General features: G+C 36.5%; 43 protein-coding genes and 1 riboswitch (1 of these 44 only partly in view). Of the genes, 21 read left to right on the forward strand and 22 right to left on the reverse strand.

The features are described 5' to 3' along the window. Positions 1 to 43: 43 nt before the first annotated feature. The 7 genes from F596_RS0101585 to F596_RS0101615 form a co-directional block, all read right to left on the reverse strand. Positions 44 to 529 carry a dihydrofolate reductase gene (locus F596_RS0101585; protein WP_019035602.1) on the reverse strand — a complete coding sequence of 162 codons (486 nt, stop codon included), beginning with the start codon at positions 527 to 529 and terminating at the stop codon, positions 44 to 46. Between the two features lie 40 nt (positions 530 to 569). Then, positions 570 to 1,364, reverse strand: a complete 795-nt coding sequence (locus F596_RS0101590) for a thymidylate synthase (protein WP_019035603.1) — start codon at positions 1,362 to 1,364, stop codon at positions 570 to 572. Positions 1,365 to 1,389: 25 nt separating this feature from the next. Then, a complete protein-coding gene (locus tag F596_RS0101595; RefSeq protein WP_019035604.1) occupies positions 1,390 to 2,709 on the reverse strand; it encodes a methyltransferase RsmF C-terminal domain-like protein in 1,320 nt (439 codons plus the stop codon). 4 nt (positions 2,710 to 2,713) lie between these two features. Further along, positions 2,714 to 4,579, reverse strand: coding sequence for a DNA topoisomerase 3 (locus F596_RS0101600; RefSeq protein ID WP_019035605.1), 1,866 nt, complete (start codon positions 4,577 to 4,579; stop codon positions 2,714 to 2,716). A gap of 236 nt (positions 4,580 to 4,815) precedes the next feature. Further along, positions 4,816 to 8,169: a preprotein translocase subunit SecA gene (gene secA / locus F596_RS0101605; RefSeq protein ID WP_019035606.1), complete on the reverse strand. Its 3,354-nt coding sequence runs from the start codon at positions 8,167 to 8,169 to the stop codon at positions 4,816 to 4,818. Positions 8,170 to 8,337: 168 nt separating this feature from the next. Continuing rightward, positions 8,338 to 8,694 (reverse strand): hypothetical protein, encoded by a 357-nt coding sequence (locus F596_RS0101610; protein ID WP_019035607.1) that lies wholly within the window; start codon positions 8,692 to 8,694, stop codon positions 8,338 to 8,340. A gap of 14 nt (positions 8,695 to 8,708) precedes the next feature. Then, positions 8,709 to 9,938, reverse strand: a complete 1,230-nt coding sequence (locus tag F596_RS0101615) for a lipoprotein N-acyltransferase Lnb domain-containing protein (RefSeq protein WP_019035608.1) — start codon at positions 9,936 to 9,938, stop codon at positions 8,709 to 8,711. A gap of 154 nt (positions 9,939 to 10,092) precedes the next feature. Here F596_RS0101615 and bamG point away from each other — a divergent pair, with 154 nt between their 5' ends. The 7 genes from bamG (at position 10,093) to queG (ending at position 21,114) form a co-directional block, all read left to right on the forward strand. Then, positions 10,093 to 11,400, forward strand: coding sequence for a BamG family beta-barrel-assembly machinery protein (bamG, locus tag F596_RS0101620; protein WP_024992625.1), 1,308 nt, complete (start codon positions 10,093 to 10,095; stop codon positions 11,398 to 11,400). Positions 11,401 to 11,407: 7 nt separating this feature from the next. Then, on the forward strand, positions 11,408 to 12,067 hold the full coding sequence (gene lptC, locus F596_RS0101625) for an LPS export ABC transporter periplasmic protein LptC (RefSeq protein WP_019035610.1): 660 nt from the start codon (positions 11,408 to 11,410) through the stop codon (positions 12,065 to 12,067). Between the two features lie 13 nt (positions 12,068 to 12,080). Continuing rightward, positions 12,081 to 13,346: a hemolysin family protein gene (locus tag F596_RS0101630; protein ID WP_008449320.1), complete on the forward strand. Its 1,266-nt coding sequence runs from the start codon at positions 12,081 to 12,083 to the stop codon at positions 13,344 to 13,346. 95 nt (positions 13,347 to 13,441) lie between these two features. Continuing rightward, positions 13,442 to 15,589: a peptidylprolyl isomerase gene (locus F596_RS0101635; protein ID WP_008449271.1), complete on the forward strand. Its 2,148-nt coding sequence runs from the start codon at positions 13,442 to 13,444 to the stop codon at positions 15,587 to 15,589. Positions 15,590 to 15,954: 365 nt separating this feature from the next. After that, a complete protein-coding gene (locus F596_RS0101640) occupies positions 15,955 to 19,287 on the forward strand; it encodes a glycosyltransferase family 117 protein (RefSeq protein WP_019035612.1) in 3,333 nt (1,110 codons plus the stop codon). A 98-nt stretch (positions 19,288 to 19,385) separates the two neighbouring features. Next, entirely contained in the window at positions 19,386 to 20,024 is a 639-nt protein-coding gene (locus tag F596_RS0101645) for a polysaccharide deacetylase family protein (protein ID WP_008449306.1), read from the forward strand. A 157-nt stretch (positions 20,025 to 20,181) separates the two neighbouring features. Then, on the forward strand, positions 20,182 to 21,114 hold the full coding sequence (queG, locus tag F596_RS0101650; RefSeq protein ID WP_019035613.1) for a tRNA epoxyqueuosine(34) reductase QueG: 933 nt from the start codon (positions 20,182 to 20,184) through the stop codon (positions 21,112 to 21,114). A gap of 30 nt (positions 21,115 to 21,144) precedes the next feature. On the opposite strand, the gene F596_RS0101655 is transcribed toward queG, so the two are convergent. From F596_RS0101655 to F596_RS0101675, 5 genes are all read right to left on the reverse strand, one after another. Next, positions 21,145 to 21,465 (reverse strand): cupin domain-containing protein, encoded by a 321-nt coding sequence (locus tag F596_RS0101655; RefSeq protein WP_008449351.1) that lies wholly within the window; start codon positions 21,463 to 21,465, stop codon positions 21,145 to 21,147. Between the two features lie 138 nt (positions 21,466 to 21,603). Further along, the gene (locus tag F596_RS0101660) at positions 21,604 to 22,278 is read right to left on the reverse strand and encodes a thiamine diphosphokinase (RefSeq protein WP_008449228.1); all 675 of its coding nucleotides are present in this window, start codon (positions 22,276 to 22,278) and stop codon (positions 21,604 to 21,606) included. Then, positions 22,278 to 22,901 carry a nicotinamide riboside transporter PnuC gene (gene pnuC, locus F596_RS0101665; protein ID WP_019035614.1) on the reverse strand — a complete coding sequence of 208 codons (624 nt, stop codon included), beginning with the start codon at positions 22,899 to 22,901 and terminating at the stop codon, positions 22,278 to 22,280. The genes F596_RS0101660 and pnuC overlap by 1 nt, the downstream gene beginning before the upstream one ends. Before the next feature lie 25 nt (positions 22,902 to 22,926). After that, positions 22,927 to 25,326, reverse strand: coding sequence for a TonB-dependent receptor (locus F596_RS0101670; protein ID WP_024992623.1), 2,400 nt, complete (start codon positions 25,324 to 25,326; stop codon positions 22,927 to 22,929). Between the two features lie 25 nt (positions 25,327 to 25,351). Then, positions 25,352 to 25,450: riboswitch (TPP riboswitch) on the reverse strand. A gap of 359 nt (positions 25,451 to 25,809) precedes the next feature. After that, positions 25,810 to 26,235: a DUF2147 domain-containing protein gene (locus F596_RS0101675; RefSeq protein ID WP_019035616.1), complete on the reverse strand. Its 426-nt coding sequence runs from the start codon at positions 26,233 to 26,235 to the stop codon at positions 25,810 to 25,812. 328 nt (positions 26,236 to 26,563) lie between these two features. On the opposite strand from F596_RS0101675, the gene F596_RS0101680 reads away from it, so the two are divergent. Next, entirely contained in the window at positions 26,564 to 28,081 is a 1,518-nt protein-coding gene (locus F596_RS0101680; RefSeq protein ID WP_019035617.1) for a DUF438 domain-containing protein, read from the forward strand. 96 nt (positions 28,082 to 28,177) lie between these two features. On the opposite strand, the gene typA is transcribed toward F596_RS0101680, so the two are convergent. Further along, positions 28,178 to 29,980, reverse strand: a complete 1,803-nt coding sequence (typA, locus tag F596_RS0101685) for a translational GTPase TypA (RefSeq protein ID WP_008449260.1) — start codon at positions 29,978 to 29,980, stop codon at positions 28,178 to 28,180. Between the two features lie 209 nt (positions 29,981 to 30,189). On the opposite strand from typA, the gene rpsO reads away from it, so the two are divergent. From rpsO to F596_RS0101715, 6 genes are all read left to right on the forward strand, one after another. Continuing rightward, a complete protein-coding gene (rpsO, locus tag F596_RS0101690; protein ID WP_008449347.1) occupies positions 30,190 to 30,465 on the forward strand; it encodes a 30S ribosomal protein S15 in 276 nt (91 codons plus the stop codon). 430 nt (positions 30,466 to 30,895) lie between these two features. Further along, positions 30,896 to 31,726, forward strand: a complete 831-nt coding sequence (locus tag F596_RS0101695; protein ID WP_019035618.1) for a MotA/TolQ/ExbB proton channel family protein — start codon at positions 30,896 to 30,898, stop codon at positions 31,724 to 31,726. Beyond that, complete coding sequence (locus F596_RS0101700; RefSeq protein ID WP_019035619.1) at positions 31,723 to 32,235, forward strand: hypothetical protein; 513 nt, start codon at positions 31,723 to 31,725, stop codon at positions 32,233 to 32,235. Before F596_RS0101695 ends, F596_RS0101700 begins: the two co-directional genes overlap by 4 nt. Before the next feature lie 2 nt (positions 32,236 to 32,237). Next, on the forward strand, positions 32,238 to 32,783 hold the full coding sequence (locus tag F596_RS0101705) for an ExbD/TolR family protein (RefSeq protein ID WP_019035620.1): 546 nt from the start codon (positions 32,238 to 32,240) through the stop codon (positions 32,781 to 32,783). Next, positions 32,783 to 33,247: an ExbD/TolR family protein gene (locus tag F596_RS0101710; RefSeq protein WP_008451280.1), complete on the forward strand. Its 465-nt coding sequence runs from the start codon at positions 32,783 to 32,785 to the stop codon at positions 33,245 to 33,247. The genes F596_RS0101705 and F596_RS0101710 overlap by 1 nt, the downstream gene beginning before the upstream one ends. Before the next feature lie 98 nt (positions 33,248 to 33,345). Next, on the forward strand, positions 33,346 to 33,915 hold the full coding sequence (locus tag F596_RS0101715; protein WP_019035621.1) for an Lrp/AsnC family transcriptional regulator: 570 nt from the start codon (positions 33,346 to 33,348) through the stop codon (positions 33,913 to 33,915). A 136-nt stretch (positions 33,916 to 34,051) separates the two neighbouring features. Here F596_RS0101715 and F596_RS0101720 read toward each other — a convergent pair whose 3' ends face one another. The 4 genes from F596_RS0101720 to mazG form a co-directional block, all read right to left on the reverse strand. Beyond that, positions 34,052 to 35,593, reverse strand: a complete 1,542-nt coding sequence (locus F596_RS0101720; protein ID WP_019035622.1) for a glycoside hydrolase family 10-like protein — start codon at positions 35,591 to 35,593, stop codon at positions 34,052 to 34,054. Positions 35,594 to 35,703: 110 nt separating this feature from the next. Beyond that, positions 35,704 to 36,618, reverse strand: coding sequence for a ribonuclease Z (locus tag F596_RS0101725; RefSeq protein WP_008451285.1), 915 nt, complete (start codon positions 36,616 to 36,618; stop codon positions 35,704 to 35,706). A gap of 2 nt (positions 36,619 to 36,620) precedes the next feature. Beyond that, on the reverse strand, positions 36,621 to 37,178 hold the full coding sequence (locus tag F596_RS0101730) for a lipocalin family protein (RefSeq protein WP_008451278.1): 558 nt from the start codon (positions 37,176 to 37,178) through the stop codon (positions 36,621 to 36,623). Between the two features lie 27 nt (positions 37,179 to 37,205). Next, positions 37,206 to 38,096 (reverse strand): nucleoside triphosphate pyrophosphohydrolase, encoded by an 891-nt coding sequence (gene mazG, locus F596_RS0101735; protein ID WP_024992685.1) that lies wholly within the window; start codon positions 38,094 to 38,096, stop codon positions 37,206 to 37,208. 147 nt (positions 38,097 to 38,243) lie between these two features. Between mazG and F596_RS0101740 the strand changes: the two genes are divergently transcribed. Beyond that, positions 38,244 to 40,940, forward strand: coding sequence for a valine--tRNA ligase (locus F596_RS0101740; protein ID WP_008451276.1), 2,697 nt, complete (start codon positions 38,244 to 38,246; stop codon positions 40,938 to 40,940). A 129-nt stretch (positions 40,941 to 41,069) separates the two neighbouring features. Here F596_RS0101740 and rlmD read toward each other — a convergent pair whose 3' ends face one another. Continuing rightward, positions 41,070 to 42,500 (reverse strand): 23S rRNA (uracil(1939)-C(5))-methyltransferase RlmD, encoded by a 1,431-nt coding sequence (rlmD, locus tag F596_RS0101745; RefSeq protein WP_019035623.1) that lies wholly within the window; start codon positions 42,498 to 42,500, stop codon positions 41,070 to 41,072. A 212-nt stretch (positions 42,501 to 42,712) separates the two neighbouring features. On the opposite strand from rlmD, the gene ppdK reads away from it, so the two are divergent. Both ppdK and F596_RS0101755 read left to right on the forward strand, forming a co-directional pair. Then, the gene (ppdK, locus tag F596_RS0101750; RefSeq protein ID WP_019035624.1) at positions 42,713 to 45,436 is read left to right on the forward strand and encodes a pyruvate, phosphate dikinase; all 2,724 of its coding nucleotides are present in this window, start codon (positions 42,713 to 42,715) and stop codon (positions 45,434 to 45,436) included. Positions 45,437 to 45,676: 240 nt separating this feature from the next. After that, entirely contained in the window at positions 45,677 to 47,158 is a 1,482-nt protein-coding gene (locus tag F596_RS0101755; RefSeq protein WP_019035625.1) for a tyrosine-type recombinase/integrase, read from the forward strand. Positions 47,159 to 47,550: 392 nt separating this feature from the next. Here F596_RS0101755 and F596_RS0101760 read toward each other — a convergent pair whose 3' ends face one another. Further along, positions 47,551 to 47,859: a hypothetical protein gene (locus F596_RS0101760; RefSeq protein ID WP_019035626.1), complete on the reverse strand. Its 309-nt coding sequence runs from the start codon at positions 47,857 to 47,859 to the stop codon at positions 47,551 to 47,553. Between the two features lie 92 nt (positions 47,860 to 47,951). On the opposite strand from F596_RS0101760, the gene F596_RS0101765 reads away from it, so the two are divergent. Genes F596_RS0101765 through F596_RS0101780 form a run of 4 tightly spaced genes read left to right on the forward strand, consistent with a single transcriptional unit; the run spans position 47,952 to position 56,190 of the window. Further along, on the forward strand, positions 47,952 to 48,431 hold the full coding sequence (locus F596_RS0101765; protein ID WP_019035627.1) for a hypothetical protein: 480 nt from the start codon (positions 47,952 to 47,954) through the stop codon (positions 48,429 to 48,431). Between the two features lie 10 nt (positions 48,432 to 48,441). Continuing rightward, entirely contained in the window at positions 48,442 to 49,731 is a 1,290-nt protein-coding gene (locus tag F596_RS0101770) for a hypothetical protein (protein ID WP_019035628.1), read from the forward strand. Between the two features lie 6 nt (positions 49,732 to 49,737). Beyond that, positions 49,738 to 55,911 carry a hypothetical protein gene (locus tag F596_RS10740; RefSeq protein WP_019035629.1) on the forward strand — a complete coding sequence of 2,058 codons (6,174 nt, stop codon included), beginning with the start codon at positions 49,738 to 49,740 and terminating at the stop codon, positions 55,909 to 55,911. Between the two features lie 36 nt (positions 55,912 to 55,947). Continuing rightward, a complete protein-coding gene (locus F596_RS0101780; protein WP_019035630.1) occupies positions 55,948 to 56,190 on the forward strand; it encodes a hypothetical protein in 243 nt (80 codons plus the stop codon). A 93-nt stretch (positions 56,191 to 56,283) separates the two neighbouring features. On the opposite strand, the gene F596_RS0101785 is transcribed toward F596_RS0101780, so the two are convergent. The 3 genes from F596_RS0101785 to F596_RS0101795 all read right to left on the reverse strand — a co-directional run. Then, complete coding sequence (locus tag F596_RS0101785) at positions 56,284 to 56,847, reverse strand: Maf-like protein (RefSeq protein ID WP_008451035.1); 564 nt, start codon at positions 56,845 to 56,847, stop codon at positions 56,284 to 56,286. 88 nt (positions 56,848 to 56,935) lie between these two features. Next, positions 56,936 to 57,454, reverse strand: coding sequence for a KdsC family phosphatase (locus tag F596_RS0101790; RefSeq protein ID WP_008451062.1), 519 nt, complete (start codon positions 57,452 to 57,454; stop codon positions 56,936 to 56,938). Continuing rightward, positions 57,451 to 57,671, reverse strand: the final stretch of a protein-coding gene (locus F596_RS0101795) for a Rossmann-like and DUF2520 domain-containing protein (protein WP_019035632.1). Its footprint extends 568 nt past the window's final position; the window shows 221 of its 789 coding nt (coding positions 569-789); its start codon lies beyond the right edge, outside the window — the gene reads right to left on this strand; its stop codon occupies positions 57,451 to 57,453. Before F596_RS0101795 ends, F596_RS0101790 begins: the two co-directional genes overlap by 4 nt.

A 57,671-nucleotide genomic window follows, 5' to 3' on the forward strand; every position in this document is an offset into this window, starting at 1 on the left:
CTGTTGTAAAGGAAATGTTTTCTTTTAAGGCATTATCTTTTGCTTATTTCTTTTTGAGGTTTACAAATCTGAAAGCAGGGTGTTCATGGGTAGCCTTATGCTCTTCTATGAAAGTTTCTTTATATTGTGAGCGGTCAAACAGTGGGAAAAAGGCATCAGCATGTTCTGGTGTTGCCTCTATTTCTGTCAGGTAAAGCTCTTTAGCTAAGGGCAAAGCCTTTTCATAAACCGACACTCCTCCTATGATAAAAACATGCTCATCTTCTTTGCATGATGAGAGTGCTTCTTCCAAAGAAGAATACACTTGGCAATTATGGAGATATTTTTTTTCTCTGCTTAACACTATGTTACGGCGGTTGGGTAGTGCTCCTTTAGGTAGCGAATCGTATGTCTTACGACCCATGATAATGGTGTTTCCCGTTGTAAGAGCTTTGAATCGTTTAAGGTCGTCCTTAATGTAATATATCAAATTGTTCTGATATCCTATGGCGTTGTTAGCTGCTATGGCAGCAATAATAGATATTTGCATATTATAAGAGTGTAATGTTTTTTATGTATAGTAACTACTATCAGACAGCCACTGTGCCCGGAATGTGTGGGTAAGGGTTGTAGTCTTCTATCTTGAAATCGTCGTAATGGAAGCTAAAGAGATCCTTAACATCAGGGTTAATGATTATCTTTGGTAGTGGTCGAGGTGTGCGTGTGAGCTGTAGCTTTACTTGTTCGAGGTGGTTTAGATATATGTGTGTATCGCCTGTGGTGTGTATAAACTCGCCTACCTCTAACCCCGTTACTTGTGCCATCATGTGTAGTAAAAGCGAATATGAGGCTATATTGAATGGTACACCTAAGAAAGTATCAGCAGAACGTTGATATAGCTGTAGAGAGAGCTTACCTTCTGCAACATAAAACTGGAAGAGACAGTGGCAGGGAGGTAAAGCCATTTCGTCTACTTCGGCAGGGTTCCATGCCGTAACAAGCATTCTGCGTGAGGAAGGTGAGTGCTTTATCAGATCTAAAACGTTTTTTATTTGGTCTATGCTTCCTCCTTTATAATCTGGCCATGAGCGCCATTGATGCCCATAAACAGGGCCAAGATCGCCATTCTCGTCTGCCCATTCGTTCCATATTTTTACACCATGTTCTTGTAGATACTTTATGTTAGTATCTCCTTTAAGAAACCATAGTAGCTCGTATATTATACTTTTTAGATGTAGCTTTTTTGTAGTTAGCAAAGGAAAGCCATCTTCCATATTAAAGTGCATTTGATGTCCAAAGATAGAAAGAGTACCTACGCCTGTGCGATCTTCTCTCTTTACTCCTTCTTTTAAGATGCGTTTGAGCAGGTCTTGATATTGTTTCATTGTATGTTTTGTTATTAATGATACGTTATAAAATAATGTTAGGTTCCTTAGGAACGTATGTACTCCTTATTCTCCACTCTTGTGGATATAGGTTGTTAGCCCTGTTTCCAATGTTTTTGGCATACCCTAAAGGCTGGTTTTTATATGTTAGGAGTATTATTCCGTGAGGAATGTCATGGCTTAAAGTGATAGCTTCGCCTCTAAGATAGGCTATAGCGGTGTGATAGCTTACGTCTATAGTGGGGTAAAGGCTATTATCAGCATCTTTCATAAGAGCCTGACTAATATGAGGAATCTTATGTTTACCTTTCTCTTCAGGCTCATTAACGCCATAAGCTAATAGCTTTAGAGGTTTTAAAGCCTTACGAAAGTAGTCTTCTTGTAATAATGATATGTTATTAGAGGGTATAGGATTTAGTCCTGGTTTGGTCTTTTGAAGTAAGCAGATAAAGAGTCCTTCTCCAAGCGTTTTGCCAGGTAAGAAGCGGTAAACAGGGAATTGCTGTGCTGTGGAATCTGCTCCGTTAAGCGGATTTCCTATTAGAGAGCCTGTAATGTTCCATTCTTTTTCTGTGTGTATAGGTAATAGTTTTGCGCCTAATTCCTTTATTATCCACGCTACATTTTCCTCGTTTTCAAGTGAATTGAATGTACAAGTGCTGTATATAAGGAAACCTCCTGGCTTAAGATTGTCCCAAATGTCTTTAATGATAGAGCGTTGTAGCTGGCAGCATTTCTTTACATTTTCCTTGCTCCAAGAGCTTATTGCTTTGGGATCTTTGCGGAACATACCCTCTCCAGAGCATGGAACATCGGCTATGATAATATCGAAAAGGAGCTTTGTCTTTTTAAAATCTTTAGGGAAATTATTAGTTACAGCTATTTTAGAATGTCCAAATTTCAGGATATTCTCTGATAGTATTTGTGCTCGTTTAGTAATAGGCTCATTGGCAATTAGCGTGCTTCCTATAGGAAAGGCTGACTGTGCGCATGTACTTTTACCACCCGGAGCAGCACATAGGTCGAGAGCTGTTATAGGATAGTGTATATATTGTCTTATGATATGGTCAATAAACATTGACGAGGCTTCTTGTACATAGTAGCTTCCAGCATGGAAAAGCGGATCGAAAGTAAACGTAGGGCGCTCCTTTAGGTAATATCCGTCTTTACACCAAGGCACGTTATTACTTACTAAATCCATATTTACAGCACATCGTTTGAAGGGGTTTATCCTAATACTTATAGGGCAATCTTCTTGCTTTAAGCCTTTTATTAGTGTACGATATAGGTCTTCTCCCATTAAGATGCGTGTATATTCTTCAAAGTCTTTAGGAATGTTTATCATATCGTTAGTCGTTGAGTGTTATCTTTCTGTTACTATTGTCTGAAAGCACATCGCACACAATGGTGTTAATTTGTTCCTTTAGTTCGTTAATAAACATTGCTGCATCATATTTTTTAGCTTCTATATCACGAAGTTTTTTCTCCCATATCCCTGTAAGTTCGGCAGATGTTAATAGCTTCTCTTTTATAGTATCAATGAGCGCTATACCTATGGGAGTAGCTTCGAGGTTTTTCCTTTTGCGTTTAATATAATGGCGTTTAAAGAGAGTTTCTATAATTCCTGCCCGTGAAGATGGTCGTCCTATGCCGTTTTCTTTTAGAGCTGCTCGCAGTGTATCGTCGTTTACTAACCTGCCCGCAGTTTCCATAGCACGGAGTAAAGAAGCCTCTGTGTAATGTTTTGGGGGCATAGTCTGTTTCTCTGTTAGGGTAGGTTTATGTGGTCCTTGTTCTCCTTTTGTAAATGTAGGTAGTATTTTTTCTTCTACTTTATCTTTTGTATTATCATCGTTTTCGTCTTCCTTTTTATTATTATCTTCTTTGTTGTTTAAGGCGTAGCATACCCGCCAGCCTTGTTTGAGTATTTCTTTACCTGAAGTTTTAAATTCTATAGAGTTTACTTTACCAACGATGGTAGTAGTAGAGTATTTACATTCTGGGTAGAAAGCTGCAATAAAGCGTCGTGTAATGAGATCGAAAACGTTGTGTTCAGCATCTGATAGCCCCCGTGGGATAACTCCTGTAGGTATTATAGCATGGTGATCGGTAACCTTAGTGTTGTCGAAAACTCGTTTAGTCTTGGGCAAATCTTTTCCGCTTAGTGCTTTTACAAGCTCTTTGTAAGGTGCTATGTTTGCAAATTTAGTTTGGAAGATGCCATTCATTATTTGCGGACACTTTTTGTATATATCCTCCGATAGGTATTGTGTGTCTACGCGGGGATAGGTAGTAATCTTCTTTTCGTATAAAGACTGGATAAGATTGAGAGTCATTTCGGCAGAATAGCCATACTTTCTGTTGCAATCTACTTGCAGTGAAGTTAAGTCGTATAGTTGTTTAGGCTGTTCGGTTCCTTTTTTTTTGGTAATGTTAGTTACCTCAAAAGGTTTACCTTCTATGGTAGAAAACGCCTGTTCTCCTTCTTCTTTTGATGTAAACTTGCCTTTTGTTGCAGTAAAAAGCGTATTACGATATATCGTAGCAAGCACCCAAAAAGGTTGTGGCTTAAAATTGTTTATTTCCTTTTGTCGTTGTACAATTAGTGCAAGTGTAGGTGTTTGCACTCTTCCTATGGAAAGTACTTGAGGCTTTTTGCCATATTGATTATTGCCATATTTTATAGTATATAGCCGTGTAGCATTCATTCCTAAGAGCCAATCTCCTATGGCGCGAGCTAAACCTGCAAGGTAAAGTGATTGATATTGGTCTTGATTTCTCAGATTTTGAAACCCTTCGCGTATGGCCTCATCAGTCATAGATGATATCCATAAGCGTTTCACAGGGCATGTTACACCAGCTTTTTGCATTACCCATCTCTGTATAAGCTCTCCTTCTTGCCCTGCATCACCACAATTGATTATTTCTTCTGCGTTTTTATATAGCTTTTCTATAATGGAAAATTGTTTTTTTATTCCGTCATCTTCTATTAGTTTTATTCCAAACTTAGAGGGTATCATAGGTAAGGAACTCAGGTTCCAATGTTTCCACTTGTTGTTGTAATCATTGGGTTCTTTCAGTTCGCATAGATGTCCGAATGTCCACGTTACCTGATATCCATTGCCCTCAAGGTATCCGTTTTTTAGTGTTGTAGCTCCTAAAATGCGTGCTATATCGCGTGCCACGCTTGGTTTTTCTGCTATGCAAACTTTCATTTTTTGTTTTATATCTTTTTCTGTTTTATATATAATAGTGTGTGAAAAGCAGTGAAATTTTCACGTTACAAAGATACAGAAATTATTTAAAGCTATAAAAGAAATAATATCTACATAATAATATAGGTTGTTTATATTATATGTTTTTTATAGGAAAGTCTCCACTTTTTTTATATTGTACGTAAGTGAAAAGCCATGTTTACCATATAGTTGATAGGTAAACATGGCTTGTTCTTTTATAAGTTTCTGCCGTGACAATGCTTAAATTTCTTACCACTTCCACACGGACATGGGTCGTTAGGACGTGGAGTCTTTTCTGCTATATATGGAGTACGAGTAACATTTTGTGCTCCCTGACGTGTGTCTTGTGAAGCGGCAGCTAATTGGTTTTCGTCTACAAGTTCTTCTTTTTGTTCAACATACTTTGGTGCTGGAGCCTCAGTATTAGTGTTTTCTACTGGGGGTTCTCCCTGCATTTCTGGTATCTGACCACGCATTAAGACGCTTGCAGCTCTGTTATTAAGATCGTTAATCATATTGTCCCATAGCTTAACGCTTTCAAGTTTGAATATCAACAAAGGATCTTTCTGTTCGTAAGAAGCGTTTTGTACAGAGTGGCGCAGTTCGTCGAGCTGGCGTAGATTTTCTTTCCAATCATCATCAATGATATGTAGTAGTACGCTTTTCTCAAACTGTTTCACAACCGATTTTGCTTCTGTGTCGTATGCTTCTTTTAAGTCGCAAGGTATATTATATACGCGTTTACCATCAGTAATAGGCACCATGATGCGTTGATAAATAGAACCTTGATTTTCATATACTTCTTTTATGATGGGCCATGCTACAGTCTGTATGCGTTCTGTCTTACGTTCGAAGGCTGCCATTGCTTGTTGGAACGATTTTTCAGCAAGCTCTTCGTGGCGTATAGTGTTGAATTCTTCCTCTGTAAAAGGGCATTCTATAGACAAAATCTTTAAAAAATCTTCTACGCAACCATCATACGTTTGGTTGTTAAGAGTGTTCACACATCTATCCCAGATGATGTTAGATATGTCCATACCTATGCGTTCTCCCATTAAGGCGTGGCGTCTTTTTTCGTATATTACAGTACGTTGTTTGTTCATCACATCATCGTATTCTAATAAACGTTTACGGATACCAAAGTTGTTTTCCTCTACTTTCTTTTGAGCGCGTTCTATGCTGTTAGAGATCATAGAGCTTTCTATGCGTTCACCCTCAGCGAATCCTAAACGGTCCATAACTTTTGCGATACGTTCTGACCCGAATAGGCGCATCAGTTTGTCTTCGAGCGATACATAGAAGACAGAAGATCCTGGGTCTCCTTGACGTCCTGCACGACCACGAAGCTGCCTGTCTACACGTCTGCTCTCATGCCGTTCGGTACCAATGATAGCAAGTCCGCCCGCTTCTTTTACCTCTTGTGATAGCTTAATGTCAGTACCACGTCCTGCCATGTTAGTAGCTATGGTTACTGCTCCTAAACCATTAGTAGATCGACCAGCCTCTGCTACTATCTGAGCTTCTTTTAAATGTTGTTTAGCGTTTAGCACCTGATGAGGAATCTTACGCATATTAAGCATTTTGCTTAGAAGTTCGCTTATCTCTACCGACGTTGTACCTACTAAGGTAGGTCGTCCTGCATTGCGCATTTCGATAATTTCTTCTATTACGGCAGCATATTTTTCTCTTGCAGTTTTGTAGACACGGTCTTCTAAATCATGACGTGCTATAGGCCTATTAGTAGGTATTTCTACAACATCGAGCTTGTATATATCCCAAAATTCTCCCGATTCGGTTGATGCAGTACCTGTCATACCAGCGAGCTTGTGATACATACGGAAATAGTTTTGTAGCGTTATAGTAGCAAATGTTTGTGTAGCAGCTTCCACTTTAACGTGTTCTTTTGCTTCTACAGCTTGGTGTAAGCCATCGCTCCAACGACGTCCTTCCATGATACGTCCCGTCTGTTCATCAACAATCTTTACTTCTCCGTTAAGTACGACATATTCATCATCTTTGTTAAACATGGTATAAGCCTTCAGCAATTGTTGCAGTGTGTGTACTCGCTCACTCTGAATGCCATAGTTATTCATTATGTCGTCTTTTTTGTCGATGTACTCTTGCTCGTTAATAAGCTTGTCTTCTTTTTGTTTTTCAAGATCGGAAAGCTCGGTAGTTATGTCAGGTAAAACGAAAAGTTTAGCATCATTTACTTGTGTAGCTAACCATGCAGACCCCTTATCGGTAAGGTCGCACGAGTTCATCTTTTCTTCTGTTACAAAATAAAGAGGCTCTATAGCCTTGGGCATTTCTCGATTATTATTAGCCATGTAATACTCTTCTGTTTTGAGCATACCAGCCTTGATACCTTCTTCTGATAAGAATTTTATAAGAGCTTTGTTCTTAGGTAGTGCTTTATACGAACGGTAAAGAGCTAAGAAGCCTTCTTCTAACATCTGCGAAGCCTCTTTTCCGTTAGGCATTTTCTGTGCTTTGCTTATTTTGGAGCGTGCTTCTGATAGAAGTTCTGTAGCTTGCTTTCGTTGTACCTCGTATAGATTTTGCACTAAAGGCTGATACTCTTCAAACATCTGGTCATCTCCCTTAGGCACAGGACCGCTTATGATGAGAGGTGTTCGTGCATCGTCTATTAATACAGAGTCTACCTCGTCAACAATAGCATAGTTGTGCTGACGCTGAACAAGGTCGGTAGGTGATACAGCCATATTGTCGCGTAGATAGTCGAAACCAAACTCGTTGTTGGTACCAAAAGTTATATCTGCTTGGTAGGCTTGACGTCGTTCAGGAGAGTTTGGCTGTGTTTTATCAATACAGTCTACCGACAGTCCGTGGAATTCATATAAAGGCCCCATCCATTCAGAGTCGCGTTTTGCAAGATAGTCGTTTACAGTTACTACGTGTACGCCATTACCTGTTAGCGCGTTTAGGAATACGGGAAGAGTAGAAACAAGTGTTTTTCCCTCACCAGTAGCCATTTCAGCTATCTTTCCTTGATGAAGTACCGTACCTCCGAAAAGCTGTACATCATAGTGTATCATTTCCCATTTCAGGTCATTTCCTCCTGCTGTCCAATGGTTATGATAGTATGCTTTGTCGCCTTCTATAGAGATAAAGTCTTTTGTAGGGTCGGCAGCGAGGTTGCGATCAAAGTCGGTTGCTGTAACTATAGTTTCTTCGTTTTCAGCAAAGCGGCGTGCAGTATCTTTTACAATAGAGAATGCTACAGGCATTACCTCGTCGAGAGCAGCTTCGTAATTGTCGAGAGCTTCTTTTTCTAACTTATCTATTTGGTTAAAGATATTCTCACGTTCTTCTATTGGTGTGCCCTCTATGGTGGCACGTAGTTCTGCTATTTTCTCGCGTTGTTCTTTAGCTGCATCTTGTACAAACTGTTTTATTTCTTTTGTTTTAGCACGTAGCTCATCGTTGCTAAGTGCTTGTATCTCTGGGTAAGCCGCTTTTATCTTGTCTACAAGTGGCTGTATAAGTTTTAAGTCGCGTGAAGACTTATCTCCGAAAATGGCTTTTAATATTTTGTTAAAATTCATTACTTCTATGTTTTATTGTTATTTTATGGTATGCTCCTTTTTAAATATTTAAATATCAGAGCTTTACCTGTTGTTTTTAAAAGGTTACCTTTTGTAGTGTAAAAGGTTATCTTTTGCACAGTAAACTGTTATCCTTTATTTTTTGATATGTAATTGTAAAAAAAAATACTAACAGTTTGGTCCTCTAATAAAAATAGGGTTTGTTATAGTTTTGTATGGTAAATTAGCCTTATTATTATTGATATTTAAGAGGCAACAATCTGTTATTTTTCCAATAATAGTTGTGTCTACTTGGCATATAAAGTATTTTTCTTGTATAGGCTGTGTTTTGTTATCTTTATGTTCTTCATATAGTAGCTTTATGATGTTGGTGATATTATCTTCTAAGTCTTTAAAGTCCTGATATGTATAAAGATTTTCTATAGCGGCATCGCCTAAAGTTGCTTTCAGTATAGCTTGGTAAGTTTGTGTCTCTACGCCCGTAGCGGTTAACACTACGAGGAAAGCTGTTATATATTTATTCATTTTTGTAGACGACACTATTTTACCGTTTTAAGTTTGTTTTCGTGTTCAATTAATATATGTACTCCACAATTAAGGAGCAAGAATAATGCCACAATTACAGCAGGAGTGGGGTAATATTGTATAAACCCTATAAGAAGCCCTATTATAATAAGTATAGCCCATAGCTTCCACCAGATGTTTTTCTTTAGAGTTTTGTTTCTTTTTATAGTAGTATAAAGGAAGAAAAGAGGTAGTGGGTTAAAGATAAAGATAAGCCCATTAGCATTAACACAAGGGTGTTCTGAGAAAATCATGACAGTGAGAATTATTCCTATAATGCCTGTAAAAATCATTAGAAAAGAGTCCCAAAGCGATATTGCTATTACTTTTTTTACTTCGATGAGATTAATAATAAAAGTTATAATGATAAAGATTATAACACAAATCATCGGTGATGGTATAAAGTTGTCGCTAAAGCTAAAATCTGTTGTGTTTGTTTTGTGTGGTATAACACGTAGGAGCTTATTAGTTTTGCTTATTAAAGGCTTACCATCGTATGTAGCAGAAGCAAAATCGTGCATAAGGTTATCGGGCAAGAATTGTTGCTCTTGCCTGTTGGTAGGCTTGTCAGCTTTTACTCCAAGCAGCATATCATCACCAAGTTGTGCCCATTTATCTACATTATTATAACGGTGAATAATATTTCTGAAACTAACGTTTTCTATATTCCTGTTATATTTTACTTTACCATTAAGGTTGTCTATAATAAGATCTCTTGCCTTGCTTGTACAGTTATTGTAAAAGAAGTTATATCTATAGGTTATGTTTTCAGGTAAGGTGTTTTTTATAAGAGCCTGTAAAATGGCTTCTTTGTCTTTGTCAGAAATGTTAAGAATTTGTTCTGTTATGCCTCTGCCCTCGTAAGCATATTCTTTCATAAAGATATTCATCGGAACAATTCCCATTTGATAATCGGTCTTTCCTAAAACAAAGCGAGGGATAAAATGGGGCTGATTAAAAGAAAACATGCCATAGTTTACCACAATGTCGAAATTATCATCGTAGGCATAAGCGTTATCTTCTTTAAACCGTATAGCAGTATGTCCAAACAATGCCCATATCTCTTTACCGGGGGAGCATGTTAGCAATGATATTTGTAAAGTCTTAGGATTAAGATGTGAAGGCTCTACAATAGGCGTTTCTGCCCATGCTTGTAAAGATGCAAGTAAACTAATAATAAATATGTAAACGTAGCGACTTCTCATATTATTTGCAAAGGTAATAGAAAAAAGGGATTTGCCAAAGAAAGCTTTAAAAAAACAAATTATGCGGGTGTGTTTCTATTAACACCAAAAATTTTTAATAACTTTGTACCCTGTATATATTATAACGTGTAAATAACAAGCAGTCATAAGCATAATGAAAAAGATAATAGTATCAATTGTGATAGGCCTGTCATCAATGGTGGCATTTGCCCAAAGTAGTACAAACTCCCCATATAGTAGGTTTGGATTAGGAACAATATCGCCACTATCTACAAGTTTTAATCGTGGAATGGCAGGTGTTGCTTATGGCTTTCATGAACAAAATCAGGTAAATTATCAAAATCCGGCTTCGTATGCTTCTATCGATTCGCTTACGTTTTTGTTTGATGCAGGTTTAGGTTTACAGCTTACTAACTTTGAAGAGGGAGGTGTAAAACGAAGTGCACAGAATGCTAATTTTGAGTATGTTGTCTCGTCGTTTCGCCTTTTTAAGCATTTTGGTGTTAGCTTTGGGCTATTACCTTATACTAATATAGGTTATAATTATAGTATAACATCAAATGTGAATGATTCTCCAAGCACATCGTCTCCTGATGTTACTTATACTAATATATATAGTGGAAGTGGTGGTCTTCATCAGATATATTTAGGAGCAGGCTATTCGCCTTTATCTAATCTCTCTATAGGTTTTAATATTGCTTATCTTTGGGGAGATTTGCAGCATAGAATAGATAATACTTATAGTGAAGGAAGTATCAACACCTTGTCGAAGGTTTATAATACTACGGTTAGAAGTTATAAGGCAGACTTTGGTATACAGTATACTTTCCCTTTGAAAAATAAAGATGAGTTTACCTTTGGAGCTACATACTCTTTGGGACATAAGCTGAAAGGAAATCCAGAATGTTTATTAATATCAACTAATCCTCAGACAAGCGTTTCGGACAGTATTACTTATAGAGCAAATGGAGAACTTAAGTTGCCTCACGTCTTTGGAGCAGGTATAATGTATAATCATCATAACAAGTTAAAAATGGGAGTTGATTATCAGTTTCAGAAATGGAGTAGCTTAGAAATGCCACAGCTTGTTGGTAAAGAAAAGGAAAGAAGGTATGATATGGTAGGAGATTTGTATAAGAATCGTCATAAAGTATCTCTTGGTGCAGACTATACTAATGGAGATCAATATAGTAAATATATTAATCGTATGCATTTTCGCGCAGGAGTTAGTTATGCAATGCCTTATTTTAAGATAAATGGTCATGATGGGCCTAAAGAGTTTGCTGCTACTATTGGTGTAGGCCTACCTTTAACGAGTGGATATAGTCGTTATAGTATGCTTAATGTTAGTGCAGAGTGGGTTAATAAGAGTGTTATGGGAATGGTAAAGGAGAATATGTTTCGTATTAACGTGTCTCTAACGTTTAATGAGCGTTGGTTTGCTAAGTTTAAGGTAGAATAAAGGATCGATGAAAAGCTCTTTCTGTTATTCTGTAGTTGTTATATTTGCCTTATTAGGTTCTTATGCTTTATTATGCTCATGTAATAAAGGACAGGAGCATATAGCCCCTGCTATACATCAACGGGACTCAGTAGCAGTAATGACTACTTATGGTGTAAATACTCTTATATCCGATTCAGGGGTTATAAAATACCGTATAGTAACAGAAGAGTGGGAGGTAAATCAAAATAAAAAGCCTTCACGATGGACTTTTAATAAAGGTATTTTGCTAACACAGTTTGATTTAAAGAAGCATGTAGTAGGATATATTCAGAGCGATACAGCAGTGTATTACGATGAGTTGCAGCGTTGGGAGCTTCGTGGGCGTGTACGTGTGCTTACTGCAAACGGACTTGTTTTTAGAAGTAATCAGCTAACTTGGGACGAACGCGACCATCTGTTATGGTCGCATACTCATTCTTATTTGCGCACGCCGGATAAAGAAATGGAGGGCTCGTGGTTTAAGAGCGATGAGCAAATGATAGATTATGAAATTAGAAATCCAAAAGGCTGGAGTGTCTTTTCGGAGCCTAAAGATGATGGCGAGGCAAGGACACCTACTCCTGCTTTTGCTCCTATAGATACTTTACATCGAGATAACTTTAAGGGTCCGGTGTATAATAAATAAAAAAACTAAAAAAGTGACTATAAACTCTATTATAGGAATTGTCATAACAATGGTGTTATCTGCATTCTTTTCAGGAATGGAGATAGCCTTTGTGGCAAGTAATCGTATGCTTGCCGAAATGGATAAAGAAAGGAATGGGTTAGCACAGAGATGTCTTTCTCAGTTCTATAAAAATCCAAATGGCTTTGTTTCTACTATGCTTGTAGGAAATAATATTGTTTTAGTTATATATGGTATCTTATTTGCAAAGATATTTGATGCCACATTATTTTCTTCTTTTGAGCCTGCTACACGCGTCTTTTGTGATACATTGTTATCAACAATGGTAATATTATTTACAGGCGAGTTTTTACCTAAGTCGTTATTTAAGAGTAATCCTAACCGTTTACTTACTTTTTTTGCGCCATTAGCTTATCTTTTTTTTATTATCCTTTGGCCCATAAGCAGGTTTGCTACTTTTATAGCAAAGATATTTTTGAGGCTGTTAGGTGTCAAAATGAATGAGGAGAGGAGTAGTGAAACCTTTTCAAAAGTGGATCTTGATTATCTTGTACAAAGTTCTATAGATAATGCAAAAAGCGAAGATGATATAGAAGAAGAGGTGAAGATATTTCAAAACGCTTTAGATTTTTCGGAAATAAAAGTACGCGACTGTATGGTTCCTCGTACAGAGATTAATGCCGTAGAGGAAAATTGTACAACAGAAGAGCTTTTGCAACGTTTCATAGAAAGTGGTAATTCTAAGATATTAGTTTATGTAGAAGATATAGATCATATAAAAGGTTATATTCATTCTTCAGAGCTTTTCCGTCATAAACAAAGTTGGCAGGAACATATTCTTGAAATGCCTTTTGTTCCAGAAACAATGACTGCTCAAAATTTGATGAAGATTTTTCTACAACAGAAGAAAAGTTTAGGGGTAGTAGTTGATGAGTTTGGTGGTACAAGTGGTATAGTATCTTTAGAGGATATAGTAGAAGAGATCTTTGGAGATATAGAAGATGAGCATGATAATGCTAAGTATATAGCAAAAGATTTGGGTAATGGAGAGTATTTATTGTCGGCTCGTCTTGAGATAGACAAGGTGAATGATCTGTTTAATATTAATCTTCCAGAGAGTGATGAGTATATGACATTAAGCGGATTACTTCTACATACATATCAAAGTTTTCCAAAATTAAATGAGGTAATAAAGGTGGATAATTATGAATTTCGTATTATAAAAAAGACAATGACAAAGATAGAACTTGTTAAATTAAAAGTATTATCTAAAGATTAAATACATCAGAAATTATGTTAATTGTATTTTTGTTTGTATTTTTGTAGGCAATTTTTAAAAATGATAATAATTAAGAAATAAAATAAATATATAAAATGGCAGTATTAGGTAAAATTAGAAGTAAAGGAACTTTACTTATGATCGTTATCGGCTTGGCTTTGCTTGGTTTCCTTGTAGAGGAAGGAGCACGATCTTGTTCCGGTTTGAAAAACGAGCAACGTTCGCAAGTAGGAGAAATTCTTGGTGAAAAGATTAGTAATCAGGATTTTCAGAAATTAATAGATGAATATCAGTCGGCTATTAAGCTAACTATGCAGCGTGATAACTTATCAGAACAAGAGCTTAATCAGGTAAAAGATCAGGTATGGCATCAGCTTGTTAGTAATCGTGTATTAGAGGCAGATGCTAAGAAGGTAGGATTAACAGTAACAGAGCAAGAAATACAGAATGTGCTCAGCGATGGTACTAATCCTGCTTTAGCGCAAACCCCTTTTGTAAATCAGCAGACGGGGCGTTTTGATGTTAATATATTAAAACAGTTTCTTGATAGTTATAATAAAGCAAAAGATACTAATTCTCCACAGTTAGAGCAGATGCAGAGCATTTACAACTATTGGTTGTTTGTAGAGAAGAATCTTCGTTCGCAGCTTCTTGGTCAGAAATATCAGAGCTTGCTTGCCTCTTGTGTGCTTTCTAATAAGGTTGAGGCTAAGTTAGCTTTTAAAGATAATAATGAAGAAGCTCAGATACAGCTTGCTACACTTCCTTATAGCAGTGTAAAAGATGCTGATATAAAAATATCTGATGATGATTTAAAGGCAAAGTATGATGAGCTAAAGGGTATGTTCCGTCAAGCAGTAGAAAGTCGTGATGTTAAGTATGTAGATGTTCAGATTAAGGCAAGTGCAGCCGATCGTAGAGCTATAATGAATAATATGAATAGTTTGCAAAAAGAATTATCTACAACTACCGATGTTTCTTCTGTTGTAAGTAAGAGTGGTAGCATAATACCTTATCTTGATGTTCCTGTAAGTAGTAAGGCTTATCAGCAATATCCCGACATAGCTTCTAAGATAGAAACTTTAGATGTAGGTACAACGGGAGTTACTGAAAACACTCAAGACAACACCTTAAATGTTATCCGTGTTCTTTCTAAAGAGCAATTGCCAGACTCTGTAGAGTTCCGTCAGATACAGGTTGTAGCAAACACTCCAGAAGAATCTAAGGTAAAGGCAGACTCTATACAAAAGGCTTTGGCAGGAGGAGCTGATTTTGTTACTATTGCTAAGCGTTATGGTCAGACAGGTGCAAAGGCATGGCTCACAGGTCAGCAATATGAATCTGCTCCAAGTATAGGGCAGGATAATCGTACTTTTTTACTGTCATTGTTAAAGGGAGAGGTTAATGCTATCCAAAACGTAGCTTTGACACAAGGAAACGTTATTGTAGAAGTTCTTGAAAAACGAGCAATGACAACTAAGTCGGTTGCTGCAGTTATAAAGAAAGCTATTGATTTCTCAAAAGAAACTCGAGGTATAGCATATAATAAATTCTCTGAATTTGTAGCGAAAAGTACTACTTTAGCAGATCTTCAGAAGAATGCTGGTAGATATGGTTATTTAGTTAAGGACTTGAAAGGTATAACCACTGCAGAGCATTATGTGGCAGGTATCCGTGGCACACGAGATGCTTTGAAATGGATCTTTGAGGCTAAGCAAGGGGATATTTCACCTCTTTTTGAAGTAGGGGATAATGATCACATGTTGGTACTTGTTCTGAACGGGATTCATGAGCAGGGTTATCGTCCATGGAATGATGCTGAGGTGAAAGAAATTCTAAAGCGTGAAGTAATGAAAGATAAGAAAGCTGAAGTTCTAATGGCAAAATTAAAAGGTGTAAAGTCTATAGCTGCAGCTCAAGCTAAGGGAGCTAAAGTATCTATAGTTAACCAGATTACTTTTGCATCACCAGCATTTATTCAGTCGGTAGGTGCTGTTGAGCCAGCGCTTTCTGGTGCCGTAGCAGCTACAGAGCAAGGCAAGTTCTCTAAAAAACCAGTAAAGGGTAATGCTGGGGTATATGTTTTCCAAGTATTAAAGAAAGCTATGCGAGCAGGGTCTAAGTTTAATGAGGCACAGCTTGAGCAGCAGTTATCTCAGCAGTCAATGCAAATAGTAGGCGGTTTTATGCAGGATTTAGTGCTTAAAGCTCATGTTGTAGATAATCGTTATTTATTCTTCTAAAATAAATAATTTACTGATATTATATAAAAAAGAGTCGTTCTTATATAAGAGCGGCTCTTTTATTTTGTAATTAAAGGTATACTTAAAAGCAAAGTTTCTATTTAATAGAATATTAAGATAAGTATGATGTGGAAAAGTTAGTTTTCCTGTAATAAAATAAAAGTTATTTAAAGTTTAGTTTGAAATTTAGTAACTATGGGTTTATTCTATAATATTTTCTGTCTAAGTTTTTTTTGTTTTTTTCTTATAGCTTTCACTATATAATATAATTTATATTGGTATCTTTGCAACAAATATCGTAGAATTAATAAAATAAGATAGCTACTATTAGTTAGTTGCAATTATTTTTAAAACAGAATAAATATATGAAAAAGTTTAGACTTGTGGATAACATTTTAGGCTGGGTGGCTTTTCTTATAGCTGCTTTTACCTATGTTTCCACTATCGAGCCAACGGCGAGCTTTTGGGATTGCCCTGAATTTATCACAACAGGTTACAAACTTGAGATAGGACATCCTCCTGGGGCTCCTTTTTTTGCAATAACAGCTAATCTTTTTTCACACTTTACCAGTGATCCTACGCAAGTGGCAAGAATGGTAAACACAATGAGTGCTTTGTTGTCAGCTACTTGTATTATGTTTCTTTTTTGGACTATTACTCACCTTACTCGTCGCCTTATAGTGCGTGAGAAAGGAAGTATTTCTTTGCCAAAACTTATTGCAATAGAAGCATCAGGGTTAGTAGGCGCTCTTATTTATACATGGAGTGATACTTTTTGGTTTTCTGCTGTAGAGGGTGAAGTATATGCTTACTCTTCGGCTTTCACAGCAGTAGTGTTTTGGCTTATACTTAAATGGGAGGATAATGCTGATAAGCCACATTCTGATAAATGGTTAGTACTTATAACTTATATGACAGGTCTATCTATTGGTGTTCATTTGTTAAACCTTCTTTGTATACCTGCTATAGTTTTAGTATTCTATTATAAGAAATATCCAAATGCTAATCTTAAAGGCTCTCTTATAGCTTTGCTAATATCTATTATATTGGTTGCTGCTGTGCTTTATGGTGTTGTGCCGGGAATTATTACCGTAGGAGGTTGGTTTGAATTGTTCTTTACAAACACCTTGGGAATGCCTTTTAATACAGGTACTATTATTTATATTATTTTATTGATAGGTTCGTTTATTTGGGCTATTTATGAAACTTATCAAAATAGTAATGAGAAGCGTCAGAATATTGCTTTTTTAGTAGCTTTAGCTTTGATAGGTATTCCTTTTGTAGGCTTTGGTTGGAAGGCTTTTTTTACAGGCATTGTAATACTTGCAATAGTCTTTGGTGTATTGCATGTAAAGTGTAAAAGAACCATAGGTGGTAAAAATGTTAGAACACCTCTTATATCTTCTCGTATAAAAAACACAGCGTTGCTATGTATGTTGATGCTTATTATAGGCTATTCTTCCTATGCATTAATAGTGATTAGATCTACAGCTAATCCGCCAATGGATCAAAATTCGCCAGAAGATATTTTTACTTTAGGAAGTTATTTGAGTAGAAATCAGTATGGTGATTATCCTTTGCTTTATGGTCAGGCTTATTCAAGTCAGCCAGCAGTAGCTGAAGATGGGCAGCATTACAAGTTCACAAAAGGTGCGCCTGTTTATGAGCGTAAGGAGAAAGCCTCACCTACGGAGAAGGATTCGTATTTTGTTGTCCGCACTAAAGATAAATTGCAATATTCACAGAATATGTTTTTTCCACGAATGTGGGATTATCAACATGCAGGACAATATGAACAATGGATGGGAGGTATTACAGGTCATGATGTAGATGGTGTGAAGATGCCTACACAAGCAGAGAACATTCGCTTTTTTCTTTCATACCAGTGTAATTTCATGTACTGGAGGTATTTTATGTGGAACTTTGCAGGACGTCAAAACGATATACAAGGGAATGGCGAGCCTGAGCATGGTAATTGGATAACAGGTATACCATTTATAGATAATGCTTTGTATGGTAATCAAAGTTTGATGCCTGACGATTTGAAAGCGAACAAAGGTCATAATGTGTTCTATTGCTTGCCTTTACTACTCGGATTAATCGGACTTTTTTGGCAAGCATGGCGTGGAAAACGTGGGATTCAACAATTTTGGGTAGTCTTCTTCCTGTTCTTTATGACAGGTTTAGCTATCGTATTATATCTTAATCAATATCCTGGGCAGCCACGTGAGCGTGACTATGCTTATGCAGGGTCATTCTATGCTTTTTCTATTTGGTGTGGTTTGGGTGTTGCAGCTTTATATGATTGGGCTAAAAAACTTAAAGTGCCTGCAGTAGTATCAGCAGCAGTTGTTAGTATAATATGTTTACTTGTTCCTATTCAAATGGTATCTCAAACATGGGACGACCACGACCGTTCAGGGCGTTATACTTGTAGAGATTTCGGACAAAATTATCTTAACTCACTACAAAAGAAAGGTAATCCTATAATATTTACTAATGGTGATAATGATACTTTCCCTTTATGGTATAATCAGGAGGTAGAAGGTGTGCGTACAGATGTACGTGTATGTAACTTAAATTATCTGCAGGCAGATTGGTATATCGACCAGATGCGTCGTCCAGCTTATAACTCTCCAAGTGTGCCTATTAAATGGCGGCGTTTAGATTACGTAAGTGGGACTAACGAAATGATACCAATACAGCCAGGATTAAAGGAGCAGATAAAAGAGTTTTATCATCAAAATCCAGCAGAAGCGAAGAGGGTTTTTGGCAAAGATCCTTTTGAATTGAAGAATATTTTGAGGTATTGGGTACGTTCTAAAGATGATGAAACGCATGTTATTCCTACTGATACTATTTATATGACAATAGATAAAGAAGCGGTAAAACGTAGTGGAATGATGTTGCCTTCAGGCTCTATACCAGATAAGATGATTATTTCGTTAAAAGGTAAAGATACTCTATATAAGAACGACTTGATGATGCTTGAGATGATTGCGAATACTAATTGGACTCGTCCTCTATATGTAGCAATTACTGTAGGAGGAGAAAATTTCATGAATCTTGGCGACAACTTCATACAAGAAGGTTTAGCTTATCGAATTACTCCATTTACAACTACAGAAAATAACGCAGGTAAGACGTTAAATATTCGCAATTATGATACAGAGAAAACGTATGATGCTGTTATGCATAAGTTTAAATGGGGCGGACTCTCTAATCCTCATTTCTATCTTGATGAAACTATTGCTCGTATGGCTTATACTCACCGACGTGAGGTAGGTCAGTTAGCTTTAAACCTTATAGCAGAAGGTAAAAAGGATAAAGCATTGAAGGTTTTACAAAAGGTTGATAAAGAGATACCTTTTTCGGTAGTACCATGTGTGTATATGAGTGGTGCTGAAAGCTTAGCAAAAGCTTATTCTTTACTTGGAAAGAAAGCCAAGGCTACCCAAATATATGACAAGCTTTGGAAAAACTCTAAGCAGTATGTCAATTATTATATGAGTCTTAATAGTCGTTATTTTGATATGACGCAAGAGTCATGTAAGATGCATTTCCAAATAATGATGAACATTATTCAGGATAACAAAATGCTCAATTCTTCATGGGCAACGAAACATGCAAAAGAATTAAGTATGCTTATGCAAAACTTTGAGGCATTGGGTGGAGCTTTAATATCTTACGGACAATAGAAAAACAGAGCAGAAATTATAGCCGAGGATAGTTTAAGATAAAGACTATCTCTCGGCTTTTCATTATTTAAATTGTTTATAAAAAAATAATATTATAAATGCTTATAGAACAACCAGCACGATGGCTTAGGCTTTTTTATCCTCATGCTTTATGGCGAATGGACAAGAAAGATCATTCTGTTTATATTACTTTCGATGATGGTCCAATACCAGAAGCAACACCATTCATTCTTGATGTGTTAGATGAGTTTGAAGCAAAAGCGATGTTTTTTGTAGTTGCTGATAATGTAGCAAAGTATCCAGAATTATTTGAAGAGATAAAAAAACGTGGACATATGGTAGGAAATCATACCTATCATCATTTAGGATCTTTTAAGCATTGGACTTTAACTTATGCTATAGATGTTACAAAGGCAGATGCTATAATAAAGTCGCCATATTTCCGTCCACCACATGGTATATTACGCCACACGTTATATTGGTGGATTAAGCAACATTATCGTGTAGTAATGTGGGATCTTGTTACACGTGATTATTCTAAATATCTTACAGCAAAAGATGTTGTAGACAATGTAAAAAGATATGCTCGTAACGGATCTATAATAACCTTCCATGACTCTTTAAAAAGTATTGATAAGCTAAAAACGGCTCTCCCGGAATCGTTGCAATGGCTTAAGGAACAAGGATATGAGTTTAAGCTGTTTCCTAAAGACCCTAAAGACACTTATAACTTTTAGCTGTAAAAAAAGTAGATGAATAGTTATAGGAATAGTTTCATACATAAGAGGATTTATAGATGTATGCTTTCTTATATATTTATCTAAATTAAGATATTCTGTTTTGTTTTTATAATAATAAAGGGTAGTTGTCTCTTTCTAAAAAACACTTATTTATATGCTTTCTTCTTATGTAATAAAACAAGAAGCCAAACTATTAGGATTCTTTGCATGTGGTATGGCAAAGGCTTTACCTGTAGAAGAAAAGGTAGCAAAAGCATATAGAGAATGGATAGATAGTGGTAATGAAGCAGGAATGTTATATATGGCAAACAATGTTGAGAAGCGGTTAGACCCTCGTTTGCTTGTGCCCGGAGTAAAAACAATAATATCAGTAGCATTAAGCTATGCGCCTTCAAAAACTATTCCGGAGACCGAATATCAAATATCAGCATATGCCCTTGGACAGGATTATCACACATTGATGAAGGAGCGATTACGTGTTTTTGCAGAAAAGATCTTACCTGTGCCACTATCTGAAATAGGTGATAATGTTGTGAGATGTTTTTGTGATACAGCTCCCGTGTTAGAGCGTTATTGGGCTACTAAGGCAGGATTAGGCTGGATAGGTAAAAACCATCAACTTATCATACCACATGCAGGCTCTATGTTTTTCTTAGGAGAAGTATTTCTTCCCTTTGAAGTAGATATATACGATGAGCCTATAGAGGGTCGTTGTGGTAAATGTCATCGTTGTTTAGATGCTTGCCCTACTAAGGCTATTAGTGAAGATCCTGTATTTAAATCGGATAAATGCTTATCTTATCAGCTTATAGAAAATCGTGGGGAACTGTCTTCTGAGGCAAAAGAGGCTATGGGTAATACTATTTATGGCTGTGATAGGTGTCTTACTTCTTGCCCATGGAATCGTTTTTCTGTACCCACTACAGAGCCTAAATTGCAGCCAAAACCAGAACTTCTCATGATGACTAAGGAAGATTGGCATAATCTTACGGTAGAAGAGTATCGTAAGCTGTTTAAAGGATCTGCTGTAAAGCGTGTGAAGTTTGAAGGACTAAAGAGAAACATTGCAGCTAAAAACAATAAGTAAAAACGTCTGTTTAATATGTTTTTAGCCTCATTATTCGCCCTTAATCATTGTTAGTAACATCTTAAAGCGTTGTGGGGCATAAACAGAATGGCGTGCTCCTTGCGGTATAATAAAGCATTCTCCTTTCTTAATATTATAGGTAATACCTTCTACGTTTAGTGCCATTTCACCATCAACTACTTGTATAAAGGCATCAAAAGGTGCAGAATGTTCTGATAATCTCTGACCTATATCAAAACTAAATATGGTTATATTACCAGAGCTGTTATGCTCTAATTCTTTACTAACAATGCTTCCTTCTGCATAATTTATCATTTCACTAATAGTGAGAACCTTTGCTTTTTCTATCATCTTTATTATTTATAATTTCTTTTTTTTAAAAAGAGTTTTTCTAATATTGTTATATGTACAATATTTGTGCCAGATGACTAAAAGCAACAAATGTTACTATTTTTTTATGTAAGATGAACGATGCAAATGGGTGATGGCTTATTCTTTTTGGGCAAATGTTTGATAAACAAGATAAAACCCATTGCCATTGATAGTAAAACTATTAGCTAAAGCTTCATTTAACGTACCTTGCCAAAACTGCTTCATTGGGTAAATATCCCATTTAAGTCCTTCCGATTTTAGAGAAGTGCAAGAGCAATTAAAAACGCTTACTTGCTGTTTAGGTAAAGAGCTGAATGTATGTTCACCATTAGAAGTATGAAAATATCCATAGTCAGTTATCATTGTTGGTATAATTCCTAATTCTTTATAATAATACATCATTAACGAAATATTACCTATGGTGTGATCTTCTCGTTTACCAGTAGCACCTATGTAACAAAATCGAGGTAGCTGTTTACCAACATGTTCTTTGTCTATATGTGCAAGAGCATATCGAGTAGCTTTTGTTAGATCGTTTTCTTCTTGTTCTTCTATTTGGTGATAAATATCAGAAAAGCGTTGTTTTAAAGTGTTGTTTATAGAGTCGCCATCTCCTATAATAGCAGTTGGTGTTATGTTAAGTTTTAAGAGGTTAGCTAAAGCACCATCACAAACAAAAAGTTTTTTAGCTTGTCTTAATATTTTTATGGGTAAAGAATGCTGTGGAAAATCGCCTGCAGCGAGTATTACAGCATCATAATATATAGGGAAATTATTTATAATATCGTTCATTATATTATTTTTTCTTTTTTATTTTTATGGTATTCTGCTTTCCATTTTCTATATCCTATAATAGCTAATATAACATAAAGAGCATATAATCCAGCAGTAAAAGGTATATCTTTATAGGCATAAAGCACAGCTAATTCTATATCGGCTATTATCCAAAACAGCCATTGTTCTATATACTTTTTTGATAAAGCCCAAAGCCCTAAAATACTAACAGCATTACCAAAGCTATCGTAAAGAGGTACGTTAGAATTGGTAAAATGTACTAAAACTGTATAAAGAACAAACCATAGTGCTATAAAAATTGCAATAAGAGGTATTAGATAGCGACGTGGTAAATGAGTTATAGCCAGTTTTTTTTGTTTTTCTTTATTAGAAAATTTCCAATAAAGGAATCCATAAAGTCCAGCAATAATATAGTAGACCTGCATTCCAAAATCAGCATAAAGCTGTGCTTCATAGTATACGACGAGATATATTATGGGCATAACGATACCTGTAAGCCATAACCAGATACTTGCTTTATATTCCTGATAAATATATATTAAACCCACCACAGTCCCTATTATCTCAAGTTTTTGATAGTCGGTAAAGAAACTGTGGAGGGTATTTAAGATTTCTGTCATGTATGTATAACAATGAGAAATTTTATTAGAACTTCAGAGTTATGTTAGCCATAAAGTTGAATCCTGCCATAGGTACGAATCCTATTTGGGTATAACGATTATCGTTTGTATTATTATGATTTTCGCTTTTCAATATAGAGGTATAAACCCAGCCTGATGCAGCATAATGCTTATTGAATATGTTGTTAAAATAATTGCTAAGAACAATCTCTTTTAATCCAAAAGATTTACGATGGAAACGGAACGTATAACTAACGTTTACGTTAGTCTGGCTATAACAAGGTAATGAGCGTGTAATATTCTCTGTGTTATCAAGATATTGACGGCTCACAAAGTTAGTATGCCAAGTGGCTTTAAAACCTTTATAATGGGCATCTATAAAACCATTTAAGATAGCTGATGGTGAGAAAGCAAGGGTAGAATTATTATAATGTATTTTTTCAAAGCTATTTTCATAATCAACACTTGCCATTTCATCAAAATTTTTTATTTTATTTTTACTTAAAGCAGCATTACCTTCTATAGATAACCATGATAAAGGTTGTACACCAGCCTCAAGCTCTACACCCATACGATAACTTCGCTTAATATTGGTAGTTAGATTTTCGCCAATGTCGCTTTGTTCACCTGTTTGTACAAACTGGTTGTGGTACCACATACCGTAGAAGTTAGCTCCAGCATGCCATATATTTGCCTGATATTGGTAGCCAAGTTCTAAATCGAGTAATTGTTCTGGCTTAGGAGCAGGATACTTACCATTATCTGTAAAGTTGTTACGCTCAGGCTCACGATGTGCCCATGCTAAAGAGGTATATGCTTTATGCCCCTTTTTATAATAGCTTAAACCTATTTTTGGGTTAAGGAAATGGTATTGTTTATCAATGTTTATATTCTGGTTAATGTATCCACCTTTTTCTTTATTTTTATAAAACTTATCATTGACACCATCAGATGTGTAGTTTACGTAGCGGTATTGTACATCAGTAAAAACATTTAAAAAGTTGTTAAAATGGTAGCTTGCCTTAATGTAAGCACTATTGTCTTGCTTAAATGCCTTTGAGTCGTAATACTTATAGTCTACACCATTTGGGCGAAACTTGGCATCAAGTTCCTCATTACCTATATAAGTAAGGTAACCAAAGTGGTTACAATGAAATTGTTGAAGGTTAATTCCTCCAAGAATATCCCACTTATCGTCTTTATAATTGTTAGTATATACTAAACTATATGTATATTGTTGTAAGCCCTTTCTTCGTACAAAGTCAGATTTCTTTACCTCTTTTCCGTCTGCATCTGTAAAGGTTAATCCAAAATACTTTAGTTTCTTATTCTCTTTAAACTCGTTATAATATCCATAACCATATGTATAGTGTATTGCTAAGCGATGGCTCCAGTTGTTATTTGGTTTGTATGAAAAAGAGAGGATATTATGGTTTTGATAAAAGTTATCCGTAGTTTTATCCCAATAAGAGCCATCACGCATTTTATAACGATAAGTTTTATAATTGCCATCGGCATCTTTTTCAAACTTTCCATCTTTACCCTTTATTAAGTTTTCATACAAGGTGTTATATTTACCTAAGCCATTCTTGTACATATCTTTATATGTGGTAATTCCTGTACGTTCTTTATAGCTGCCATCTATTAAACTTCCATCACCATTACCTGCTGTTACACCGTTCCAAGCCTGACCAGTTTTTTCAAAATTGCCAATGTTTTTATAGCTTATGCGCAGCCTGTCATTAGGAAGCCACGTTAATCCTCCATAATAAGAACCAGACCTTCCAGCTGTGCCGTGAACAAAACCTTTTGTTCCTGTTTCATGATATGCTCCGTCGAAGATAAATTTGTTTCCTAACAAGCCTGTAGAAAAATTAGTTCCTACAGAATAAGTGTTATAAGACCCATACGAAGTACTTAACTCTAAAGAAGGAACTAACAGTGGAGAAGCTGTAGCTAAAGATATAGAACCTCCAAAGGCACCATCGCCATTTGTAGAAGTTCCTATACCACGCTGTATCTGTACACTACCTAAAAGGCTGGCATACGAATTCATGTTAGCCCAAAAAACAGCTTGATCTTCTGGTGAATTGAGCGAAATGCCATCTAAAGTGACATTTATCCTACTTGCTCCTGCGCCTCTCATGCGCATATATACAGAACCAGTACCTAACCCATTTTCACCCCAAGCTATAATGCCAGGAGTACGAGCAAAGAGAAAAGGAAGCTCTTTACCTTGTTTACTAAAACTTTCTAACTCACTTTTCTTAATATTAGCTACAGCGTAAGGAGCATTCTTTGTTACTCTTACACCGGCAACAACTACTTCGTCGAGCTGTCTACTCTTTAAAGTATCAATCCTGTTTTGTGCCATGAGCCCGCTAACACAAGTAAGTGTGCTAACTAAAAATACCATTCTTTTCATGAATGTAATTTATATTATAATTTAACATTAAAGGGGAAAATGTCCCTACGACGGCATTACCCGTATCAGGTTTATGGGTATAATCTCAGCAAGCCTACACAGGCAAGCACCCCTTAGTTTTATATTTTAAAACCAAGTACAAAGTTAATACTCTTTTTCCGAAAAGCCAAAGAAACGTTAAATAAAATATGTAGAAGATGATTTATAGACTATATACTTAGTATAATCTTATAAATAATACCAGTGTATGTGGCATACACTACTTGTGTAGATGACGTACACCAGTAGTGTAGATGATATACACCAATAGTGTAGATGATGTACATTACTAATGTATATGGTACACATTAACAATATGTACCATATACCGAAATGAAAAAAATATTTTCTAAAAAACTTATTGTATAACTAACTTTGATTATTAAAGCCATGAAAAGGCTTTTTTGTAATAAAAACAATATTATATATGTCTTATATTTATTGTTATTTTAGGCGTATCCATGTAGTATTACGTCCTAAAAGGGAAAAACCTATAAATCCCCTTACAACTAAATCGCCATTACCTTTCCTTGTAATCTTGCAGCTATAAGTTTTACCATTTTCAGGATCATATATCTTACCATTGTTCCATACGTCGTTATTTGCATATTTAAAGCCTGTAAGGATTATTTTACCTGCTAATTTCTTTGTACGTTCAGATTTTACAGGATTATTCTTATCTAAAGCATTCTTAGTTATGCTCCAAATGAGCTTGCCGTAATATGTGTTGCCACTCTTTGCTATAGCTATTTTAGCTTTACCGCCTTCGGTTAGATAAGTACCAATGAGTTTGTCTGCTATTGTGGTCTGACCCATTACATTGCAAGTTATTACAAAGAAAAGGCAGAACATAAAATACATCTTCTTCATTCTTATTTGTTTTTGTTTGTTTGAAAATACATACAAAAGTAATAATTTTTTCGTAATATCTATGATTTTATATAATAATATTACTTTTTCATATTAAAACATATAACTTAAAGAAAATGCTCCTTAAAGGATAAAATATTTAATAGTTTTGTAAAATACTGATTAAAAGTATAAGTAAATGGCATTAAATAGGAATAGAATGGAAATATAGAAATTGTACTGTAAATGTATTATTTGTTTTTTTTAACGTTACGTGGTAACATTTGTTATAAGCTGATATTTTGCTAAATTATACCTTTGTGATACTATTTTTAAACAGTTTAGTAGTATGATAAATAAAATGAAAGACCATCTTCCTTCTATCGAAATAGAAAGAATGAAGAGCTTATTAGACATTGAAGAGAAATACGAACAGGGTAAAATAACTTTAGAAGAGGGGCGTGAAAGGCTCAGAAACGAAGTAGGTAAAATATATCCCTATCATATTGCCTATATGGAACAGACTTTAAAAGATGGCAATGAAGATGAATGTGTGCGTGTAGATATGCATAAAGTATTGGAGCTTTTAGAAGGTTTTATGGAGAACAAACGCCCCGAATTAGCTGAGGATCACCCTTTGGCTCATTATTACAAAGAAAATGATGAGATGAGAAAGTTGCTCTTAAAGGTAGAAGATTTAGTGCAATATCCACTTATAAAAAATCAGTGGTTAGAGTTATATGATGATATAAAGCAATATCCTATACACTATAAACGTAAGCAAAATCAGCTATATCCTTTACTTGAGAAGAAGGGGTTTGATCGTCCTACTACAACTATGTGGACTTTTGATGATATAATAAGTGATGAGATTCGTAGTTCAGAACAATTGTTAGAAGCTACAGATGAAGATGCCTTTATAGCTAAACAGCATGATTTGATAGCTCATGCACGAGATTTGATGGAGAAAGAAGAAACTATTTTATATCCTACTGCACTTGCTCTTATCACAAAAGATGAATTTGAAGATATGAAAATAGGAGATCAAGAGATAGGATTTGCTTTTATTAATGTTACTTCGCCAAAACCAGAACCACTTAAAAATACTGCTGCAAAAGAATCATTTGCTACCGATTTACAGAATCTGCTCTCTAAATATGGTTATGGGGTAGGTGAAAATGAAGAGCTTAATGTTACAACAGGCAAGCTGACTTTAAAGCAAATAAATCTTATCTACAAACATCTTCCCATAGATATTTCTTTTGTAGATGAAAACGAATTAGTGAAATTTTATTCTGATACTAATCATCGTATATTTCCTCGTTCTAAGAATGTTATAGGTAGAGAAGTTACTAATTGCCACCCACGAAAGAGTGTACACATAGTAAAGGAAATAGTAGATAAGTTTCGTAAAGGTGAGCAAGATTATGCAGAGTTCTGGATAAATAAGCCTGATGTGTTTATATACATACACTATACGGCAGTGAGAGATGAAAAGGGCAAATTTTGTGGAGTACTTGAAATGATGCAAGATTGTACTCATATTCGTAGTTTAACAGGTTCGCAAACTTTGCTAACATGGGCAGGAGAAGAAGAAAAAAGCTCTACTTCAGAAGAAAAGGTAACAACAAAAGATGTAGTAAAAGGTATAGAAATTACTCCAGAAACTAAGCTAAAAGATATTTTTGAAATATATCCTATGGTGAAAAAAGAGCTTGCCAAGCGTTATCCCTCTTTTAAAATGCTTAATAGCCCGTTAGGGAAAATAATGCTAAAACGTGCTACTATACAGTTGGCTGGTGAGAGGTCTGGGTTGGGAGTTGATAGAATGATAAAACTAATAAAAGATATTATCACAAGTTTATAGATATATTTTCTATGTAAAATATAAAGCAAAAGGTAGCTCTTCTTACTTTTAAAGATTAGCTACCTTTTGTAAAGAAAATATATAAAATATGTGTGTCTATTCTTTATTGGCACGTTTACGCTCGTTGTGATCAAGAATAATCTTGCGCATACGAATATTCTTAGGAGTAACTTCTACATATTCATCTGCTTTAATATATTCCAGACATTCTTCTAAACTCATTACAGTTTTTGGAATAACACGAGCTTTTTCATCTGAACCAGAAGCACGGACGTTAGTAAGCTGTTTGGCTTTTGTTACGTTTACTACTAAATCGTTATCGTGTACATGCTCTCCAACTACTTCTCCGCCATAAACTTCTTCTCCAGAATCGATGAAAAATTTACCACGATCTTGCAGCTTGTCTATAGCATAGGCAAAAGCAGTACCTGCCTCAAGGGCAATCATAGAGCCATTTGTTCGACGAGTTATCTCACCCTTAAAGGGCTGATACTCTTTATAACGATGAGCCATAATAGCCTCGCCCTGACTTGCTGTAAGAACATTGGTTCGTAAACCGATAATGCCACGAGATGGTATTTCAAAAGTAATATTAACGCGATCTCCTTCTGCGTCCATACCTAATAAATCTCCTTTGCGGCGTGTTACCATATCTATCATCTTACTCGAGAAGTCAGATGGTACATTGATAGTAAGCTCTTCTATAGGTTCACATTTTTGCCCATTTATTTCTTTATAGATAACCTGTGGCTGACCAACCTGAAGCTCATAGCCTTCCCTGCGCATAGTTTCAATAAGAACAGAAAGATGTAGCACTCCTCGTCCACTAACTATCCATTTATCTGTACTATTTTCAAAGCTACGAACACGAAGAGCAAGATTTTTTTCTAACTCTTTCTCTAAGCGCTCATTAATATGGCGTGATGTGCAGAATTTTCCTTCTTTACCAAAGAAAGGAGAGTCGTTGATAGTAAAAAGCATGCTCATAGTAGGTTCATCAACAGCGATAGGAGGTAAAGCCTCTGGATTGTCAAAATCGGCAATGGTATCGCCTATCTCAAAGTTTTCTAACCCTATAACAGCACAAATATCACCACTTGTTACAACATCTGTCTTAACATGCCCCATTCCCTCAAAGGTATGTAGCTCTTTTATTTTTGTTCGCTCTTTAGAGCCATCACGATGGCATATAGTGATATTTTGCCCGTTCTTTAAGCTGCCACGGTGAATACGACCAACGGCAATACGACCAGTATATGAAGAATAATCAAGCGAAGTAATGAGCATCTGTGGTGTTCCTTCTAATAACTTAGGAGCAGGGATAGCCTCTACAATTAAGTCGAGTAAGTATTCTATATTATCTGTAGGTTGTTTCCAACTTTTAGCCATCCAACCATTTTTAGCAGAACCATATACAACAGGAAAATTAAGTTGTTCTTCTGTTGCATTAAGATCGCACATAAGATCGAATACCATTTCGTAAACTTCTTCTGGACGACAGTTAGGTTTGTCCACTTTGTTTATTACTACAACAGGTTTTAACCCTATTTCTAAAGCTTTTTGAAGCACAAAACGTGTTTGTGGCATAGGACCCTCAAAAGCATCAACAAGGAGCAAACAGCCGTCTGCCATGTTTAAAACTCGTTCTACCTCACCACCAAAGTCGGAGTGACCAGGAGTGTCGAGAATATTTATTTTAGTTCCTTTCCAATTAATACTAACATTCTTTGAAAGAATAGTAATGCCTCGTTCTCGTTCCAAATCATTAGAGTCGAGTACTTCGTCGCTGTTGTTTTGTCCATCACGGAATAACTTTCCAGCGAGCATCATTTTATCAACCAAAGTGGTTTTACCATGGTCAACGTGCGCAATAACTGCGATGTTACGAATATCTTGCATGAATTTACCTTAAAAAGATTTTTCTTTAAAATCAGATGCAAAAGTACAAATAAAAAGTTGGAAACGTTTGCTATATGCATAAAAAGTTGTACCTTTGCATCGCTTTTTCGGAAAATCCGATGCATTTGATATTGTACCCCGCTGTGATTAATGACGGTAACGCAATAGAAAAATGTAATTGCAACAAACAATTAATCCATTTTAAGACAATGTATTTAAACAAAGAAAAAAAGCAAGAAATCTTTGAACAGTATGGTAAAGCACAAAAAGTAACAGATACTGGTTCAGCAGAAAGCCAAATCGCTCTTTTCTCTTATCGTATTAAAAACTTAACAGAGCATGTTAAGAAAAACCGTAAAGATCACGTTACTACTCGTTCTATAACTCGTTTAGTAGGTAAGCGTCGTGCTCTTTTGAATTATTTGTATAAGATAGACATTGAGCGTTACCGTGCTATTGTAAAAGCTTTAGGTCTTCGTAAGTAAGATATTTGCTAAGAGATAAAAGAGGTTAGGATATGTTTCTAACCTCTTTTTTTTTTGTTCTTATTTTATATAAAATAGTTATCAGCCTAAGTTTGTTTAGGCTAAAATTATGATATATATATTAATGTGTATAAATCATTTTAGTTATAAGAGGTAAGTGGTTCTTTTAAAGATTTATTCTACAATTACGTTTTCAAACATATTTAACGTCTATTATTTGGTGTGTGTCCCTTTTCTTAGTATCTTTGAACCCAAGAAATGCAAAGAGTGTGTTTCTTATGGTTATATTTTAGAGTAGGTTTTAAATATTTCCCTGCGGTTACAACTTTGCTATGTGAAAAGGCAAAAACATATAAAAGCTAATGATACAAAGGTTGTCTTATGTTGTATTTCAACATATATTTCCGCAAATATTAAAATTGTTTTTAAAATGAAAAGTAATTTTATTCGCTTTTTAATAGTGAGCCTAATGTTGTTTACCACTTTCACAGTGGTATATGCACAAGAGAAAAGGTCAAATGCTATAAAAACAGCAGCGGTTGGCGAAACGTTATCTGACAAGTCTTTAGATGCTACGGTAATAGATAAAACAGTTCCAGGTACAAAGGTTTCAGATAAAGAGCAAAGTAATAGCTATCATCAAGAGCTTAAAACAAAGTTTATAGAAGGTAATGCAGGTTTTATGTCTTTAGTAGCTATAGCTTTAGTTTTAGGTTTAGCTTTTTGCATTGAGCGCATTATATATCTTAGTTTATCAGAGATTGACGCTAAGAAATTTATGATAGACATTAGCAAAAAAATAGAGTCTGGCGATATTGATGGGGCTAAGGATTTGAGTAGAAACACAAAGGGTCCAGTAGCTTCTATTTGCTATCAAGGCTTGCTGCGTATTAATGATTCAATAGAGAATATTGAGCGTAGTGTAACGTCTTATGGTAGTGTGCAAAGTGCTAATTTAGAAAAAGGCTGTTCGTGGATAACATTATTTATAGCCATGGGTCCTTCTTTAGGCTTTTTAGGTACTGTAATAGGTATGGTAATGGCCTTTGACCAAATTCAGCAGATAGGAGATATTAGTCCTACAATAGTTGCTTCAGGTATGAAAGTAGCGTTGATAACTACTATTTTTGGTATTATAGTAGCTTTATTGCTAATGGTTTTCTATAATTATATTTTGTCAAAGATAGAGCATCTTACATCACAGATGGAAGAATCTGTAATAACCTTGTTAGATGCAATTATGGAGTATAAAACAAAATGATAAATAGGGTATCAAAAAACAAATTAGTAGAGAGGATATCTCAGCGAGTGCTTTATATTATTTTAGGTATAACGGTACTTGTTTTTATGGGTTTTTATTTGTTAGGTTATGATACACCTTTTGTTGATGATGCTTCATTCAAGGCATCGTTATTGACAGATGGTGTTTTAGTATGGATGTATATATTAATAGTATTTGCATTGATTATAATGTTATATTCTCTTTACAACTCTATACGGAGCGTAAAAATAGAGGGTAAGGTAGTAAATGGTATTCCTAAGCGAAAGATTACAATTTTAGTTATTGTAGGTATGCTTGTAGTGTTACTTTTAACTTTCTTATTTGGAACTACTACTTCTATGCAAATAAATGGTGAAATGTTTACAGATAAGTTTTGGTTGCAGGCAGCTGATATGTTTGTAAATACTATTTTGGTAATGCTTTTAGTATCTGTAGGAGCTGTAATTTTTGGTGCTACACGTTATCGTAGATCAAGAAGAAAGGTGTAAAAATGAGATTTTTCAAGAAAGAGAAGAAAAATGTTCCAGGTCTTAATACCTCTTCAACAGCAGACATTTCATTCATGTTACTGATCTTTTTCCTTGTAACAACTTCTATGGACTCTAATAAGGGTATATATAGAAGTTTGCCACCTATGCAGAAAAAACAGCATCAAGAAAAGATTACAGCTGTAAATGCTAATCATGTGATGCAAATACAGGTAAAGAAAGATGGAGTTATCAAGGTTGATAGTAAGAGTGTTAATATAATATCGTTAAGAAAACTTGTGCTTAATTTTATTAAGTATAATGGTACACAACATGTTATACAATTGAAGACAGAACGTGATGCGACTTATGATGAATACTTTCAAGTGCAGAATGCTATTCTTTTTGCATATAACACTATTCGTGATAAGAAAGGATTATCACAGTTTGGGCGAGTTTATGCGTTATGCGATAAAGATGAGCAGAAGGTTATTGATGAGCAGGTTCCTATACGTGTATCTGAAGTATATGTTTTAAATGATGTGGCAATGGCAAAGAGGTTAGAATAATGGGCATTTATAGACATAATAATCATAATATTCCAGAGCTTAATACAGCTTCATTACCAGATTTGATATTTTCTATTTTATTTTTCTTCATGTTAGTAACTCATATTAGAAAGGCTAATATAAAGGTAAAATACCAAGAGCCTGCAGGAAGAAATTTAGTTAGGATGGAAAAAAAGTCCACAGTAGATTATATATATATAGGCAAACCTGTTGATGAAAGGGGGAATATAATAAGTAAAGAAGATAAAATTCAGCTTAATGATAAACTTTTGTCTTTATCAGAGATAAAGAGCTATTTGCAACAAGAATATCAATCAATGTCGGCTGAGCAACGAAAGAAGATGACGGTGAATATTAAGGCAGATAAAAATATAAACATGGGAGTTATTATCGATTTAAAGCAAATGTTGCGTGAATGTAATGCTTTAAATGTTTTTTATTCTGCAAATACCGATAAAAAATAAGTTTTTATATGGGGCTTAATTTTTAATTTATTATAAATATCTTTATAAATTTGGATAAATAAATTTTAGTTTATAAATTTGCACAAAAATATTATAAAATGGCACATAGAAGTTTAGATCAGCTGGATAAAAAAATTCTTCGTCTTATTAGTGGAGATGCTCGTATTCCTTTTTTGGAAGTAGCTCGTGAGTGTAATGTTAGTGGAGCTGCTCGTATTCCTTTTTTGGAAGTAGCTCGTGAGTGTAATGTTAGTGGAGCTGCTATTCATCAGCGTATTCAGAAATTAGCAAATTTAGGAGTAATTCGTGGTTCTCAGTTTTTAATTGAGCCTGAGAAGGTAGGTTATGAAACTTGCGCTTTTATAGGATTAAATTTAAAGAACCCTGAGAACTTTGAAGATGTTGTAAAGAAATTGGAAGAAATACCAGAAGTGGTAGAATGTCATTATACTACAGGAGAATATGATTTGTTTTTAAAGATTTATGCTTATAATAATAGTCATCTTATGGCTATTATTCATGATAAGTTACAGCCTTTAGGGTTATCGCGTAGTGAAAGTACTATTTCTTATCATGCAGTTATTGAACGTTCTCTTCCTATTCCTGACATTGCTTTTTCAAGCAAGTCTGGTACTGAAGATGATGAAGATGATGAAGATAATGAATAAAAAATATTTATTAAAGATAAAATAAGCTCACTATTAGAAGTGAGCTTATTTTTGTTTTTCTTGTTTATAATAAAATAAGTAAGCTTATATATAGAGAGTAATTATTTTTAGAGAGCAACTTTTATTATAAAGTTTATTAATATCGTAAAGTTATTTTCTTTTTCTTTCCTACACTTTCATTTTCCATACGATCCAGTGCTGTTATTATAATAACTTTCTTTGGGTTGCTTTTTAGAGTAGGTAGCTTGTAGGTTGTATTATAAGTGATAGCTAATATGTGCGAAGGATCTTCAAGATTAATAGTTTCATTTTTATCGAAACAATATATAACATATTTATTAGCTTTATCTTTCCAGCCTTTACCTTTAGGGGCTTTCCATGAGATATAATATTCATTGTCAATGTGTGTTATTTTTATTTTTTTAGGTTTGCGAGGTGCTTTATTGTCTATGAAAGGCATTAAAGGTTGTAAAGCTGGTGTACTCCAATAGTCATAACGTAGTTTTAATCCATAGTTTCCAGGATTGTCAACAGCCATTTTAGCATACCATAATACTGTTCCTTTGACGTTTTTTGCTTGATCCTTCAATAGCCATTTTGCAGGTTGTTGGTGTGATAGTGGATTTTTAGGATCAGCATATTTTACAGTACGTTCTATATCTTCTCCTATATATAGAGGTCTGTTAACAGCATAGTTATTCCACCATTTGACAAGCTCTTTGTAATCGGCTGTAGGATGGCCTATTTGCCAGTAAATCTGTGGAACGCAATAATCTACCCATCCTTCATTTATCCATTTGATAACATCTGCGTAAAGGTCATCGTAATTTTGTAATCCGCGTGTCTTGCTACCATTTGAAGTAGTACGCGCATTGCGGTAAATGCCAAAAGGAGATACACCAAACTTTACCCAAGGTTTAGCTGTATGAATTGTATTGGATAACTGTTTGATAAAAAGGTTTACGTTATTTCTGCGCCAATCTCCAATATTTGTAAATCCTTTTCCAAATTGTTGATATTCTCGCCAATCAGGAATTTTTTGTCCTTTAACAGGATAAGGATAGAAGTAGTCATCAATATGCAGTCCATCGATGTCATAACGAGTTACAATATCATTTACTATTTTACATATATAATCTCTATTAGAAGGAATACCAGGATTAAGAATGTATTGCCCATCATAGGCAAAAACATGTTCAGGGCTTTTTATTGCAATATGATTATAGGCAAGTTTGTTGGTACCTTTAGTCTTTGCGCGATAGGGATTTATCCATGCATGAAGCTCCATTCCGCGTCGATGGCATTCTTCTATCATCCATTGTAAAGGATCCCAATAGGGAGAAGGTGGAACACCTTGTTTCCCTGTTAGGTATCTACTCCATGGCTCAAAAGGGCTATTGTAGAGAGCATCACACTCTGGTCGAACCTGAAAGATAATAGCATTTACTCCATCTTTTTGTAATTCATTAAGTTGATAAATTAAAGTTTTTTGTATTTTTTCAGTAGGTAATCCTTGAAATTGACCATTTACGCACTGTATCCATGCTCCTCGAAATTCACGTTTATGTGGAATTGCTATAGCTGTTATTGTACTAAAAGTTAGAAGGAAAATAAAAGAAAAGTGTTTTATTGTATTTTTAAAAATAGTTGGAATAGAATTATTTTTTATAGATATCATGTGAGTTAGTTTTATTATACATTAATTGTTTGTTTTTTCTCGTGTGGAAAGATTTTGTATAAGTCTTATTTTAGTATAAATTGTTTGTATTTATAATTAAAGTATAAGTTTTATATATTGAAAATATCGCCTTCATTAGAGAGATAACTTTCTGTAAAAATTTCGCGTGCTTCTTTTAATATTGTTGCTTCAGAGTCGTATCTTGCAGAGTAATGCCCTAAAATGAGTTTTCCAACATTAGCCTTGCTAGCTACTATAGCAGCTTGTTTTGCTGTACTGTGTAAATATATTTTAGCTTTGTCTGCGTGCTCTTCTGTATAAGTACTTTCATGGTAAAGAGTACTAACATTTTTAACAATTTTATATAGATGCGGGATAAATTTAGTATCAGAGCAATAAGCATAGCTACGAGCGGTATCAGGTGCATAGGTAAGTTTTTTGTTGGGAATAATTTTTCCATCAGGCGTTACCCAATCGGCTCCAGCCTTTATATTGTTAATTTGACTTATTGGTATATTATAAAAGTCTATCATCTCTCGTATAATATGTGGCTTTGTAGGTTTTTCTCTAAAAAGAAAACCACAACATTCTATGCGATGTTGTAAAGGAATTGTTTCTATAGTAAGGCTTCTGTCTTCAAATATAACTTTCTGTATATTAGTATTAAGAGAATGGAAGATTATCTTAAATTCTATATTTTGACAAAAAAAAGATATGGTCTGTTGTAGTATGGCTTCATAATTAGCAGGTGCATATATATGTAATGGTGCAGTTCTTCCAGTTAGCCCAAAAGTAGAAATTATGCCAGGTATACCAAAACAGTGGTCGCCATGTAGATGAGATATGAATATTGCTTGTATGCGTGAGAATGGAATATGGTGTTTACGTAATTGTGTTTGTGTGCCTTCGCCACAATCAATCATGAAGAGTTTATTGCGTAGCTCTATTACTTGTGATGATGAAGCGTGCTTAATGGTAGGTAGAGCACTACCACATCCTAAGATGTGTATTTTAAAATTTTCCATTATTATTTACTACGCTTATAAACAAATATCCCATTTGCGTTTTCTAAAGAAAGTGTATAAGGTTCTAATTGGGATATTTCAAACGTATCTTTTGATAGAATAAGTTTACCATTAAATATTTTCCAAGAAGTCCAAGGTGTGGTTTCTGATTGTATGTTTGATATTACAGTACCTCCCTCTTTTATTTCAAAGTTTTTATCAAGGCTTGTCCAACAACCTAAAAGAGAGGTTATATTTATTGCGCTACGTATAAAGCGGTCGCCATATTCTGTATAGCTTATTATAGCAAAGCGGTCGCCATTTAGCTTTCCACCCTTTACAACTTCAGTTGTATCATTTGGGTTTATGAGGTATTCTACAGTATCTCCTTTATCAGTAAGCAGTGTTAGTGAGTTCATACCACCATCAATCATTGTTCCGTATATAGTACTATCTTTAGCGGCATTACTTTCTAAAGTTTCTGTTGATCGTGTTAGCGTCTTCTGTTGTTTTTTATTATTGCATCCTATAAATATAGATATAGTAATAATACTTAGTAAGAGAGTAGTTAATTTCTTCATAATTATATTATTTTACAGATAGGATTATTATATTTTTCTTATATTCTTTGCTTCATTCCATAGTTTATTCATATCTGAGAGAGTTAAGTCTTTTATATTTTTGCCTTGCTTTTTACATTGTTCTTCTATGTAATTAAAACGTTGAATAAACTTTTTATTAGTAAATTCTAAAGCGTTGTCTGGATTTATATTATAAAGACGAGCAGCGTTTATAAGCGAGAAGATAAAATCACCAAACTCTTTAGTAGCATTTTCGTTGTTATTTTTATCAAGTTCTATTTTTAGTTCTTCTAATTCCTCTTGTACTTTTGTCCAAACATCTTCACGTTTTTCCCAGTCAAATCCTACATTGCGTGCTTTATCTTGTATGCGATATGCCTTTATAATACTGGGCAGTGATGATGGAACTCCAGATAAAACAGAAATATTTCCATCGCGTTCTTGTTGTTTGCGTTGTTCCCATGTGCTTTCTACTTCTACCTCGGTGGTAGGTTGTAGATTGTTTTTTATGAGAGATTTCTTATTTTTGTTTTTTTCATCTTTATATATAACTTGCCCATTTTGGGATATAGTCATGTTAGGATTATTTATTGTCCATCCTGTCCAGTCTATAAAATCATGGCGAAACATAAGTTTATCCGATTGTGCATTGCAAATATCTGCTATATCAAAGTCGTTATCTTCCTGACCTAATATAGCATAAAAAATAACATGTTCAATGATGTCCCCTAACTCCTTACAAATGTTTTTTTTATCATTATTTATCAAGGCGTCGGCGAGCTCAAAGGCTTCTTCTATGGTGTTGGGACGCAAACTTTCATAAGTTTGTTTTCTATCCCAAGGGCATTCTTTGCGTAAACGTTCTTGTATATCTAACAAGCGAGCAAAAGCCAATAATTTTTCTTTTTTAGTATGCAATTTATCCTATGTTAAAAAGTTAGTGATGATAAACGTTAAAAGATTTCGCTTTCATCATATATATAGTGCAAAGATATATCTTTTAGATGATTTTTTTGTAATTTTGTCTCGTTTTTAAATGATAATAAAGATTAATAATATAGTATAATGGAATTAGCAAGCAAGTATGATCCACTGGTAGTGGAGTCGAAATGGTACCAATATTGGTTGGATAATAAGCTTTTCTGCTCTAAGCCTGATGGCAGAGAGCCTTATACAATAGTAATCCCTCCACCAAATGTAACAGGTGTCTTACATATGGGGCATATGCTTAATAATACGATTCAAGATATTCTTGTGCGTCGTGCTCGTATGGAAGGGAAAAATGCTTGTTGGGTTCCAGGTACTGATCATGCTAGTATAGCAACAGAGGCAAAGGTTGTTAATCGTCTTGCACAGCAAGGAATACAAAAAGCAGATATCACACGTGATGAATTTTTGAGGTATGCTTGGGATTGGACTAATGAGCATGGAGGTATTATTTTAAAACAGCTTCGCAAATTGGGCTGTTCATGTGATTGGGATCGTACAGCTTTTACAATGGACGATGTGCGTAGTAAGGGCGTTATAAAGGTGTTTTGCGATCTTTATAAGAAAGGTCTTATATATCGTGGTGTGCGTATGGTTAATTGGGATCCCAAGGCTAAGACAGCTCTTTCAGATGAAGAGGTTATATATAAAGAGGAGCATTCTAAATTATATCATTTAAAGTATTATATTTCTACAGACGATCAGTTAAAGGTAATTCGTAAGAAAGATGGAAATGTAATACATAAAGATGATAAAGGTTATTATGCAGTAGTAGCAACAACACGTCCAGAAACAATAATGGGCGATTCTGCAATGTGTATTAATCCTATAGATGAAAAGAACACTTGGTTAAAAGGATTACATGTTATAGTACCTTTAGTGGGACGTGTTATTCCTGTGATAGAGGACGAATATGTAGACATTGAGTTTGGTACAGGGTGTTTGAAAGTTACTCCTGCTCACGATGTAAACGATCATGCTCTTGGATTAAAGTATGGATTGGAAACAATAGATATTTTCAATGACGATGGAACAATATCCGAATCGGCAGGCTTGTATGTAGGTAAGGATCGTATGGAGGTGCGTAAGCAGATAGCAAAAGATTTGGAATCTGCAGGTTTAATGGAATGTGTAGAAGACTATGATAATAAAGTGGGGTATTCTGAGCGTACAAATGTGCCTATTGAACCTAAACTATCTACACAATGGTTTTTAAAAATGCAGCATTTTGCAGATATAGCACTTGCTCCTGTAATGGATGATGATATAGAATTTTATCCTAAAAAATATAAAAAGACTTATCGTCATTGGTTAGAGAATATTAAGGATTGGTGTATTAGCAGACAGTTATGGTGGGGACATCGTATTCCTGCTTATTATTTTAAATCTGCTGATGGTAAACCTGCCATGGTAGTAGCAGAGAATGATTCTGAAGCTTTATCTGAAGCAAAGAAACTGAATAATGCTATAAGTGCATCTGATTTAGAGCAGGAGAGCGATTGTTTGGATACATGGTTTTCTTCTTGGTTATGGCCTATATCTGTTTTTGATGGTATTAACAATCCAAACAATGATGAGATTAGTTATTATTATCCTACCAGTGATCTGGTAACAGGACCAGATATTATCTTTTTTTGGGTAGCTCGAATGATAATGGCTGGTTACGAATATCGTGGTAAGTTCCCATTTAAGCATGTTTATTTTACAGGTATTGTGCGTGATAAGAAGGGTAGGAAGATGAGTAAGAGTTTAGGAAATTCGCCTGATCCTTTGGAGCTTATTGATAAATTTGGTGCAGATGGTGTGCGTATGGGAATGATGTTATCAGCCCCAGCAGGTAATGATATACTATTTGATGAGGCTCTTTGCGAGCAAGGACGTAATTTTAATAATAAGATTTGGAACGCTTTCCGTCTTGTTAAAGGATGGCAGGTAGATAATTTGGCACAACCAGAATCATGTAAGATAGCAGTACGTTGGTTTAATGCCAAGCTGAAAGCAGTAAATGCAGATATGCAACAACAATTTAAGAGTTATCGTATCTCTGATGCGTTGATGACTATTTATAAATTGTTTTGGGACGAGTTTTCTAGTTGGTATTTAGAAATGATTAAGCCAGAGTATGGTTGTCCTATAGATAAGTCTACTTACGAAGCTACTTTGAGCTTTTTTGATACTCTTTTAAAGATGCTTCATCCTTTTATGCCATTTATTACGGAAGAGTTATGGCATCATCTTTATGAGCGCAAAGCTGGTGAGAGTATTATGAGTGTAGAGCTTAATATTGATACTCCAAAGCAAGAGGATGCAAAAATAGAAGAGGATATAGAAAAGGTGAAGCAAATTATTAGTGGTGTGAGAATGGTTCGTAATCAAAAGAATATTGCTTCAAAGGTAGGATTAGATTTGGAAACAATAAATCAAAATCCTTTCGAACATTATAACACTATTATTTCTAAGATGGCAAATGTAAAGAATATTAGAGTTTCTACAGAGAAGAGTGCAGATGCTTCGGTCTTTATGGTAGGTACAGATTCTTTTGCTGTACCATTGGGCGATTTGATAGATGTTGAAGTAGAGATAGAAAAGCAAGAAAAAGAACTTAAGCATTTGGAAAGTTTCCTTGTAGGTATTCGTAAGAAGTTATCAAATGAGAACTTTGTTGCTAATGCTCCAGCCTCAGTTATTGAGCGTGAGCGTAAAAAGGAAAGTGATTCAGAAGAAAAAATTAGTATGCTTAAAGTTAGTCTTGAAGAGTTGAGAGCACGTAAGTAAGGTGTACAACATTATGTTTATATATAAAAGAGAAGTTCCTGTAAAGGGAGCTTCTCTTTTTTATTTTCAAAAAATAGTAATATTCAAATTTATACAAATATTTTTGTTCAAAACAAGTATTATTTGTGGCTATGTTAATCTTTCTTCTAAGAGAACAACGTTTTCTACATGTGGTGTATGAGGAAACATATCTACAGGTTGTACAGCAATAATCTTATAGCTTGTATTAAGTAATGATAAGTCTCGTGCTTGTGTAGCGGGGTTACAACTCACATAAACAATGCGTTTGGGTCGTGCTTGTAATATCACATTGATAACATCGGGATGCATACCTGCACGTGGAGGATCGGTAATAATAACATCTGGACGACCATGTTCTTTTACAAATCTATCAGTAAGAATGTTTTTCATATCTCCAGCATAGAATAAAGTGTTTTCAATATTGTTGATTTTTGAATTTACTTTAGCATCTTCTATCGCTTCAGGAACATACTCGATGCCTATTACTTTCTTTGCTTTTTTTGCAATAAAGTTGGCTATAGTTCCAGTTCCTGTATATAAGTCATATACTAACTCTTTGCCAGTTAGATTAGCAAAACGGCGAGTTACATCATAAAGATGGTAAGCTTGTTCTGTGTTGGTTTGATAGAAACTTTTAGGGCCAACTTTAAAATTAAGCTCTTCCATTGTTTCAAAGATATGGTCTTTCCCTTTGTATAAAATAAGATCAAGGTCGTTAAAAGTGTCATTACCTTTTTGGTTGTTAACATATAGCAATGAGCTAATTTGTGGAAAATTGTTGGCAATGTGTTTCATTAATCCTAAAGAACGTTCTTCATCATTATCATTATCGTAATGAAACTGTATTAATACCATCCATTCGCCTGTGTTAGAATTGCGTATCATGATACTGCGTAATAGGCCATGTTGCTCACGTGTGTCATAAAAGGTAAATTTGTTTTTTAGAGCATAGTTGTAAATGGAGTTTCTAATGTCATTTTGAAGATTATCCATCAACCAGCATTTTTTTATAGGGTATATCTTGTCGAAAGCACCTGTAATATGAAAACCAATAGCACCTTCTGTTAATCCTATTCCGTTTGGTATGTCTTTTAGTTCTTCGGTAGTGTACCATCGTTTATTAGCACAACCGAATTCTAATTTGTTGCGGTAATTTTCAGTGTGAATAGATCCCATTATAGGATTTATTTCAGGAAGAGAAACTTTGCCTATGCGTGTTAATTGATCGAAAACCTGTTGCTCTTTTGCTTTTAGTTGCTCTTTATAAGGAAGGTTTTGCCACTTACATCCTCCACAAATACCAAAATGATTACATAGTGGATCTATACGTACATCGCTTTTTTTTATGAATTTTGTTACTGTAGCCTCATAGTATTTGTGGCGTTTTTTATATACTTGTAGGTTCACAATATCACCCGGTACTACAAATGGAACAAACACTACCATATCTTTAACGTGTGCTATACATTTCCCTTCAGCAGCTACAGCTTCTATAGTTACATTTTCTAACAAAGGTAGAGGTTTTCTCTTTCTGGTCATATTCTCTTGTTCTTATTTTTTTGCAAAGGTACAGTTTTTTCTGTTTATTTTCCCACTTCTGTTGTTTTACAAACTTACTGTGTACGAAAACATATATAAAATGCTATTTGAACATTACAAAAGTTGAGTGAAAACTTGCACATATTTTTCACATTGTGTATATTTGCACTAAATAATGACTAAAATAAACAAATATATAAAAACAATTAATTATGAGCGAAAAAAGAGTTTATACCTTCGGCAATGGTAAAGCTGAAGGTAAGGCGGATATGAGAAATCTTCTTGGAGGTAAAGGTGCTAACCTTGCAGAGATGAATCTTATCGGCGTTCCTGTACCCCCGGGTTTCACTATTACTACTGATGTATGCAATGAATATTATGAAGTAGGTAAAGAGCAAGTGGTTCTTTTGCTAAAAAAAGAAGTAGAAGATAGTGTAAAGCATATCGAAACCTTGATGAACTCGAAGTTTGGAGACCCAACTAATCCTTTATTAGTTAGTGTGCGCTCTGGAGCTCGTGCTTCGATGCCTGGCATGATGGATACTATATTAAATCTTGGGTTGAATGACACAGTAGTTGTAGGATTAGCAGAAAAAACAGGCAATGAACGTTTTGCTTTTGATAGTTATCGTCGTTTTGTGCAAATGTATGGTGACGTTGTTTTAGGAATGAAGCCAGAAAACAAGGAAGATATAGACCCATTTGAAGCAATTATTCAGGATGTAAAGGCAAAACGTGGTATAAAGCTCGATAACGAGATGAATGTAGAAGAGCTAAAATTGCTTGTAAAACTTTTTAAAGAAGCTATAAAGAAGCAGACTGGAAAAGATTTCCCTACTGATCCTATGGAGCAGCTTTGGGGTGCTATCTGTTCTGTATTTGATTCTTGGATGAACGATCGTGCCATTCTCTATCGTAAGATGGAAGGTATTCCTCAGGAATGGGGAACAGCAGTTAATGTTCAGGCTATGGTTTTTGGTAATATGGGAGACACTTCTGCTACTGGCGTATGCTTCTCTCGTGATGCAGGCAGTGGTGAAAATATTTTTAATGGTGAGTATCTTGTTAATGCACAAGGTGAGGACGTAGTGGCAGGTATTCGTACTCCGCAGCAAATTACAAAGGAAGGATCTTTGCGTTGGGCTAAGCAACAAGATATTGATGAAGAGGTTCGTTTTACAAAATATCCTTCTATGGAAGAATGTATGCCTGAAGTGTTTGAGCAGCTAAATGCTATCCAAGATAAGTTAGAAAAGCATTATCATGATATGCAGGATATGGAATTTACAGTGCAAGATGGTAAGTTGTGGTTTCTTCAAACACGTAATGGTAAGCGTACAGGTACAGCCATGGTAAAGATAGCTATGGACTTATTGCATGAAGGTGAGATAGACGAAAAGACAGCATTGAAACGTTGTGAGGCTAATAAGCTTGATGAGCTTCTTCATCCTGTTTTTGATAAAGAAGCATTAACACAAGCAAAAGTGTTAACTCGCGGTTTGCCAGCATCTCCCGGAGCAGCATGTGGGCAGATAGTGTTCTTTGCCGATGATGCTACTAGGTGGCATGATGATGGGCATCAGGTTATTATGGTACGTATAGAGACATCACCTGAAGATTTAGCAGGTATGTCGGCCGCCGAAGGTATTTTAACTGCTCGTGGAGGTATGACTTCACATGCAGCTGTTGTTGCTCGTGGCATGGGTAAGTGTTGTGTTAGTGGAGCAGGTGCTATTATTATAGACTATAAGAAGCGTACTATAGACATTGACGGAACAGTTTTGCGTGAAGGGGACTATATTTCTTTGAATGGTTCTACAGGTGAAGTTTATTTTGGAGAGGTAAAAACAAAACCTGCTGAGGTAACAGGCGATTTTGCAGAATTAATGGATCTTTGTAGTAAGTATACTAAGCTTGTTGTTCGTACTAATGCAGATACGCCACATGATGCTGAGGTAGCAAGTAATTTCGGAGCAGTGGGAATAGGTCTTTGCAGAACAGAACATATGTTTTTTGAGAACGAGAAGATAAAAGCAATGCGAGAGATGATACTTGCTAATAGTACAGAGGAACGTGAAAGAGCATTAGATAAGTTGTTGCCTTATCAAAAGCAAGACTTTTACGGCATATTGAAATGTATGGATGGTATGCCTGTAAATATTCGTCTTTTAGATCCACCTTTGCATGAGTTTGTTCCTCATACTTTAGAAGGGCAGCAGGCTATGGCTGATGAGATGGGTGTTAGTGTTAAGTTTATTCAGGATCGTGTGAATTCTCTTTCAGAAGCTAATCCTATGCTTGGTCTTCGTGGTTGTCGTTTAGGTAATACTTTCCCTGAGATTACTGCTATGCAGACAAAGGCTATACTTGGAGCTGCTATACAACTAAAAAAAGAAGGCTTTAACCCTATGCCTGAGATAATGGTACCACTTGTAGGTATTGTTAATGAGCTTGATATTCAGGAGGCTATTATTAGAAAAACAGCTAAGAAATTGTTTGAGAAAGAAGGTTTGGAGATAGAGTTTAAAGTAGGTACAATGATAGAGATCCCTCGTGCAGCTCTTACTGCTGACCTTATTGCTAAAAAAGCACAATATTTTAGTTTTGGAACCAATGACCTTACACAGATGACCTTTGGATATAGTCGTGATGATATAGCAAGTTTCTTACCAAGTTATTTGGAAAAGAAGATACTTGATGTAGACCCATTCCAAGTATTAGATCAAGATGGAGTAGGGCAGCTTATTAAAATAGCAGTTAATAAAGGTAGGGCTACTCGTAAAAATCTTAAGTGTGGCATTTGTGGAGAGCATGGGGGCGAGCCTTCATCTGTCAAGTTTTGCCATCATGTAGGTTTAAATTATGTTAGTTGTTCTCCTTTCCGTGTACCTATAGCAAGGTTAGCAGCGGCGCAAGCTGCTGTGGAAGAATGTTAGAAAACTCCTAAATATCAATTGTTTAGGCGGAGTACCACGTATTTACGGAGGTTTTCCGCCTAATTCTTTTCATAAAACAGCGTGTGTTTATACACACTATTTGGGCAGAATGAGCGTAAATGTTTACAGTAAGTTTACTATTTTGGAATACACTGTTTACAGCGTGTTTACAACTGCAAATCTGTAAGTTATAACAAGTTTAGATATTTTTATCACTAACAATTGGAACACGGATGAATTATGGCAACACTGAAAATATGCGTAAGGAGTAAACGTAGCGATGGTTTTTATCCTGTTTATATCAGGGTAACACATCATAGGGAACTCGCCTATATCAAAACTGACAAGATGGTAAACGATAAGGGCATCACGAAAACCAAAGAAGTTAAAGACCCATACGTGGTTGGTCTGCTCTCTCCTGTTATCATTGACTACATGGAGCGTCTCAACAAAAAGGACATTAGGAACTGGAACGCAAAAGAAGTGTCCGACTTTCTTGTGAGTGGCGATGATGATATAGATTTTTCGAAATATGCCAGAAAGCACATAGACCGAATGATAGACAGAGGGCAGCAGCGCAACGCTCGCAACTATGAACTTGCCTTACAGCACCTCGAGAGATTTGCAGGGACAAACCATGTCAAGTTCTCGCATCTGACCTCGATGTTTGTAAACAGATGGATTAAAAGTCTTGAAACGACAAAGCGTGCCAAGGAAATGTACCCTATTTGCATCAGGCAGATATTCAAAGCTGCACAGGTAGAGTTCAACGATTACGACAACGGCATCATCAAGATAAAGACAAATCCGTGGGTGAAGGTGGAAATTCCAAAGGCTGACCGTCCAGAGAAATTGGCAATCACTCCCGAAGCGTGCAGGGAGTTCTTTTTCTTTCCACTTCCTGAAAGTAAGATGGCGCACCCTACCACAGAGATAGGCAGAGATGTGGCAATGATGGTGCTTTGTCTTGCAGGTATCAACACGGTTGATTTGTTTCAGATGAAGAAAACAGACTACTATGACGGCATCATCCATTACCAACGTGCCAAGACAAAAAAGTTTCGTGCCGATGGCGCATATATGGAAATGCGTGTCCCTCCTATCCTACTTCCTTTGTTAGACAAATACAAGAACACCGATGAGGCTGACGTGCATCTATTCAACTTTGCTAAACGCCATACAACTTCTGACAGCTTTAGTGCCAACGTAAACATAGGTATTCGGCATCTATGTGAGGCTATGGGCATAGATAAGCAGCACGATTATTCTGTTTACACTTTCAGACACACATGGGGAACAGTGGCGCAAAACGATTGCAAGGCTACTATTGGCGAGGTGGCATTTGCTATGAACCATAGCAGCGGACACAAGGTAACACGAGGCTATATCAAGATAGACTTCTCTCCAACATGGGAACTCAACGAGAAAGTAATTGATTTTATTTTCTTCTCAGATAAACCATCACAGCGAGAACAAAAGCCGAAAGAGGAACGTTTCAAACTCTCGTATCGTTATCAGGTTCATGGCACAGCATTCTTCCAAGGGCGCAAGGTAGCAGAACTGACAGACGTTGGCTTCAACAATGTTGATGAAGTTATCGAGAAGCTGGCATCACTACTACCTGACGACATTCCACTTCGCTCAATGGTTTTATTCAAAATCGAAAACAACGACAAAAAACAAACAGCAGTTTACGAGCGAATGAAAGGCAAAGGCTTTTAATCTTTCAAACCTACAAATGAGCTTTCTTTTGTAGGTTTTTCTTTTTATATTCATTAACAAATAAAAGAATAGCTCTCGCGTACGCACGTGCGCGCGTTGATGTAGATATATTTTATTTACTTTACTTTACTTTATGCACTTTTTGGTAAGAAATGCACTCTTAAACTGCATTTCTTCGGAAGAAAGTACACTTAAACTGCATTTCTTCGGAAGAAAGTACACTTAAACCGCATTTCTTCGGAAGAAATAAATTAACTTTTATTTACTTTGTGTTTTCCCCTATCAGAGACAAAAAAGGAGCATCCTCACGGACACTCCTTACTCACTTTTACAACAAACAATTCATTAAAAATGGACTAACAACAAATATCTACAGTAGATGTTTGTAGAAATCACTTGCCACCAGACAATGCGATGAGCCTGTCCTCAATGGTCTTCTTAGTTTCTGTTGCAACATCAAGTGTGGTAGATTGTAATTTCGGTGCTACATAACTTGTAAACTTCTCCATTGCTTGAACTCTATCCTTTGGCTCTAAGTCTCTTAAATCTTTCTTGAATTGCTCTGAACTATAGTAATCGTCTGTAATTTCTGCAAGTATATTCCTAACCTTTGAAGAAACTTTGTTAGGAGTACCTGCAACACGCCCACCAGTCTTAGGTGTTCCTGCTGGTCGTCCTACTTTTCTTTTTTCTGCACTCATATCTTCGTCATGATTAAAAGTTAAACCTGTGGTGCAAAGATAATTACTTATTTTCGCACCGTATAGTATAACTTTTAATAAGCATTATAATTATGGGAATGATAGGAGCAGCAGTTGGAGCAGCAGGTAGCATATTTGGTGGTATCTCAGCTACAATGGCTATGAATAAGATGAAAGCCAATGTAGAGGCGCAGAAAAGAGAAAATCAAGATTGGTACGATAGGCGATATAATGAGGACTCAACACAGCGTGCTGATGCGCAGAAGATTCTTACAATGACTCAGGAGAGTATCAAGAAAAATAATAAGGCAGCAGCAGCATCGCAAGCGGTAATGGGTGGAACTGACGAGAGTACGGCAGCTGCCAAAGAAGCCAACAATAAGGCTCTTGCTGAAGCTACTTCAACTATAGCCGTTAATGGAGATAAGCGCAAAGATGCTATCGAAGGACAGTATAGAGAGCGTGATGCAGCACTAAACCAAGAGTTGAACCAAATAGAAAAAGATAAAGCAGCAGCAATTGGGCAAGCAGTACAAGGCGTAAGTAGTGCAGCAAGTTCACTTCCTTTCTAAAATTTAGAGTATGAGTAGTGCATTAGATGATATATTAGGCAATAAGCCTACACCGTTACCACCACAGCAGCCACAGCAGCCGACTGTGGCTAAACCGTTGGTGGATTGGAATAAGGCAGGTGCAGAATACGAGTCTTCAAAGCCTAAATTCACACCTGCCATCTTACAACAGCAGGAAAAGGAGAAAGCAGAGGCTAACAAAATAGTTCCACCGCTTGCCCCTCCTCTTGAACAGGCAAAGCAGGTTACGCCCCCACCAGCCGACAAAAACAAGAAAATGTCGTATGTAGACATGTATAAGCTGCTTAACCCTTATCAACCCCCAACGCAAGAAGAACTCGAAAAGGAACGTAAGAAAGAGAAACGTGAGAAGATGTTTGCAGCTATTGGCGATACTATCTCTGCTTTGTCAAACCTATACTTTACCACACAGTATGCTCCGAATATGTACAAGCATGAAAACTCACAATCGGATAAGGTCAAAAGCAAATGGGATAAATTGAGGGAAGATAGAGATGCACAAATGAATGCTTACATTAAAAATCTCATGGCTGCACAGCAAGCTGATGACGAGAATGCAGAAAATGAAAGGAAGTGGCAGCGCCAGTTAGATATTGACGCTTACAACCAAAAAAAAGATGCCGATGAGTTCCAGTACAAGAAAGACCGTGATAATATTAAAGATGAACAGTGGCAGAAGAATTACGACCAAAAGGCAGAACAATTTAAAACAACTACAGGAATTAAGAAAGATGCTCAAAAGGAAACAGAACGCTCTCACAGAGCCAACGAGGGTTTGAAAGGCGCACAAATCCAAGAAGCAAAGAGACATAACAGCGTAACAGAGGCACAAGGGGCTGAACGTATCGCTATTTCTCGTGCTAAAGGTTCTGGAGGTGTTTCTTCGTCAGGTAGCGAGAAAGGTGGTAAAGGTAGCAAACAAGAGACAATTAGGTTACACGATGGGAGTGTACACACCTATTCTCCTGATAAAAAAGGCGCACTTACTTCACTTGCACCGTCAATGGCAAAGAAAGCAAGGGCGGCAGCGGAGCGTTATCATAAGGCTGGAGATAAAAGGAGTTATTTGCACTATATACAAATTGCTAATGCGCTTGAAAAGGCAAAGAGTAAAGACGCTATTGCTGCAATTGTAGCCTCAAATGTAGGCGACTTCCCGACAATGGACGGTGATGTACGCAGAGTGATAGGCGTAACAGGTAGCTTTGATGTAAGTAATTATCGTAGAAAGGGGAACTCAAAATCAAGTAAATCAACAAGTAAACCTCCATTAAACTAATAGATTATGCCAAATAAGATTACATACACGATTACAACATCCGATGGTAAGCAACATCAGGTATCAAAAGAGAATATGGATAAGTACGGCATTCAGTCGTATGCAGATGCCTATAAAGGTGCAACCATTCGTATGCGTGATAGCAAAAAGGGAGATTACGACATACCATTGTCGCATTATAATGATGCTAAGGCGCAAGGGTTGCATGCTTTTTCATTAGAGCATCTTCCTCCTGCACCTGCTAAACAACAGCCACGCCAAGCAGCACCACCTAAGCCACATACTACATCTGTTGTAAGCCAACCTACACGACCAGCAAGCAAGCCTACCACTGGTGGTAAACCAATGACCGCAGCAGAAAAGGCACAAGCAATGAACTTCGTAGCAGGTATTCAGCAAGGAGTTCAGCGCAGAAAACAGCAGTTCGACACAACCATGCAGCGTGCTAAGGCGCAACAGAAGAACCCATTAAACGTACAACGTGTTACTTTGGGCATAGGTGGAACGAAGCCTACAATGACTGCAAACAAGCGTGTAATGCAGGGAGAGAGCAAGCTAAACGCACAAACAGGAAAGTTAGAACCTACCTACATTACCGAGGCTGGTAATGTTTATCAGGGCGACCGCACACAGGCTGATGCTGAACAAAATCAGATTGATGACGCTAAAGAAGCACAACTACACCCAATCGACCACGAATTAAAGGAGGCATACGCTGAAAGAGAACGTTTAGCACGTGAACTGGGTAGAAGAGGAACAGAACTTGATGCAGAAGCACTTAAACCAAGCTGGCGTGATATACCACATGGTAGTGGCGGTGCAATTCATACTTTCAACTCAGCAACAAGTAATGGACGTTTGGCAGACAATGAATGGAAAGCCTTATTAGCAGCAAAAAATCAGAACCAACAGCGTATTGTTGCACTCGAAGCTGAACGTGATAAGGCTGAGGCTGGTTTTTGGCGTGGTGTAACAGATACTTTCAAGAACCCATCTTTTTGGACGTTCGGTTATACTGATATGCTTGATACTTCTACTATGCTCAACTATGGTGGCAAGAAGACACAGCGACAGAAAGATGCCGACCAAGCGATGATTGAGAATATTTACAAGAACCAAGAGGCGCAAAGTAAGTATGGGGGCAATCGTGGCTTCATGTATCGTGCAGGTGGAATTACCGCACAAGCTATTCCGTTTATGATAGAGTTTGCTGCAACAGACGGTCTTTCAGGATTGACACAAGCAGGAACTAAGGCTGGAGCAAAGATAGCCGAAAAGGTAGCTACTAAGGCATTGACAAAGAAGTTAATCAAATATACTGGTACTACCCTCGGAGACATTGCAGCAGGTGTTGTTATGGCTAATACTACTGGTGCAGCACGTACTGCATCGGATATTGGACAAAGACATCTCGGACATGTAGAACAGGACGAGCATGGCAATTACCATTTTGCTGGTGGCGAAGACTGGGGTACAGCTATTCGTAAAGGAGAGATAGCACAGGGACTTGAATACTATACAGAAAAGCTCGGTGTACACCTTGAAGGCTTACCCATTGGTAAAACTATTGCAAAAGGTCTTGACAAAATCGGTCTTAGTAAGGTTACAGCAGCGTTAAATCGTGCTGGTACTTCGCAGTACGCCCAATTGGGAACCAAAATAATGAACCGTGTAGGAGTTAATGGATATATCAATGAGGTTGCAGAGGAAGAGGCAAACATCGTCCTCAACTCCATGCTTGTTGGCGACAATAAGATGAGCGACTTGTTTGATGGTCGTACACAGGCAGACATTTGGGGTGGTATGTTATTCTCTGTTGGTGCAATGGAAGCAGCTCCGAAACTTGCTGGCGCAGTAGACTATTACAGAACGAAGAAAAGCGTTAAGGATGCCGATACCGTTGCTGCTTACAGAATGACACAGGAGAAATGGCAACCTTTTAGAGACCAAATAGACAATGCTACCAACGAGAAAATGGCAGACGTTGTAAATGGTATTATTCAAAATCCCGACCTCCAGAAGCAAGAGAAGGAAGCAGCGTTGAACTATGCAGGTAATCTTATTAAGTTCAGAGGCTTCAACACTGCCCAATCTGCAAAGGCTAAAGAGTTAGAAGAGTCTGGAGCAAAAGATGATGAGACTATCATTCATCAGTCTATGGATAATGCTTATATTCAGGGACACGAGGCAAGCGATGAACAGAAGAATGACATCAAGACTCGCTATGAGTATGCTGAACAACAGTTAAGCGAAGCATTAGGCACAGAAGATGTCTCAGGTTATAGCGTTGATGACTTCCTTGACAATAAGGAGAACCTCAACGATAAACAGAAGCAAGCTGCAATTGACTACCTAAACGCCAAATCTGCATACAATGGTATGATTAGTCAGGTTAAGGACAACATCGACGATGCAATTAAGGCAAGCGATATGGCTATTGATAACCATACACACGAAGATGGCAATATCTATCCTGCCACTATGAAGGTGGATAACCGAAAGGTGTATGTTGTTGGTGGTTATGTACAGATGAATGATGACGGAACAGGCATTGATCATGCTAAATCAAGTGAAAGTATTATGGTACGTGATGCCGAAACTGGAAAAACAGAAATGGTAGCACCTACTGCAATCTTATCTGTTGATGAGGCTACCAACGCAGAAGAAGAGAAAGCTAATGCAGCGGAAAGCATACGTCAGACTTATGCACAGCAGGAAGCAAATAAGATTGACGGAACACTTGAGTTCAATGTTGGAGACACCTATTCAGTTATTGGAGAAGACAACTCGCAGCATACATTACAGGTAATAGGCGATGCTGTTGATGAAAAGACAGGTCAGCCAATACCAAATATGGTAATGGTAAGTGTAGACGGTTCACAGCAGCCTACAATGTTGCCCAAGGCGCAGGTGCAGGAGATGAGCGATGGCGATAATATGTTGCGTTTAAGTCAGTCGTTGAAACAGCGTGAGGAAGCAAAGGCAGCAGAAAACAAGTCTTCCAACACGTACAGCCTCAATGATGAGGTAACGCTCACTGATGAGAATGGGAATGTTGTTCGTGGAAGCATCACGGCAGACCAAAACGAAGACGGAATGTTTGAGGTTTACACAGAAGAGCCAATCAATGGCAAAAAGGTTAATCTGTTCAGCGCAGAAGAACTTGATACACTCAATCCTGATGTTCAGACAAAGGAGGAAACACCGCAGACGTCCAACAATGAATTTGAGGGCGAACCAGCACAAACCGAAAGTGTAGTAAATTTACCACAAAACGCTGAAACAATCAGTGAATCACGTGTAGAAAGTGCGGAAAATTCTCAGCAATACCTATCAGCCTTTGAGCGTATTCCTAAGGACGAGCAAGGACAGCCTATATATGAACAGGCAGAACCTGAAACAGCATGGGATGCTATTGTAGAGCAGACTGGAGGCGATGAAGCAATGGCGCAGACAGTTGCCGATAATATGGTAGCCGACATGGAGGCTGCCGTTAAAAAGGCTGAGAAAATCAAAACAAAGGGTGGTACTACCATTGCAGAGAAAATTGCAGCGGAGAAAGAACGCAGTGCTGCCATAGAACAGGCGAAGCATACTCTTGCACATTGGAAAAAGATTGCATCAACCAATAGTATGCGTCAAGCTGCTATTCATGCAGAGGAGAACCGTAAAGCGGAAGAAGCTGCACGTCTTCGGAAGGAGCAGAAGGATAAGGAGCGTACAGAGCGTGAGGAAGCTGAGCGACAGAAGCGTGAAGCTTTGAACGGTGTTCCTGATTTTGTGGAAGACAAGGCAAGTGATGCACGTGCAAGAGGTTACAGACGTGTAAACGGTGATAAGGTGAACAGACAAGAGCCACTTGCAGCCGTACAAGGAAAAGATGTGCAGGTAAAGTTCGATGATAAGAATATTCCATCTGGACATGTAGCACTTATTGACGCTGATGAATTACAGCCAAGCCATAAGAACGGGCAGCGTAATCCATTACACTTCATTGACGAGGCTCAGCCAAAGGAGCGTAAGGACGATGCAAGTAAGGAGGCAGCACGTAAGATTGCATCAAATATTCGTCCCGAGGAAATAACATCGTCTGTTACTGCATACACAGGTGCGCCAACGGTAAACAGCCGTGGCGAGGTTATTCAGGGTAATAACAGAAGTGCTGCCTTAAAAGAGATGTGGGCAGCATACAAAGACCAGGGTGAGAAATATAAACAGTACTTAATAGACCATGCAGCAGAATTGGGACTTAATTCTGATAAGGTCAGAGCTATGGAGAAACCTATACTCGTTAATATGCTTGATGTGAACGATGATGATGCCATTGCACTGGGTCAATTCGTGGCAAGCGACACTGAAAGCGGAGGTGTAGAACGCATCAAGCCTAAGAATGTAGTGAAGAAGTTGGGCGATAAGATGAAGAATTTTGCAAGTCTTCTTTTACGTACTACAGATGAAGATATGTCTTTCTCTGAACTCATAGACCGCAATGGCGTTGATGTGCTAAAGTGGATGAACGCCAATGGCTCAATTACTCCCACACAGTATAAGAGTGCATTTGATAGCAAAGGTAACTTGACGGCAGAAGCCAAGAATGACCTTAAAGGCGTAATGTATCAGAGCATCTTCGAGGGTGGCAGCACGCAACTCGAAGAAATGTTCAATGCTTTACCAGCCAAGGCGCAAAAGGCTATCCTAGCAACTACTTATAGAGATTATGACAGTCCACAGAGTGAACGCATGGTAGAGGAAATTCAAAACTCTATCATGGCTTATTATGCCCTTTCGCATGATGCTCAGTTTATGGCTGCAACCAATCACAAGGATGCTCGTATGGCTGTTGAGGCATGGCAGCGCCAGTATGCTATTGATGATAATACAGGCGAAAGCTATCTTCCAGCAGAGAAATATAGTAACTTTGCGCTGTTGCTTGCTACAATGTATAAGGGCGATAATCAGAGATTTATACAGGGTACGTTCAACAAGATGTACGACCTTATTCAAGGTACACAGGAAGAAACTTTGTTTGAGCAGCCAGACAATACACCACGTTCACTTGTTGAGGCTATCAAGGAAACATTAAACATAGATTACAATGGACAACAAAGAAACAATGTACTGGTTGGCGGTACTACAACAAGCCAACGAGGGGAACAAGGAAGCAATGGAAACTCTACAACAGGAGGACGAAGTGAGAGTAGCGATGGGGCAGAAGCCAATCAAGGAGGAACTGAAGCAGAAAGCAGAGGAAACCGAGGACAAGGAAACTTGGAAAGCCTTGCAGAAAGGCAAGGTTATTTGGGAGATACCAAAGAAGTAAAAATTTCAGATGAAGTAGACGAAGATGGTTCTCCATTTGTAAAAACATCTACTGGTACAACCGTATTTGGTGAAATAAAAAAGGGATGTGGGCTTACACCTGCTCCTATAAAACTTAGTCTTGGCAATAGTAAGTATGGTCTAATTCATCTTGAAAAGAGACATGGAGACCAAATAAGAGGTGCAGGATTTGACACAGTTGAAGAATTTGTTGAGTTTGTATGTAAGAATTACAAGCAGATAAAACAAGGTGAAAACAGCTTAGGTGAGCAAAATGGGATTTATCTTATACAAATAGAAGACGAACATAACAATACCCTTTATATTGAATTATCAACAAATGGTAAGTATTGGGGTGTAAATAGTGGTGGCGTTTTTAGAAAAGGATACGGAAAAAATAAGAAAGAAGTATGGTCTGCGTCCGAGGTGCAGAGTAAGCAGTCGGTTGCTGATAGTACTTTGCGAGAAAAGGATAAAGCCGACACCCCTATTTCTCCTAACGGTAATGTACCCACTACTTCTGCGAGCAAAGATAAGCAATCTTCTGATACAAAGCAAGAAAAATCGGATGAAACTGCTAAAAAAGAAGCTGTCAGTGAAGATTTGTTTACAATGGCTGAACGTGTTGCAGCAGAAGATAAGGCAAAACGTATACGCAAAAAGGAGGAAGCAAAGGTTGATACCAATCCTATTGAGAGCAGCGAGAGGACGAAGCCAGAGACCAAGAATAGACTGGTAACGGATGAACGCTATGAGGAGCTGAAAAAGCGCATGAGAGCAAAGCTACGTGGTCAGCTTAATTTAGGTGTAGCCCCTGAGATGTTGGCTATCGGTGCAGAAATGGCAGTGTACCACATCTAAAAGGGCGCACGTGCCTTTGGAGCCTATGCAAAGGAAATGATTTCTGACCTTGGAGACGCAATTCGTCCATATCTCAAAGCATTCTACAACGATGCAAGAGATTTACCAGAGATGGCAGAACTATCTAAGGAAATGACCTCTTATAGTGATGTTAGTGCCTTTGATGTAGATACTATCGGCAATGATGGCGAAGAGGTAGACCGTCTATCTGATTTCTATGCAAACGAGAAAGATGCTAATAGAGCTATAAAGGAACTTTGTCAAGGCTGGAGTTATTAACAATAAACAGTTAGCAGAACTGCGTACAGGTTAAATCTTATTTATCATAATTCTCATTATATTAATCTTATGCTTGTTTCATGAAATTTAATACTAAATTATTTCACATAGTTCTTCCCATAACCTCTGCACGGGAAGCCCCATTACGTTAAAGTAACTACCATTTATAGAAGTTACACCAACATAACCTATCCACTCTTGAATGCCATATGCTCCAGCTTTATCAAATGGCTTATATTTGTGTATATAATAATTTATTTCGCTTTCTTTCAAAACTTTAAAAGTAACGTCTGTAGATACTGAGAAGTGACGCTGTAAAGTATTAGTTGTTATGCATACTCCAGTTACTACCTTATGCTTTTTCCCACTGATTGACTGTAACATATACTTAGCTTGGTTTTCATTCTTAGGTTTTCCTAACACTTGATTACCCAAGACAACTATAGTATCAGCTGTAATAATTAATTCGTTTTCTTCTATACTCTCCTTATATGCTTTGGCTTTAAGACATGCTATATATTCAGCTATATCCATAGTTGGTAGATTTTTAGGATATTCTTCAGATATATTGGGCAATACTTTTACTTCAAATTTAATTCCTAAGCCCATTAATAATTCGCGCCGACGAGGAGAATTACTTGCTAAAATTATTTTCATAATCAAAATAACAAGATAAGTTTAATATGCATATTTAAACTAATAATATATATATATATGTTGGATATATATTTTAACTGAAATAGGATTACCAACCAAATGCTTTAGCATTCATCAACCATTTACCTTGAGCCTTTAATACTTGTTCTATAATATCACGTGCAATACCTTTGCCACCGATAAAATCGCTAATATAATTAGATATTTGCTTTATTTCTGTGCAAGCATCTTTAGGACAGCAAGGACAACCACAGTGCTGCATTACTTCATAATCAGGAATATCGTCTCCTACATAAATAACTTCCTCTGCATGCAATTTATGTTTATGAAGAAAATTATTCCAAGATTGTATTTTTACAGAGCAGTTAAGATAAATATCTTCCACTCCAAGATAAGCATAACGCTTTCTAATATATTCATTCCTACCACCTGTTATAATAGCTACTTTAAGCCCCAATCGAATAGCTAATTGTATAGCATATCCGTCTTTTACATTCATTGTGCGTATAGGCTCACCATTATTATCCATAATAACAGTAGAGGCTGACAACACTCCATCAACGTCAAAAACTAAAGCTTTAATTTTTTTTAGATTATAATTTATCATAATGTTTTTTTTTTAGAAGAGCTCATATCATAAATATTTTGCGAAAAGTTTTTATAAAGTTCTTGCCATTGAGGATTATCATGCATTAATTTAATATGTTTCTCTATAATATTCTTATCACCTCGAACAGCTGGTCCTGTTTGCGCTTCTTTTGGTTGTAAATAGCTAACCTTCTTTGTAGTTTCATATATTAGAGGTAATAAAACTTTAAAAGGTA

The sequence above is a fragment of the Prevotella amnii DSM 23384 = JCM 14753 genome, assembly GCF_000378745.1.
In the GTDB taxonomy this organism is placed as follows: domain Bacteria; phylum Bacteroidota; class Bacteroidia; order Bacteroidales; family Bacteroidaceae; genus Prevotella; species Prevotella amnii.

Excerpts from the sequence above, each read along its gene's own strand:
- F596_RS0101585 (WP_019035602.1), bottom strand. The coding sequence starts at position 529 with ATGCAAATATCTATTATTGCTGCCATAGCAGCTAACAACGCCATAGGA.
- F596_RS0101590 (WP_019035603.1), bottom strand. The coding sequence starts at position 1,364 with ATGAAACAATATCAAGACCTGCTCAAACGCATCTTAAAAGAAGGAGTA.
- F596_RS0101595 (WP_019035604.1), bottom strand. The coding sequence starts at position 2,709 with ATGATAAACATTCCTAAAGACTTTGAAGAATATACACGCATCTTAATG.
- F596_RS0101600 (WP_019035605.1), bottom strand. The coding sequence starts at position 4,579 with ATGAAAGTTTGCATAGCAGAAAAACCAAGCGTGGCACGCGATATAGCA.
- secA (WP_019035606.1), bottom strand. The coding sequence starts at position 8,169 with ATGAATTTTAACAAAATATTAAAAGCCATTTTCGGAGATAAGTCTTCA.
- F596_RS0101610 (WP_019035607.1), bottom strand. The coding sequence starts at position 8,694 with ATGAATAAATATATAACAGCTTTCCTCGTAGTGTTAACCGCTACGGGC.
- F596_RS0101615 (WP_019035608.1), bottom strand. The coding sequence starts at position 9,938 with ATGAGAAGTCGCTACGTTTACATATTTATTATTAGTTTACTTGCATCT.
- bamG (WP_024992625.1), top strand. The coding sequence starts at position 10,093 with ATGAAAAAGATAATAGTATCAATTGTGATAGGCCTGTCATCAATGGTG.
- lptC (WP_019035610.1), top strand. The coding sequence starts at position 11,408 with ATGAAAAGCTCTTTCTGTTATTCTGTAGTTGTTATATTTGCCTTATTA.
- F596_RS0101635 (WP_008449271.1), top strand. The coding sequence starts at position 13,442 with ATGGCAGTATTAGGTAAAATTAGAAGTAAAGGAACTTTACTTATGATC.
- F596_RS0101640 (WP_019035612.1), top strand. The coding sequence starts at position 15,955 with ATGAAAAAGTTTAGACTTGTGGATAACATTTTAGGCTGGGTGGCTTTT.
- F596_RS0101645 (WP_008449306.1), top strand. The coding sequence starts at position 19,386 with ATGCTTATAGAACAACCAGCACGATGGCTTAGGCTTTTTTATCCTCAT.
- queG (WP_019035613.1), top strand. The coding sequence starts at position 20,182 with ATGCTTTCTTCTTATGTAATAAAACAAGAAGCCAAACTATTAGGATTC.
- F596_RS0101655 (WP_008449351.1), bottom strand. The coding sequence starts at position 21,465 with ATGATAGAAAAAGCAAAGGTTCTCACTATTAGTGAAATGATAAATTAT.
- F596_RS0101660 (WP_008449228.1), bottom strand. The coding sequence starts at position 22,278 with ATGAACGATATTATAAATAATTTCCCTATATATTATGATGCTGTAATA.
- pnuC (WP_019035614.1), bottom strand. The coding sequence starts at position 22,901 with ATGACAGAAATCTTAAATACCCTCCACAGTTTCTTTACCGACTATCAA.
- F596_RS0101670 (WP_024992623.1), bottom strand. The coding sequence starts at position 25,326 with ATGAAAAGAATGGTATTTTTAGTTAGCACACTTACTTGTGTTAGCGGG.
- F596_RS0101675 (WP_019035616.1), bottom strand. The coding sequence starts at position 26,235 with ATGAAGAAGATGTATTTTATGTTCTGCCTTTTCTTTGTAATAACTTGC.
- F596_RS0101680 (WP_019035617.1), top strand. The coding sequence starts at position 26,564 with ATGATAAATAAAATGAAAGACCATCTTCCTTCTATCGAAATAGAAAGA.
- typA (WP_008449260.1), bottom strand. The coding sequence starts at position 29,980 with ATGCAAGATATTCGTAACATCGCAGTTATTGCGCACGTTGACCATGGT.
- rpsO (WP_008449347.1), top strand. The coding sequence starts at position 30,190 with ATGTATTTAAACAAAGAAAAAAAGCAAGAAATCTTTGAACAGTATGGT.
- F596_RS0101695 (WP_019035618.1), top strand. The coding sequence starts at position 30,896 with ATGAAAAGTAATTTTATTCGCTTTTTAATAGTGAGCCTAATGTTGTTT.
- F596_RS0101700 (WP_019035619.1), top strand. The coding sequence starts at position 31,723 with ATGATAAATAGGGTATCAAAAAACAAATTAGTAGAGAGGATATCTCAG.
- F596_RS0101705 (WP_019035620.1), top strand. The coding sequence starts at position 32,238 with ATGAGATTTTTCAAGAAAGAGAAGAAAAATGTTCCAGGTCTTAATACC.
- F596_RS0101710 (WP_008451280.1), top strand. The coding sequence starts at position 32,783 with ATGGGCATTTATAGACATAATAATCATAATATTCCAGAGCTTAATACA.
- F596_RS0101715 (WP_019035621.1), top strand. The coding sequence starts at position 33,346 with ATGGCACATAGAAGTTTAGATCAGCTGGATAAAAAAATTCTTCGTCTT.
- F596_RS0101720 (WP_019035622.1), bottom strand. The coding sequence starts at position 35,593 with ATGATATCTATAAAAAATAATTCTATTCCAACTATTTTTAAAAATACA.
- F596_RS0101725 (WP_008451285.1), bottom strand. The coding sequence starts at position 36,618 with ATGGAAAATTTTAAAATACACATCTTAGGATGTGGTAGTGCTCTACCT.
- F596_RS0101730 (WP_008451278.1), bottom strand. The coding sequence starts at position 37,178 with ATGAAGAAATTAACTACTCTCTTACTAAGTATTATTACTATATCTATA.
- F596_RS0101740 (WP_008451276.1), top strand. The coding sequence starts at position 38,244 with ATGGAATTAGCAAGCAAGTATGATCCACTGGTAGTGGAGTCGAAATGG.
- rlmD (WP_019035623.1), bottom strand. The coding sequence starts at position 42,500 with ATGACCAGAAAGAGAAAACCTCTACCTTTGTTAGAAAATGTAACTATA.
- ppdK (WP_019035624.1), top strand. The coding sequence starts at position 42,713 with ATGAGCGAAAAAAGAGTTTATACCTTCGGCAATGGTAAAGCTGAAGGT.
- F596_RS0101755 (WP_019035625.1), top strand. The coding sequence starts at position 45,677 with ATGGCAACACTGAAAATATGCGTAAGGAGTAAACGTAGCGATGGTTTT.
- F596_RS0101760 (WP_019035626.1), bottom strand. The coding sequence starts at position 47,859 with ATGAGTGCAGAAAAAAGAAAAGTAGGACGACCAGCAGGAACACCTAAG.
- F596_RS0101765 (WP_019035627.1), top strand. The coding sequence starts at position 47,952 with ATGGGAATGATAGGAGCAGCAGTTGGAGCAGCAGGTAGCATATTTGGT.
- F596_RS0101770 (WP_019035628.1), top strand. The coding sequence starts at position 48,442 with ATGAGTAGTGCATTAGATGATATATTAGGCAATAAGCCTACACCGTTA.
- F596_RS10740 (WP_019035629.1), top strand. The coding sequence starts at position 49,738 with ATGCCAAATAAGATTACATACACGATTACAACATCCGATGGTAAGCAA.
- F596_RS0101780 (WP_019035630.1), top strand. The coding sequence starts at position 55,948 with ATGATTTCTGACCTTGGAGACGCAATTCGTCCATATCTCAAAGCATTC.
- F596_RS0101785 (WP_008451035.1), bottom strand. The coding sequence starts at position 56,847 with ATGAAAATAATTTTAGCAAGTAATTCTCCTCGTCGGCGCGAATTATTA.
- F596_RS0101790 (WP_008451062.1), bottom strand. The coding sequence starts at position 57,454 with ATGATAAATTATAATCTAAAAAAAATTAAAGCTTTAGTTTTTGACGTT.